The sequence below is a fragment of the Propionivibrio sp. genome, from assembly GCF_029255185.1.
GTDB lineage: Bacteria > Pseudomonadota > Gammaproteobacteria > Burkholderiales > Rhodocyclaceae > Propionivibrio.
The window spans coordinates 1-54,904 of the sequence record NZ_JAPUVO010000095.1; the positions used below are offsets into that span (position 1 = coordinate 1).

The 54,904-nt window shown below is 59.1% G+C and carries 47 protein-coding genes, 1 tRNA gene, 1 CRISPR repeat array and 1 riboswitch; of the genes, 27 read left to right on the top strand and 21 right to left on the bottom strand.

Annotated features, from left to right (window positions below; translation table 11 throughout):
• Positions 1 to 2,410: retention module-containing protein (locus tag Q1J43_RS07395; RefSeq protein ID WP_301101802.1), on the bottom strand; the 2,410-nt coding region annotated here is incomplete at its 3' end.
• 335 nt (positions 2,411 to 2,745) lie between these two features.
• Between Q1J43_RS07395 and glyA the strand changes: the two genes are divergently transcribed.
• From glyA to dsbD, 13 genes are all read left to right on the top strand, one after another.
• The gene (gene glyA, locus Q1J43_RS07400; RefSeq protein ID WP_301101849.1) at positions 2,746 to 4,008 is read left to right on the top strand and encodes a serine hydroxymethyltransferase; all 1,263 of its coding nucleotides are present in this window, start codon (positions 2,746 to 2,748) and stop codon (positions 4,006 to 4,008) included.
• A 107-nt stretch (positions 4,009 to 4,115) separates the two neighbouring features.
• Positions 4,116 to 4,586, top strand: coding sequence for a transcriptional regulator NrdR (gene nrdR / locus Q1J43_RS07405; protein WP_301101803.1), 471 nt, complete (start codon positions 4,116 to 4,118; stop codon positions 4,584 to 4,586).
• Positions 4,587 to 4,594: 8 nt separating this feature from the next.
• Positions 4,595 to 5,674, top strand: a complete 1,080-nt coding sequence (gene ribD, locus Q1J43_RS07410; RefSeq protein WP_301101804.1) for a bifunctional diaminohydroxyphosphoribosylaminopyrimidine deaminase/5-amino-6-(5-phosphoribosylamino)uracil reductase RibD — start codon at positions 4,595 to 4,597, stop codon at positions 5,672 to 5,674.
• A 171-nt stretch (positions 5,675 to 5,845) separates the two neighbouring features.
• Complete coding sequence (locus Q1J43_RS07415; protein WP_301101805.1) at positions 5,846 to 6,433, top strand: NapC/NirT family cytochrome c; 588 nt, start codon at positions 5,846 to 5,848, stop codon at positions 6,431 to 6,433.
• Between the two features lie 89 nt (positions 6,434 to 6,522).
• Positions 6,523 to 7,374 (top strand): ethylbenzene dehydrogenase-related protein, encoded by an 852-nt coding sequence (locus tag Q1J43_RS07420; protein WP_301101806.1) that lies wholly within the window; start codon positions 6,523 to 6,525, stop codon positions 7,372 to 7,374.
• 281 nt (positions 7,375 to 7,655) lie between these two features.
• Entirely contained in the window at positions 7,656 to 9,857 is a 2,202-nt protein-coding gene (locus Q1J43_RS07425) for a type I secretion system permease/ATPase (RefSeq protein WP_366141859.1), read from the top strand.
• Positions 9,854 to 11,272 (top strand): HlyD family type I secretion periplasmic adaptor subunit, encoded by a 1,419-nt coding sequence (locus Q1J43_RS07430; RefSeq protein ID WP_301101807.1) that lies wholly within the window; start codon positions 9,854 to 9,856, stop codon positions 11,270 to 11,272. The genes Q1J43_RS07425 and Q1J43_RS07430 overlap by 4 nt, the downstream gene beginning before the upstream one ends.
• The gene (locus tag Q1J43_RS07435) at positions 11,272 to 11,886 is read left to right on the top strand and encodes a response regulator transcription factor (RefSeq protein ID WP_301101808.1); all 615 of its coding nucleotides are present in this window, start codon (positions 11,272 to 11,274) and stop codon (positions 11,884 to 11,886) included. The genes Q1J43_RS07430 and Q1J43_RS07435 overlap by 1 nt, the downstream gene beginning before the upstream one ends.
• A gap of 43 nt (positions 11,887 to 11,929) precedes the next feature.
• The gene (gene lgt, locus Q1J43_RS07440) at positions 11,930 to 12,742 is read left to right on the top strand and encodes a prolipoprotein diacylglyceryl transferase (RefSeq protein ID WP_301101809.1); all 813 of its coding nucleotides are present in this window, start codon (positions 11,930 to 11,932) and stop codon (positions 12,740 to 12,742) included.
• Positions 12,743 to 12,780: 38 nt separating this feature from the next.
• Complete coding sequence (gene mce, locus Q1J43_RS07445) at positions 12,781 to 13,209, top strand: methylmalonyl-CoA epimerase (RefSeq protein ID WP_301101810.1); 429 nt, start codon at positions 12,781 to 12,783, stop codon at positions 13,207 to 13,209.
• Positions 13,210 to 13,245: 36 nt separating this feature from the next.
• A complete protein-coding gene (locus tag Q1J43_RS07450) occupies positions 13,246 to 14,856 on the top strand; it encodes a hypothetical protein (protein WP_301101811.1) in 1,611 nt (536 codons plus the stop codon).
• A 52-nt stretch (positions 14,857 to 14,908) separates the two neighbouring features.
• Positions 14,909 to 15,244, top strand: a complete 336-nt coding sequence (gene cutA / locus Q1J43_RS07455) for a divalent-cation tolerance protein CutA (protein ID WP_301101812.1) — start codon at positions 14,909 to 14,911, stop codon at positions 15,242 to 15,244.
• Complete coding sequence (gene dsbD, locus Q1J43_RS07460) at positions 15,244 to 17,007, top strand: protein-disulfide reductase DsbD (protein WP_301101851.1); 1,764 nt, start codon at positions 15,244 to 15,246, stop codon at positions 17,005 to 17,007. The genes cutA and dsbD overlap by 1 nt, the downstream gene beginning before the upstream one ends.
• Before the next feature lie 24 nt (positions 17,008 to 17,031).
• Here the strand turns inward: dsbD and Q1J43_RS07465 are convergent, their stop codons facing one another.
• The 5 genes from Q1J43_RS07465 to Q1J43_RS07485 all read right to left on the bottom strand — a co-directional run bounded on the left by Q1J43_RS07465 (position 17,032) and on the right by Q1J43_RS07485 (position 20,386).
• Positions 17,032 to 17,292, bottom strand: coding sequence for a TIGR02647 family protein (locus Q1J43_RS07465; protein WP_301101813.1), 261 nt, complete (start codon positions 17,290 to 17,292; stop codon positions 17,032 to 17,034).
• A gap of 63 nt (positions 17,293 to 17,355) precedes the next feature.
• Positions 17,356 to 18,918, bottom strand: a complete 1,563-nt coding sequence (locus Q1J43_RS07470; protein ID WP_301101852.1) for a protein adenylyltransferase SelO — start codon at positions 18,916 to 18,918, stop codon at positions 17,356 to 17,358.
• 68 nt (positions 18,919 to 18,986) lie between these two features.
• Positions 18,987 to 19,562, bottom strand: coding sequence for a TMEM165/GDT1 family protein (locus tag Q1J43_RS07475; protein WP_301101814.1), 576 nt, complete (start codon positions 19,560 to 19,562; stop codon positions 18,987 to 18,989).
• Positions 19,563 to 19,826: 264 nt separating this feature from the next.
• Positions 19,827 to 20,171, bottom strand: a complete 345-nt coding sequence (locus Q1J43_RS07480) for a cell division protein ZapA (protein WP_301101815.1) — start codon at positions 20,169 to 20,171, stop codon at positions 19,827 to 19,829.
• A gap of 8 nt (positions 20,172 to 20,179) precedes the next feature.
• A complete protein-coding gene (locus tag Q1J43_RS07485; RefSeq protein WP_301101816.1) occupies positions 20,180 to 20,386 on the bottom strand; it encodes a hypothetical protein in 207 nt (68 codons plus the stop codon).
• 141 nt (positions 20,387 to 20,527) lie between these two features.
• A riboswitch (cobalamin riboswitch) is annotated at positions 20,528 to 20,745 on the top strand.
• A gap of 145 nt (positions 20,746 to 20,890) precedes the next feature.
• Here Q1J43_RS07485 and Q1J43_RS07490 point away from each other — a divergent pair.
• The 3 genes from Q1J43_RS07490 to Q1J43_RS07500 are packed head-to-tail and all read left to right on the top strand — an operon-like array spanning position 20,891 to position 24,620.
• Positions 20,891 to 22,843 carry a TonB-dependent receptor gene (locus Q1J43_RS07490; RefSeq protein ID WP_301101817.1) on the top strand — a complete coding sequence of 651 codons (1,953 nt, stop codon included), beginning with the start codon at positions 20,891 to 20,893 and terminating at the stop codon, positions 22,841 to 22,843.
• Positions 22,844 to 22,849: 6 nt separating this feature from the next.
• On the top strand, positions 22,850 to 23,839 hold the full coding sequence (locus Q1J43_RS07495) for an iron ABC transporter permease (protein ID WP_301101818.1): 990 nt from the start codon (positions 22,850 to 22,852) through the stop codon (positions 23,837 to 23,839).
• A 1-nt stretch (position 23,840) separates the two neighbouring features.
• Positions 23,841 to 24,620 carry an ABC transporter ATP-binding protein gene (locus Q1J43_RS07500; protein ID WP_301101819.1) on the top strand — a complete coding sequence of 260 codons (780 nt, stop codon included), beginning with the start codon at positions 23,841 to 23,843 and terminating at the stop codon, positions 24,618 to 24,620.
• Positions 24,621 to 24,677: 57 nt separating this feature from the next.
• On the opposite strand, the gene Q1J43_RS07505 is transcribed toward Q1J43_RS07500, so the two are convergent.
• Positions 24,678 to 25,127, bottom strand: a complete 450-nt coding sequence (locus Q1J43_RS07505) for a rhodanese-like domain-containing protein (RefSeq protein WP_301101820.1) — start codon at positions 25,125 to 25,127, stop codon at positions 24,678 to 24,680.
• Between the two features lie 171 nt (positions 25,128 to 25,298).
• Between Q1J43_RS07505 and Q1J43_RS07510 the strand changes: the two genes are divergently transcribed.
• The 7 genes from Q1J43_RS07510 to Q1J43_RS07540 are packed head-to-tail and all read left to right on the top strand — an operon-like array spanning position 25,299 to position 33,053.
• Positions 25,299 to 26,312 carry a stage II sporulation protein M gene (locus tag Q1J43_RS07510; RefSeq protein ID WP_301101821.1) on the top strand — a complete coding sequence of 338 codons (1,014 nt, stop codon included), beginning with the start codon at positions 25,299 to 25,301 and terminating at the stop codon, positions 26,310 to 26,312.
• Positions 26,302 to 27,888 carry a DUF4129 domain-containing protein gene (locus Q1J43_RS07515; protein ID WP_301101822.1) on the top strand — a complete coding sequence of 529 codons (1,587 nt, stop codon included), beginning with the start codon at positions 26,302 to 26,304 and terminating at the stop codon, positions 27,886 to 27,888. The genes Q1J43_RS07510 and Q1J43_RS07515 overlap by 11 nt, the downstream gene beginning before the upstream one ends.
• On the top strand, positions 27,885 to 29,063 hold the full coding sequence (locus Q1J43_RS07520) for a DUF4350 domain-containing protein (RefSeq protein ID WP_301101823.1): 1,179 nt from the start codon (positions 27,885 to 27,887) through the stop codon (positions 29,061 to 29,063). Before Q1J43_RS07515 ends, Q1J43_RS07520 begins: the two co-directional genes overlap by 4 nt.
• A 37-nt stretch (positions 29,064 to 29,100) precedes the next feature.
• Positions 29,101 to 30,078, top strand: a complete 978-nt coding sequence (locus tag Q1J43_RS07525) for a MoxR family ATPase (protein ID WP_301101824.1) — start codon at positions 29,101 to 29,103, stop codon at positions 30,076 to 30,078.
• An 8-nt stretch (positions 30,079 to 30,086) separates the two neighbouring features.
• Positions 30,087 to 31,400: a DUF58 domain-containing protein gene (locus Q1J43_RS07530; protein ID WP_301101825.1), complete on the top strand. Its 1,314-nt coding sequence runs from the start codon at positions 30,087 to 30,089 to the stop codon at positions 31,398 to 31,400.
• Positions 31,401 to 31,423: 23 nt separating this feature from the next.
• Entirely contained in the window at positions 31,424 to 32,245 is an 822-nt protein-coding gene (locus Q1J43_RS07535) for a BPSS1780 family membrane protein (RefSeq protein WP_301101826.1), read from the top strand.
• A gap of 52 nt (positions 32,246 to 32,297) precedes the next feature.
• Positions 32,298 to 33,053 (top strand): RDD family protein, encoded by a 756-nt coding sequence (locus Q1J43_RS07540; RefSeq protein WP_301101827.1) that lies wholly within the window; start codon positions 32,298 to 32,300, stop codon positions 33,051 to 33,053.
• Between the two features lie 112 nt (positions 33,054 to 33,165).
• Positions 33,166 to 34,852: a CRISPR direct-repeat array (repeat unit 37 nt; unit sequence GTTTCAATCCTCGCCCCTCGTTGCCGAGGGGCGCGTC).
• A 192-nt stretch (positions 34,853 to 35,044) separates the two neighbouring features.
• Here the strand turns inward: Q1J43_RS07540 and cas2 are convergent.
• The 10 genes from cas2 to ubiA are packed head-to-tail and all read right to left on the bottom strand — an operon-like array spanning position 35,045 to position 44,243.
• Positions 35,045 to 35,335 (bottom strand): CRISPR-associated endonuclease Cas2, encoded by a 291-nt coding sequence (gene cas2 / locus Q1J43_RS07545; protein WP_301101828.1) that lies wholly within the window; start codon positions 35,333 to 35,335, stop codon positions 35,045 to 35,047.
• 5 nt (positions 35,336 to 35,340) lie between these two features.
• Positions 35,341 to 36,372 carry a type I-C CRISPR-associated endonuclease Cas1c gene (gene cas1c, locus Q1J43_RS07550; RefSeq protein ID WP_301101830.1) on the bottom strand — a complete coding sequence of 344 codons (1,032 nt, stop codon included), beginning with the start codon at positions 36,370 to 36,372 and terminating at the stop codon, positions 35,341 to 35,343.
• Between the two features lie 2 nt (positions 36,373 to 36,374).
• A complete protein-coding gene (cas4, locus tag Q1J43_RS07555) occupies positions 36,375 to 37,013 on the bottom strand; it encodes a CRISPR-associated protein Cas4 (protein WP_301101832.1) in 639 nt (212 codons plus the stop codon).
• A gap of 6 nt (positions 37,014 to 37,019) precedes the next feature.
• On the bottom strand, positions 37,020 to 37,385 hold the full coding sequence (locus Q1J43_RS07560; RefSeq protein WP_301101834.1) for a DUF5615 family PIN-like protein: 366 nt from the start codon (positions 37,383 to 37,385) through the stop codon (positions 37,020 to 37,022).
• Positions 37,366 to 37,620: a DUF433 domain-containing protein gene (locus Q1J43_RS07565; RefSeq protein ID WP_301101835.1), complete on the bottom strand. Its 255-nt coding sequence runs from the start codon at positions 37,618 to 37,620 to the stop codon at positions 37,366 to 37,368. Before Q1J43_RS07565 ends, Q1J43_RS07560 begins: the two co-directional genes overlap by 20 nt.
• A gap of 42 nt (positions 37,621 to 37,662) precedes the next feature.
• Positions 37,663 to 38,562: a type I-C CRISPR-associated protein Cas7/Csd2 gene (cas7c, locus tag Q1J43_RS07570; RefSeq protein ID WP_366141860.1), complete on the bottom strand. Its 900-nt coding sequence runs from the start codon at positions 38,560 to 38,562 to the stop codon at positions 37,663 to 37,665.
• Between the two features lie 3 nt (positions 38,563 to 38,565).
• Entirely contained in the window at positions 38,566 to 40,314 is a 1,749-nt protein-coding gene (gene cas8c / locus Q1J43_RS07575) for a type I-C CRISPR-associated protein Cas8c/Csd1 (RefSeq protein WP_301101837.1), read from the bottom strand.
• Complete coding sequence (gene cas5c / locus Q1J43_RS07580) at positions 40,311 to 41,045, bottom strand: type I-C CRISPR-associated protein Cas5c (RefSeq protein ID WP_301101838.1); 735 nt, start codon at positions 41,043 to 41,045, stop codon at positions 40,311 to 40,313. The genes cas8c and cas5c overlap by 4 nt, the downstream gene beginning before the upstream one ends.
• 11 nt (positions 41,046 to 41,056) lie before the next feature.
• Complete coding sequence (gene cas3 / locus Q1J43_RS07585; RefSeq protein WP_301101840.1) at positions 41,057 to 43,300, bottom strand: CRISPR-associated helicase Cas3'; 2,244 nt, start codon at positions 43,298 to 43,300, stop codon at positions 41,057 to 41,059.
• A 49-nt stretch (positions 43,301 to 43,349) separates the two neighbouring features.
• A complete protein-coding gene (gene ubiA, locus Q1J43_RS07590; RefSeq protein ID WP_301101841.1) occupies positions 43,350 to 44,243 on the bottom strand; it encodes a 4-hydroxybenzoate octaprenyltransferase in 894 nt (297 codons plus the stop codon).
• A gap of 274 nt (positions 44,244 to 44,517) precedes the next feature.
• Here ubiA and Q1J43_RS07595 point away from each other — a divergent pair, with 274 nt between their 5' ends.
• Positions 44,518 to 45,867 (top strand): extracellular solute-binding protein, encoded by a 1,350-nt coding sequence (locus Q1J43_RS07595; RefSeq protein ID WP_301101842.1) that lies wholly within the window; start codon positions 44,518 to 44,520, stop codon positions 45,865 to 45,867.
• A gap of 9 nt (positions 45,868 to 45,876) precedes the next feature.
• Here Q1J43_RS07595 and Q1J43_RS07600 read toward each other — a convergent pair whose 3' ends face one another.
• Both Q1J43_RS07600 and Q1J43_RS07605 read right to left on the bottom strand, forming a co-directional pair.
• On the bottom strand, positions 45,877 to 46,833 hold the full coding sequence (locus Q1J43_RS07600) for a diguanylate cyclase (protein ID WP_301101843.1): 957 nt from the start codon (positions 46,831 to 46,833) through the stop codon (positions 45,877 to 45,879).
• Positions 46,830 to 50,468: a response regulator gene (locus Q1J43_RS07605; RefSeq protein ID WP_301101844.1), complete on the bottom strand. Its 3,639-nt coding sequence runs from the start codon at positions 50,466 to 50,468 to the stop codon at positions 46,830 to 46,832. The genes Q1J43_RS07600 and Q1J43_RS07605 overlap by 4 nt, the downstream gene beginning before the upstream one ends.
• Positions 50,469 to 50,672: 204 nt before the next feature.
• Here Q1J43_RS07605 and Q1J43_RS15890 point away from each other — a divergent pair, with 204 nt between their 5' ends.
• The gene (locus Q1J43_RS15890; RefSeq protein ID WP_366141861.1) at positions 50,673 to 50,891 is read left to right on the top strand and encodes a type II toxin-antitoxin system HicA family toxin; all 219 of its coding nucleotides are present in this window, start codon (positions 50,673 to 50,675) and stop codon (positions 50,889 to 50,891) included.
• On the opposite strand, the gene Q1J43_RS07610 is transcribed toward Q1J43_RS15890, so the two are convergent.
• Both Q1J43_RS07610 and Q1J43_RS07615 read right to left on the bottom strand, forming a co-directional pair.
• Positions 50,818 to 52,008, bottom strand: coding sequence for an SAM-dependent methyltransferase (locus tag Q1J43_RS07610; RefSeq protein ID WP_301101845.1), 1,191 nt, complete (start codon positions 52,006 to 52,008; stop codon positions 50,818 to 50,820). The two genes, Q1J43_RS15890 and Q1J43_RS07610, sit on opposite strands and share 74 nt — an antisense overlap.
• Positions 51,989 to 53,512: a cobyric acid synthase gene (locus Q1J43_RS07615; RefSeq protein WP_301101846.1), complete on the bottom strand. Its 1,524-nt coding sequence runs from the start codon at positions 53,510 to 53,512 to the stop codon at positions 51,989 to 51,991. Before Q1J43_RS07615 ends, Q1J43_RS07610 begins: the two co-directional genes overlap by 20 nt.
• A 57-nt stretch (positions 53,513 to 53,569) precedes the next feature.
• Here Q1J43_RS07615 and Q1J43_RS07620 point away from each other — a divergent pair, with 57 nt between their 5' ends.
• On the top strand, positions 53,570 to 54,472 hold the full coding sequence (locus tag Q1J43_RS07620) for a cobalamin-binding protein (RefSeq protein ID WP_301101847.1): 903 nt from the start codon (positions 53,570 to 53,572) through the stop codon (positions 54,470 to 54,472).
• Between the two features lie 162 nt (positions 54,473 to 54,634).
• Positions 54,635 to 54,711, top strand: a tRNA-Arg gene (locus tag Q1J43_RS07625).
• Positions 54,712 to 54,904: the final 193 nt, after the last annotated feature.

The window sequence follows — 54,904 nt, forward strand, 5'->3', positions numbered from 1 at the left end:
TCGGGACACTGTCGTTGATGCGGGTGATGTCAGAAACGTCGCTGGCGCTTGCCGTATGTATCCCGTCCGAAACCTGGACGGTGATGGCCGGTAGTTGCGTCAGGTTGAGTGCATCGTTATCGACGGCAGCAACACCGGCAGCGGTCAGGCGAACTTCGCTGCCGATGATCTGGAAGTAGCCGTCAGGGTCATTGAGTAGCGTATAGCTGAGCGTGTCGCCAGCATCAGCGTCGGCGCCGCTGAAGGTCGCTACCACGGTGGCGGTACTGACTGCACCTTCGGTGACGTCGTTGGCGCTGACAAACAAGGTCGGGACACTGTCGTTGATGCGGGTGATGTCAGAAACGTCGCTGGCGCTTGCCGTATGTATCCCATCCGAAACCTGGATGGTGATGGCCGGCAATTGCGTCAGGTTGAGCGCATCGTTATCGACGGCAGCAACGCCAGCAGCAGTCAGGCGAACTTCAGTGCCGACGATCTGGAAATAACCGTCAGGGTCATTAAGCAGCGTATAGCTGAGCGTGTCGCCAGCATCGGCGTCAGCGCCGCTGAAGGTCGCCACCACGGTGGCAGTACTGACTGTGCCTTCGGTAATGTCCTGCGCCAAAACACTGAGCGTCGGGACACTGTCGTTGATTCGGGTGATATCGGCAACGTCGCTGGCGCTGGCCGTATGTATCCCATCCGAAACCTGAACGGTAATGCCCGGCAATTGCGTCAGGTTGAGCGCATCGTTATCGACGGCAGCAACGCCAGCAGCAGTCAGGCGAACTTCAGTGCCGACGATCTGGAAATAACCGTCAGGGTCATTAAGCAGCGTGTAGCTGAGCGTGTCACCAGCATCGGCGTCAGCGCCGCTGAAGGTCGCCACCACAGTGGCGGTGCTGACTGCGCCTTCGGTGACGTCCTGCGCCAAAACACTGAGCGTCGGGACACTGTCGTTGATTCGGGTGATATCGGCAACGTCGCTGGCGCTGGCCGCATGTATCCCATCCGAAACCTGGATGGTGATGGCCGGCAATTGCGTCAGGTTGAGCGCATCGTTATCGACGGCAGCAACACCGGCGGCGGTCAGGCGGACTTCATTGCCGACGATCTGGAAGTAGCCGTCGGGGTCATTGAGCAGCGTGTAGCTGAGCGTGTCACCAGCATCGGCGTCAGCGCCGCTGAAGGTCGCCACCACAGTGGTGGTGCTGACTGAGCCTTCGGTAACGTCCTGCGCCAAAACACTGAGCGTCGGGACACTGTCGTTGATTCGGGTGATATCGGCAACGTCGCTGGCGCTGGCCGTATGTATCCCATCCGAAACCTGAACGGTAATGGCCGGCAGTTGCGTCAGATTGAGCGCATCGTTATCGACGGCAGCAACTCCCGCAGCGGTCAGACGGACTTCGCTACCGACGATCTGGAAGTAACCATCGGGGTCATTGAGCAACGTGTAGCTGAGCGTGTCGCCAGCATCGGCGTCGGCGCCGCTGAAGGTCGCCACCACGGTGGCAGTACTGACTGCGCCTTCGGTAATGTCCTGCGCCAAAACACTGAGCGTCGGGACACTGTCGTTGATGCGGGTAATGTCGGCAATGTCGCTGGCGCTGGCCGTATGTATCCCATCCGAAACCTGAACGGTAATGCCCGGCAATTGCGTCAGGTTGAGCGCATCGTTATCGACGGCAGCAACTCCCGCAGTGGTCAGGCGAACTTCGCTGCCGACGATCTGGAAGTAACCGTCGGGGTCATTGAGCAGCGTGTAGCTGAGCGTGTCACCAGCATCGGCGTCGGCGCCGCTGAAGGTCGCCACCACGGTGGCGGTACTGACTGCACCTTCGGTGACGGCGTGCCCCGTTAGCGTAATGGTCGGGGCGTTTTCTGTTGCACCCGTATCCGCACCCACACTCGTACTCCCCCCCGCTGCGTTGGCCGCAATATCGTTTCCGACACCCTGGTTTTCATCAACAGCCGCGCGCCGCGCCGCGTCAAAGTCAAAGTTCTGCGGATCAATGGTTTCTGCAATACGCAACAGCCGCACGAAGGAGGCGCCCCCGTCTGAACTTCCGGCATTGTCTCCAGCAGCCGGATCTTCGAGCAGGTCGTCCAGACTCGAACCCTGGGCAATTGCCTTGATCACCGTGCTGACATCGGCGCCGACGGCCAGCACGGCTGAATCGGTCATATCCGGCTGAACCGAAGCCGCCACTTCGGCATCAACGGTCAGCGTTTCATTGGCTCGCATAATCAAGGTGCGTCCATCGCCTGTGGCCAAATCAACTCGACTATCGGCCGCTGCTACCAGAACGTCGGCCTCGAAGATCAGGTCGCCGACATGAAGGACGCGCAATGCGCCATCCTTGCCTTTGGCGAAGGCCTGACCCTGAATGGCGGAGATACGGGCGACTGGTGTGGGGTTTGCCATGATGTAACCTCGATACGAAGTAATGGGTGACACAACAGTAGCCAATTGCACAACGGCTGCCTACTGTACTGAAGTACGATGGGCGGCCGCCCGTGCTAGCCTTGTCCGACGTGATCAGGAAGGTGGGCCATTGACGTAAATTTGGGTCGAGTACGGCGCTCAGGTCTGGATGCACACGTGCATCCAACCAAAAATCGGATCGATCATGGCTGGGGGAATCGGGCAAGTTTAACTCCACATCAGTTTGAGGCGCATCCCATTGCTCGCGTTGTCCGTTACCGGCCTTGACCCGCGTGGTACAATCAGCCTCTTTTCAAAGGCTTGTGAGGCAAATGATGTTTTCCGCGAAAGACACCCTGGCGAAAGTTGATCCTGAACTCTGGCAGTCGATTGAAAACGAAAATCGCCGTCAAGAAGAGCACATTGAGTTGATCGCCTCGGAGAACTACGTCAGCAGGGCGGTCATGCAAGCCCAGGGTTCACAGTTGACCAACAAGTACGCTGAAGGCTATCCAGGCAAACGCTACTACGGCGGTTGCGAGTACGTTGACGTGGCCGAGCAAATTGCCATTACCCGGCTGAAGAAGCTGTTTGGTGCTAATGAATACAATTACGCGGCCAACGTGCAGCCCAATTCAGGCTCACAGGCCAACCAGGCAGTGTTGCTGGCGTTCGCCAAGCCGGGTGATACGATCATGGGCATGAGCCTGGCTGAAGGCGGCCACCTGACGCACGGCATGGCACTCAACATGTCCGGCAAGTGGTTTAACATTGTCGCCTACGGCCTTGATGAGAAGGAAGAAATCGACTACGACAGGATGGAGGCGCTAGCCCGTGAGCACAAGCCGAAGATCCTGATTGCCGGCGCCTCGGCCTATTCACTGCGCATCGACTTCGAGCGTTTCGCCAAGGTGGCCAAGGAAATTGGCGCGATTTTCTGGGTCGACATGGCACACTATGCCGGACTGATTGCCGCCGGTTGCTATCCCAATCCTCTGCCGCATGCCGATGTGGTGACCTCAACTACGCACAAGACCTTGCGTGGTCCGCGCGGTGGCGTGATTCTGATGAAGGCCGAACACGAAAAAGCCATTAACTCGGCGATCTTCCCCGGTCTGCAGGGCGGTCCGCTAATGCATGTGATTGCCGCCAAAGCGGTGGCCTTCAAAGAGGCGCTGTCACCCGAGTTCCGCGCCTATCAGGAACAGGTGATGGCCAACGCCCGCGTGCTGTCGCGCGTGCTGGCCGAAGAACGCGGTCTGCGCATCGTTTCCGGGCGTACCGAATCGCACGTCTTTCTCGTCGATCTGCGTGCCAAGAACATTACTGGCAAGGAGGCCGAGGCGGTGCTTGGCAAAACTCACATCACGGTTAACAAAAATTCGATTCCGAACGACCCGCAGAAACCGATGGTTACATCCGGCATCCGTATCGGTTCGCCGGCCATGACCACGCGCGGCTTCACCGAAATCGAGGCCGAAGAGGTCGCGCACCTGATCGCCGACGTGCTCGATGCACCGAACGATGAGACCATCCTGGCGCGCGTGCGTGGCGATGTTTCCGCGCTGTGCAAGAAGTTCCCGGTCTACGGCAACTGATTTTCGGCGATGAGCCCGCAAGCTTCACCGCAAAGGCGCAAAGGCGCAAAGATTGCAAAGGAAGCGCGGGTTGCTTTGCGCCTTTGCGGTAACACAGGGTCGTCCGCATGAAGTGCCCCTTCTGCGGCGCGGCTGACACCACCGTTGCCGATACGCGGATCAACGATGACGGCGACATAGTTCGTCGTCGGCGTCGCTGCCTCACCTGCGACAAGCGATTTTCAACTTACGAGCGCGCGGAAATCCGCCTGCCGCAGGTGGTCAAGAAAAATGGCTCGCGCGTTGATTTCGAGCGCGAAAAGCTGGCGGCCAGTCTATGGCTATCGCTGCGCAAACGGCCGGTGACTGTCGAGTCGGTTGATGCCGCCATTGCCCGCATTGAAGAAAAGCTGCTAACTCTTGGTGAGCGCGAAATTCCTTCGGAAAAGGTCGGCGAGATGGTCATGCGCGAGTTGAAGAAGCTCGACAAGGTGGCCTACGTTCGTTTTGCTTCCGTCTATCGCAACTTTGAAGATGTCGACGAGTTTTCCGAGCTGGTCCGTGAAGTGACCCGTCCCGCCCAGCGGCGCAGCCGTTAATACCCACAATGTTTAGCGCCGCCGATCACGAGTTCATGGCGCGTGCGCTGCATCTTGCCGAACTCGGACTGTATTCAACCACGCCAAACCCGCGTGTTGCTTGCCTCATTGTCAATGCCGGCGCAGTAGTCGGCGAGGGTTGGCATCGCCAGGCCGGGGAGCCGCACGCTGAAATCCATGCCCTGCGCGCGGCCGGCAGTCAAGCCCGCGGCGCCACGGCCTACGTCACCCTCGAACCATGCAGTCATCATGGCCGCACGCCACCTTGCGCCGAAGCGTTAATTGCCGCTGGCGTGACGCGGGTCGTTGCGGCCATGCAGGATCCCAATCCGCAGGTCGCCGGTCGAGGATTGGCCTTGCTGGCGGCAGCGGGCATTACCATCGAATGCGGTTTGCAGGAAACTGCGGCGCGCGAACTAAACATCGGTTTCGTCTCGCGCATGACACGCGGCCGACCCTGGCTACGCATGAAACTGGCGGCCAGCCTGGACGGAAAAACAGCGTTGACCAGCGGCGTCAGTCAGTGGATCACCGGGACGCCGGCCAGACAAGATGGACATCGTTGGCGAGCGCGGGCCTGCGCAATTCTGAGCGGTATCGGCACGGTGCGTGCTGATGATCCGCAACTCAATGTGCGGGATGTCGACATTTCGCGCCAGCCCTTGAAGGTCGTGGTCGATAGCCGCCTCGAACTGCCCTTGCAGGCCAGGGTACTGAACGGCGGTGGTTTGCTGCTGGCCTGCGCGAGCGAAAGCAGCGAAAAATCCGCAGCCCTGCGCGAGCGGGGTGCCGAGATCTTGTGCTTGCCGGCCGCTGACGGCAAGGTCGACCTGCCTGCGCTGATGACGGAACTCGCACGACGCGGCATCAATGAATTGCACGTCGAAGGCGGCTTCAGACTCAATGGCGCGCTGCTGGCGGCTGGACTAGTCGATGAACTGGTGCTTTACCTAGCGCCCTGTCTGATCGGAGATGCAGCCCGTGGCATGTTTGACCTGCCGGTGCTTGAAGATCTGAAGGGCAAGCACAAACTGGTCATTCACGACGTGCGCATGGTCGGTGCTGATCTGCGCGTAGTAGCGCGTTGACTGGCCGGAAACTGCAATGAACAACAACGAGCACAACGAACGAAGAATTATTCAGGATTGTTAATCCAGATCAAACAGTTGATCCGGGTAGCGCACTAAACTCCGCGTGGACAGTCGTTTTAGGCTAACGGCAAGCAAACTAAAACCAAACAGGGGACACGGGGAGTCAGTATGTACGGAAAGATTTCACAACTGTGGGCAACGCTTAAACGCCCGAGCGTCAAATACTCGCTCCTTGGCCTGCTCTGCGCCGGTTTCATTGCTGGCGTCCTCTTCTGGGGTGGTTTCAACACCGCCATGGAAGCAACCAATACCCTCGAATTCTGCATTGGTTGCCATGAGATGAAAGACAACGTCTATCAGGAATACAAGACCACCATCCACTACAGCAACCGCACCGGCGTGCGCGCCTTCTGCTCCGACTGCCACGTCCCCAAGGACTGGACACACAAGATGATGCGCAAGATCAAGGCCAGCGCCGAAGTCTATGGCAAGATCACTGGGTCAATCTCAACCCCTGAAAAGTTCGAAGCCAAACGGCTGGAACTGGCGAGCAACGAGTGGGCGCGCATGAAGGCCAGCGATTCGCGCGAATGCCGCAACTGCCACAGCTTTGAGGCCATGGATATCGAAAAGCAGAAGGCTCGCGCCTCCAAAATGCACAAGATCGGCCTCGACGACAAGAAAACCTGCATCGACTGCCACAAGGGCATCGCACACCATAAACCAAAGAACATGCCGGAAGAAGCGGACGACTAAGCTTAGCCAATCCAATTACCTGCGCAGCAGGCGTCGTATCCCGGCCCTCAGTCGCCTAAACCGCATCAACTTTTCGAGTGGAGTCAGTCATGAAAAAATCGATCCTTGCCTTCACCGTCAGCGGCGTTCTCCTGACCGCCAGCGCTCAGGCCGCACCCGATTGGAGCAAAGTGCCCAAGCGTGATATCCAGGTCTTTCATGCCGGCATAACGACGATCGAATGGACTATGAAGAAGTCCGATCACAGCGGTCGCACCGGCATGGTCAAAGGCGAAAGCTGTGTCGGCTGCCACGAAGAAAAAGGCGGCCTCAACTTCAACATGAAGCGCATGGCCAGCAAGGAACTGGAGCCGGTCGCCGTGCCCCAGACGATGAACTTTCCGGTTAGCGTGCAAGCCGCCTACGACAAAGACAACGCCTATCTCCGTCTGAGCTTCAAGCCACCAGTCGGCAGCGCCAACAAGGATGACAAGGAAAACGATGTCAAGGCGACGGTCCTTTTTGCCAACGACAAGGTTGCCGTTTCCGCAGGCGACAAGTCGGTTGCCGGGCCGCTGGTGGGTTGCTGGGCAAGCTGCCATAACGATGCGCGCACCATGCCCGGCGCCGACGAGCACAAGACCAAGTACACCAAGGACGGCGCTTACGAATTGATGCAATGGAAGAGTGCCAAGGGCGCCAAGGCCGTGGACGGTTCAGTCAGCGACAAGCGCAGCATGGACGGCGGTACAGCTGGTGTCAGAGCCGAGGGCGACAACAAAGGCGGCATCTACACCGTAACCTTCACGCGCAAGCTCAACGGCGCGCTGGGCGAAGGCAAGACTGTCCCCTTCGGCGTCGCGGTACATGCCGATCATGCCACCGGCCGTTTCCATCACGTTTCAATGGGCTACACCCTCGGCTTCGGTGCCGACGGCGATATCAAGGTCACCAAGCAGTAAGCTCCAGGAGTAGAAAAGGGATTGAACGGGGCTTCGGCCCCGTTTTTTATCTTCCATAGCGGGGTGAGCACAGCGGTAATTTCCACTACTTTAAGCCTAAATATCAGCTATTCTCCGTTTCATAACAAATGCTTGCAAAGGCAACGCGGGGCGGCGCGTCGTCCCGTCGAACGTGACTGAAAGAGATGCGCCCCGTAGGAAATACTCTTGTGGGCGCAGAGCCCGGGACCTTGCATCGGAAAATGGTGTTAAATGATCCATCCTGACCGGAGGCTGTTTCCTTGACCTCGAACGATTCGAACCAGATTCCAACAGTCGCCCCAGAACCAGCCGGGTTCACTGCCGACTTGCGCGAGGACTTGCTGCATCACGACCCCCTATTGGCCTGCCTGGTTGAGCTGACCCGCTTGCATGGCCGGCCAAGTACCCGCGCCGCCCTGTCGGCCGGCCTGCCGCTTGCAGGCGGCTGTTTGACACCTTCCCTGTTCGCCCGCGCGGCAAGCCGTGCCGGGCTGTCAAGCAAGATCGTGCGGCGCCCCCTGGACGCTATCGACAGCATTTTATTGCCGGTCATTTTGTTGCTCAAGGGAGATCAGGCCTGTGTGCTACTGGGCTGGAACGAAACCGCTGGCACTGCGCAACTCCTCTTCCCGGAAACCGGACAGGGTGCAGTAACGCTGTCCCGTGACGAATTGACTGAACGTTATATGGGTATTGCACTGTTTGCCCGGCCGCGTTTTTCTTTCGACGCGCGTACGCCGCAAGTGACGAAGGTCGTTCAGCGCCACTGGTTCTGGGGCGCTTTGCTCGAGCAATGGCCGGTTTATCGCGACGTGGCCGGTGCGGCCTTGCTGATCAACATCTTTGCGCTGGTCATGCCGCTCTTTTCGATGAACGTGTACGATCGCGTCGTTCCCAATAACGCGACCGATACGCTCTGGATGCTGGCCTTGGGCGTACTGCTGGTGCTCGGCATGGACTTTATGATGCGCCTGCTACGCGGCCATTTTGTTGACCTGGCCAGTGCGCGTATCGACGTCAAACTTTCAGCGCTGATCATGGAGCGTGTTCTGGGCATGCGTCTGGAAACGCGTCCGGCGTCGGTCGGTTCCTTCGCCTCGAATCTTCGCTCGTTTGAATCCGTTCGCGACTTCATTGCGTCGGCCACCGTAACAGCGTTGATCGACTTACCGTTTTCGATCATTTTCCTGCTGGTGATCCTCTGGATTTCGTGGCCTCTGGTCCTCATTCCAATCGTCGGACTGGCCATCGGCCTAATCTACGCCTATGTCGTTCAGCACAAGATGCATGAATTGGCCGAGACCACCTATCGTGCTTCGGCCCTGCGCAATGCCTCGCTGATCGAGAGCCTGACCGCCCTGGAAACCATCAAGACACAGGGGGCTGAAGGCGTTATTCAGAACAAGTGGGAGAGCACGACGGCTTTTCTCGCGCGCACCAGTGCTCAGTTGCGCCTGCTGTCGGCAACAGCAACCAACGGCGCAGCGTCTGCGACTCAGGTGGTTAATGTGATGCTGATTGTTGCCGGCGTTTATCTGATCCAGGATCGCCAGTTGACCATGGGTGGACTGATTGCCATCACCATGCTTGGCGGTCGCGCCATTGCGCCCTTGGGGCAAGCGGTCGGACTGCTCATGCAGTTCCAGAATGCTCGGATGTCGCTCGAAACGCTCGATAAGCTGATGGCACAGCCGGTTGAACGCCCTGATGCCTCAGCGTTTATTCATCGGCCAGAGCTTGAAGGCGAGATCGAGTTTCGTAATGTGTCGTTCAATTATCCCGGTCAGGGCGAGGCAGCATTGCAAAACGTTTCGCTGCGCGTTATGCCGGGAGAACACGTGGTCATCCTGGGACGCACCGGTTCGGGGAAAACGACCCTGCAAAAGCTGATGCTCGGACTGTATCAACCGACCGACGGCGTCGTACGCATTGACGGCATTGATCTGCGCCAGCTTGACCCGGCCGACTTGCGGCGCAACGTTGGTTTTGTCGGCCAGGATGCCACCCTGTTCTATGGCACCTTGCGTGAGAATATTTCCATCGGCGCTACGTATGCCGATGATTCAGCGATTGTGCTGGCGGCCGAAGTGGCGGGCTTGACCCAGTTCGTCAATCGGCATCCGAAAGGATTCGATATGCTGATCGGCGAGCGCGGCGAGTCGCTGTCGGGTGGCCAGCGCCAGGAAGTTGCGATAGCCCGTGCCGTGTTGATGGATCCTCCGGTTCTTCTATTCGATGAGCCGACCAGCGCCATGGATTTTTCTACCGAGCACGGCTTCAAGGAGCGTTTGAAACGCTTTGCCGAACACAAAACCCTGATCGTTGTTACGCACCGTACCAGCCTCATCGACTTGGCCACCCGGATCATCGTTGTCGATGACGGACGGATCGTTGCCGACGGGCCGCGAGAGAAAGTGGTTGAGGCCCTGCAATCGGGTCGCATCGGGAGGGCTGCGCAATGAACTTGCGCTTGATTGCAGCAGGGAAGCGGGTTATCGACGGGCTGGAAGCCCTGCGTTTGCGGATTCAGCCGGGCATTGATGCCTGGCTGGCACGGATGGCGGTTGCCGAGAATGAACGCGAACAACAAGGCTTTACCGCAGATACCGATTACGCCATCTTGCAACAGGAACCGCTACGCGCCAGGATATTGCTCAAGACAATTGCGGTGGCTTTCGTTATCGCTCTGATGTGGTCAGCCGTCAGCCGGATTGACGAAGTAACGCGTGGCGAGGGCAAGGTCATCCCATCGCGCCAGTTGCAGGTGCTGCAAAGCCTGGATGGCGGAATCGTTTCCGAGATCCTGGTACACGAGGGTGAAATCGTCCAGCCAGAGCAGATTTTGCTGCGTATTGACCAGACCCGCTTTGTTTCTTCGGTGCGAGAAAGTCAGGTGCAGTACACGGCACTACTCGCCAAGGCCGCCCGCCTGCGGGCGCTGACTGAAGGTGTCGCATTCGTCATTCCACCTGCGGTTGAGAAGGAAGACCCGAAGACGGTTGATGAAGAACGCCGCCTCTACGAATCCCGCCGCACCGAGCTGGCGACGACAACGTCAATTGCCCGGCAGCAGTTGACGCAGCGCCAGCAAGAACTGGTTGAAGTCCGCGCCAAATACGAGCAGGCCGCCAGAGCCTACGATCTGTCAGCCAGGGAGCTCGCGGTGACCAAACCCTTGATTACTTCCGGTGCGGTCTCGGAGGTCGAACTGCTGCGTCTGGAGCGCGATGTCGGACGTTTCCGCGGCGAGCGTGACATGGCGGCGGCGCAGAGTTCGCGTATTCAGGCATCGATCAACGAAGCTAGCCACAAGCTTGAGGAAGTCGGCCTGGCCTTTCGCAATGAGTCGGGCAAGGAACTGGCCGATACCATGGCCAAGCTCAATAGCCTGGCTGAGAGCAGCGTCGGCCTGTCGGACAAGGTCAATCGTTCAGTACTGCGCTCGCCGGTCAAGGGGACGGTCAAGCGTTTGCTGATCAATACCGTCGGCGGGGTGGTGCAACCGGGCAAGGACGTTGTTGAAGTCGTGCCGCTGGAAGATAACCTTCTGCTCGAAGCACGCGTACAACCGCGCGACATCGCCTTTCTGCGTCCCGGCCAGAAGGCGGTGGTCAAATTCACGGCCTACGATTTTTCAATCTACGGCGGACTGGAGGGCAGACTCGAACATATCGGCGCCGACTCGGTCGTCGATGAGAAAGGCAACGCTTTTTACACCGTGCGGGTACGCACCAACCAATCCACGCTCGGCAATAACTTGCCGGTGATCCCGGGAATGGTCGCCGAAGTGGATATCATCACCGGTGAAAAGAGCGTCCTGTCGTATCTGCTTAAACCGGTGCTGCGTGCCAAGGCACGCGCATTTTCCGAGCGTTGATGGTGCAACAGATTTTTCTGTCCATTGATGCGCGTCCACGCGATAGCTGGCGTGAAGCCTTTCCAAAGTTGATCGCTGGCCGACTGGGCGCGCTTCCAGCCGGTGATGCTCTGGTCTGGGCCCTGTTGCCAGCGGGGCAAGTTGTAGAAACCCTGGTGACCAATTTGCGCAAAAGTCTCGTCGGGCGTTCGCTGGTGCTGCTCGCCGATGAACCCTCTGAAAATGACGCCATGGCGGCGCTGGCCGCCGGCGCCGCCGGCTATTGCAACGGCCATGCAGCGCCACAGGTGTTGCGACAGGTCGCCATGGTGGTCGAGAACGGCGGAATATGGGTCGGCCAAGGCCTCATGCAGCGCTTGCTGGCCGCAACGTCCCGTTTGCTTCCGGCACCGGAGCTTGAGGATTCCTCCTGGCGCCGCACCCTGACGGCACGTGAGCAGGAAGCGGCATCCCTGCTGGCCAAGGGTGCCAGCAACAAGGAAATCGCCCGTCAGCTTGATATCACTGAACGTACCGTCAAATCCCACGTCAGTGCCATGCTCGACAAGCTTGGTGTCCGCGATCGTCTTCAGCTCTCGCTAATCATCAACGGCATCGGGAAACAACTGCCGTGAATCCCCGCCAACCCGGCCCGGACGAATTTTTACAAAGATCGCCATGCTGATTCATCCGCAATTTGACCCCATCGCTATTTCACTTGGCCCGCTGGCCGTCCGCTGGTATGGCCTGATGTATCTGGCGGCCTTTCTCCAGTTCTGGTGGCTCGGCAAGCAGCGTATAGAAACTCAGCCACAACTTGCGCGAAGCGGCTGGACCATCACGCAACTCGACGATCTGCTGTTCTACGGGGTGCTCGGCGTCATTCTCGGTGGTCGATTGGGGCAGGTGCTGTTCTACGAACCCGGCTACTATTTTTCACATCCCCTTGAAATTCTCGCGGTATGGAAGGGGGGCATGGCCTTTCACGGGGGCTTTCTCGGCGTGCTGGTCAGCATGGGTTTGTACGCCCGCAAGACCCGGCGCACCTGGCTGGACATTACCGACTTCATCGCGCCGCTGGTGCCACTGGGCCTGGCCGCCGGCCGCATCGGCAACTTCATCAACGGCGAATTGTGGGGACGCGTCTGCGACCCGGCCTTGCCCTGGGCGATGGTCTTTCCCCAGGTTGACAACTTGCCGCGTCATCCGTCGCAGTTATATCAGGCAGGTCTGGAGGGCGTGCTGCTGTTTGTTATTCTGTGGCTTTTCTCGCGTGGCGCTCGACCACGTGGCGCCGTCTCCGGCGCCTTCCTTGTCGGCTATGGCTGCCTGCGCTTTGTAGCCGAGTTTTTTCGCACCCCGGACGATGGCATCTTTGGCCTATCGGAGGTCATCAGCATGGGGCAGTGGCTGTCACTGCCAATGATCCTACTCGGTGTCGCCATGCTCGTCTGGTCATTCTTCGCTCAGCAACGGCGTTTTATTGGATAAAATCATCAATTGGCTCATCGCCATTAAAGGGAAATACAATGAACTTGTCACACATTGAACATATCGGCATCGCCGTCAAAAGTCTGGACGAAGCCATCCCGTTCTGGGAAAAGCAGCTTGGCCTGAAGTGCTATGCCATTGAAGAAGTCAAAGAGCAAAAGGTGAGGACGGCTTTTTTCAAAATCGGACAATCCAAAATTGAGTTGCTCGAGTCGACCGATCCGGATGGCCCGATCGGAAAATTCATCGAGAAAAAAGGCGAAGGCATTCAGCATTTGGCCATCGCGGTTGAAGGTCTTCAAGCCAACCTGACCGAACTGGAAGGGAAAGGCGTGCAATTGATCGACAAATCTCCACGCCAGGGCGCAGACGGCTTGGATATTGCCTTCCTGCACCCGAAATCAACGCACGGCGTGTTACTTGAATTGTGTGAAGATCCAAAAATCAATCCCGAACCGAACCGTTAAATGGATGGCGGCTTCAACTCTTGAGTGGAATCGTCGATGACCTGGTTTGCATTGCCGGAAACACAATCTGATAGCACGGCGGCATTCCTCGACTCCGGCAGCGCGGCACGTTGGCTTGCCGAGCAACCGCAAGCCAACGTGTCAGCGATGCTGGCCGGTTTGGTCACGCAGATTCAGGCTTTTAACGTATATAACGTGGCGCCGCGCGAGCGCCTCAAAACTCTTGAAGTACTGCGCAAGGCTCTCTTTGCCGTCAGCGGTGAAAGTCAGCGCCGCTACGAACACAAGGCCCTGCCGCTCCTGCCCGCTGAGTACGCGACCTTCGACAGCGTGCGTCAACTGTGGCGTGCAACTACGGTGGCCTACCTGCATTGCCTGCACGCCTGCCTTGATCGTGACCCATCGATCACAGCGCACAGCGCCAAGGTGACGCACCGCGTACTGTCCTGTCTGCGCATGGAGCAACTGAACTGCTACGTCGCAGGAACAGAGCTCGATGGCGATTTCTGGCACATCCTGCATTCGGTGTTTGCCGCCGCCGAAAAACTGGGCGTCACGCGACAGCCAATTGAAGACCACCTGCTCAAAGAAACCTTCGAATCAACGGTTAGCGGCCAATATTGCATGGTGCTGATGCTACATCTGGCGCGCCCTGCTGGCCTTTCGCGCGGACAGTTCGCCGCCGTCACCCGCTGGCTCGCGCGCTGGCGCGAACAAGCGAAGATACTCAACGCGCCAGAGGCGAACCCGAAGTCCTGCTGCCTGGCTCTCGATCTGTCGTCCGATCAGCCCATCCTGGACCCGCTCCGGGTCGCCAGCGTCGGGCGCTGGCTTTGGCTCGACGGGGTGCTGCGCAAGATGCGCGAACGGCTCGAACTGTTGACCCGTGGCGCATCCCCGGAAAGTCTCAAACTCGGCAGCGTACTTTCGAGCGAGGAGTGCGTGGCGCTACTCAATGCACTTTCCGCACATCTGATGCATCCACAACGGGCCACTACGCAGATGCCCGGGCAACCTTTGTCGATCGTCATTGCCATAGGGCTGGAGAACAGTTATCGAATGCTCGGCGGGAGCCGGCTGAAGGATGAAGTGGCGGCCCCCACGTCGTCGTTTGCCAGTCAGCTCGTTGTCGAGCAGATTGCCGTATTCGGCCATGTCGTTCACGAAACGGACGCCAGCAGTGAGAGCGCTGCCGAGATCTGGCGGGTCGTGGCTCAGGATGCGGGCGAACTGCAACTGATCCGCCCGACCGAAAACGTCGATACTCGACTGACATTAGAAAGCCTGCTCGCCATTCGCCTGCCAGCGCATGCAGATTACCTCCTGGCGACGGTAAGCAGTCTGTATATGCGTCGTGACGGCCACCTGTGCATCACGGCTAGCCTGCTTTTCGGGAAACCGGCGCCGCTCCTTGCCGAGGTGCGCGAGAAACCCGCCGGGAAACTAAGCCGTCATCCGGCACTGTTGTTGACGGTGGAAAATGACGCGAGTCCGCCACAGTTGTTCATACCGGCGGGTGTGCCTGGCCGCTCACTGTCCATCCGCTTTTACGATGCCCGGGGGCAACTCTTGTCAGCACTGAGTCTGTTGGAGTGCCTCGCTTACGGCGACGACAGTGAACACTGGACTATTGCCGTCAACCGCTAGCCAGTTTGACGTTTTCTGCTCGCCCGATACGCGATCAGGGTAAAATCCCGGCATGAAGATGCTGCTTGTACTGACCAATCTGCCGGATCGGGCAACCGCAGAAACCCTGGCGGCAGCGCTTGTCGAAAACCGGCTCGCTGCCTGCGTCAACATCCTGCCACCATGCCAATCGGTCTATCAGTGGAAGGGCGCCGTCGAGACGGCTGACGAGGTGCCACTGCTCATCAAGACGACCGAAGCGCGCTATGCGGCAATCGAGGACGCAATCCGCGCACGGCATCCGTATGAAACGCCAGAAATCATCGCCGTACCTGTCGTCTGCGGCCTGCCCAGCTATCTTGGCTGGGTGGCGGCAGAAACCCAGATCGACCACTGGCCCTCGTCATGATGCGCCAGTCCTTCCGTTGGCTGGCCCTTGCTCTGATACTGCTTGGCTCCGCTGTTAATGCCGAGGATTTGCTGCATCCCTCGATGGCGTTCAGACCTTCTGCCAGACCGCTTGACGGTCAGACGATCGAGGTCCGTTTCGAGATTGCCAAGGGCTACTATCTTTATCGCAACAAGTTTCGTTTTTCCGCCGAGCCGGCTGGCGTGCAATCGGGACCACCCACCTTGCCGAAGGGCAAGGAAAAAGTGGATGAGACTTTCGGTAAGGTCGAGGTCTATTACGGGGAAGTCCTGATTCACCTGCCGGTCGTGCGTAACAGTTCAGGCCCGCTGCCGCTGACCTTGAACATTAGCTCGCAGGGTTGCGCCGACGCGGGGGTCTGTTATCCACCGCAAAAACAGTCGCTTGGGCTTGAACTGCCAGACCCCTCCGCAGCGCCGGTGACTGTGACTGCGTCCGGCGGCAACGAATCTGGCCGCATCGCGCAACTACTGAAAAATGCCGAACTGTGGCTGGTGATTCTGAGTTTTTTCGGTTTCGGCCTGCTGCTCGCGCTGACGCCCTGCGTTTTCCCAATGCTGCCCATTCTCTCCGGCATCATCGTCGGCGCCGGCCGTGACGGCCACGGCGTATCGCATGCACGCGGCTTTGCGCTCTCGCTGGCCTATGTCCTTGGCATGGCGATTACCTACGCGGCGGCTGGCGTCGCCGCCGGACTGACCGGAACGCTGCTCTCGTCCACCCTGCAAAACCCCTGGGTGCTTGGCAGCTTCGCGCTGATTTTCATCGTGCTGTCCTTGTCCATGTTCGGTTTCTACGAACTGCAGTTGCCGACGTTTCTGCAAAGCAAAGTGTCGGAAGAGGCGGCTCACCTCAAGGGCGGTTCGCTGCCGGGCGTCGCCGCCATGGGGGCGCTCTCGGCAATCATCGTCGGCCCTTGTGTCGCTGCCCCGCTGGCCGGTGCCCTGCTCTACATCGGACAAAGCGGCAATGCACTGCTCGGCGGCATGGCCCTGTTCTTCATGGCGCTCGGTATGGGGATGCCGCTGCTGGCTATCGGCCTCTCGGCCGGAACGCTGCTACCCAAATCCGGTCCGTGGATGATGGCCGTCAAGAAGGTTTTCGGCGTCATCCTGCTGGCCACGGCGCTGGGAATCGTCGCACCGGTCATTCCGGTTGGCGTTGAAATGGCGGCCTGGGCATTGCTGCTGATCGTTCCGGCGATCTTTCTGCATGCCGTCGATCCACTGCCGGCGCACGCCAGGAGTGGCCAGCGTTTCTGGAAAGGCATCGGGATGGTCATGCTGATTGCCGGCGCGGCGATGCTGGTCGGCGCCCTCTCCGGCGCCCGTGACCCCTGGCAGCCGCTTTCCGGATTGCGTAGCGGCAATTCGCCGAGCGAAAGCCGGCGCCTGCCTTTCGAGCGCATCCGTTCACTCGCCGAACTCGATTCGCGCATCAAGGCGTCAGGCAAACCCGTGATGCTCGATTTCTACGCCGACTGGTGCGTGTCGTGCAAGGAGATGGAGCGCTATACCTTCTCCGACGCCCGTGTGCAGCAGAAACTGGTCGGCTGGACCTTACTACAGGCCGATGTCACCGCCAACTCGGATGAGGACAAAGCGCTGTTAGCGCGCTTCAAGCTGTTCGGCCCACCCAGCATCATCTTCTTTGACGCGCAAGGGCGGGAAAGCGAGGCCGTTCGCGTAACCGGCTTCCAGAACAGCGAGGTGTTTTTGGCAACGCTTTCACGCCTGAACTGATCGGCCCAAGCACCGCGGCATTCCTCAGCGGGCGGCCACGGACGCGGCAACACCCGTAGTCAGAAAACCGAGCATCGCCTGCGCGTGCTCGGCCGCTTCCCGCCCGAGGCTGGTCAAGTATCCGCCGTCAGCCTGTGTAATCAGCCCCTTGGCGTGTAGGCGGGCAACCGCATGAATCACCTGGGCATCGGCCGTCTTGTGCACCTTGATGCCGTTCTGACCACTTTCCAGATCAAAACGGATCAGGGTATTGAGTTCATCGACCAGGTCGGAGGTGTAGGGCATGTCTGTTCCTTAAGGCGCAAAGCCCCATTCTACAAGCTTCTGCACGTGATTTTTTGTGCATTGTCAGGAACTGCACGAAAGCATCGAACACCCGGCCTTGTGGCGTGCCCACTCGGGGCGTAATGCAGCAAAAGACTCGCGTCCTGCTTGTTCGGTGTAGGGATGACGCAGAACGTCGAGCAGTTCGTGGATCATTGCCGGGTCGCCCTGCTCGGCTCGGTCAATCGCCTGCTGGGCCAGATAATTGCGTAACACATAACGCGGATTGGCGGCGTTCATGCGTGCCACCCGAGATTCTTCGGACTCGTTATCGGAGCGCATGCGGCTGGCCCAGCGTGCCAGCCAGGCTGTCAAATCAGCCTCGTGCCGAGCAAACAGTTCTGCACGATAAAAGGCGTCGCGCAGCGTGGCCAGTTCCGGCGCCTCAATATCGACCAGCGCCAGACGACGGAAGAACGAAGTCATATCGACCTCGGCACCGTGCAGCAGGGTAAAACCATCCTCAATCAGCACGGCATCCGGCTCGCGCCATGCGACAAAGCCAAACTTAGCGGCAAACGTTTCGCGAAAGCCAGCGTTATAGCATTCGTCATAGCGTTCAAATCCGAGCGCCAGTGCGCCGGGTTCGGGCGCGATCTGGGCCAACGCTTCGGCCAGCCGCTCAAGATTCCAGCGCGCGATTTCGGGCTGGCGACCGAAGCAGTAACGCCGGCCGGCAGCGTCCGTCGTATTGGGCGTCCATCCGGGGTCGAAATCGTCGACCCACCCGTAGGGACCGTAATCAATGGTCAGTCCGAGAATCGACATATTGTCGGTGTTCATTACCCCATGCACGAAGCCGACGCGCATCCAGTGCACCATCAGGCGAGCCGTGCGTTCGCAGATTTCGACAAACCAGCGCCACAGTCGCTCGACCTCCGAGGCCGCCATCATTTCGGGGAAGTCGCGGGCGATGGTGAAATCCACCAGTTGGCGCAACAACACTGCATCACCGCGTGCGGCGGGCAGCTCGAAATGCCCGAAACGGATGAATGAAGGGGCAACGCGGCAGACCACGGCGCCCGGTTCTTCAACCGGATTGCCATCGTAGAACATGTCGCGCACCACCGCTTCACCCGTCGTCACCAGCGACAGGGCGCGCGTCGTCGGTACGCCAAGGTAATGCATGGCCTCGCTACATAAAAACTCACGGATCGACGAGCGCAGGACGGCGCGGCCATCGGCGTGGCGTGAATACGGCGTTGGCCCGGCCCCCTTGAGCTGTAGCTCGAATCGTTGTCCGGCGCGGTTGACAGTCTCGCCGAGAAAGATCGCCCGACCATCGCCCAGTTGCCGCGCCCAGGATCCAAACTGATGGCCACCATAACAGGTAGCATAGGCCGTCATTCCCGGTAACAGGGCGTTGCCGGCCAGCGCCGCGACCCACGCCGGTGAGCTTAACTCGTGCTCGTCAAGACCAAGCTCTTGCGCCATCTCACGGGAATGGGCGAGCAAGCACGGCGCGACAACCGGCGTTGGCATGACTGGCGACCAGAGCGCGCCGAGCACTTGGCGTGGATGATTGCGCACGTCGCCATCGCCAGGCAGTTCGCGCACCAGGCGGTTGTCAAAATGCAGCATCGGGATTCTCGGCAGCGCAGGGTGGTCACTCTAGGGCACGCACTGCCGCGACAAGTTCCCTGCCGCGCGCAAACTCAAAAGCCGAAGCGCTCTCCAACTCCAAGCAAGGTCGCCACACCGAGCAGGGCAAAAATGGCGGCAGCGATGGAATGTACGGCGCGTACCGGCATGCGCTCGGCGATGCGGTCGCCGAGCAAAACCGCAGGTACGTTGGCGATCATCATGCCCAACGTCGTTCCGGCCACCACCTGAATCACGGAATGGTACTGCGCTGCCAGTGCGACGGTGGCGACCTGCGTCTTGTCACCCATTTCGGCAATGAAGAAGGCGATCAACGTGGTGCCGAAAACACCGAAACGCGCAAGCTTGGCGTCCTTCTCGTCGAACTTGTCGGGGATCAGCGTCCACAGCGCCATGGCGATGAATGAAACACCAAGCACCCAGCGCATCGTCTCCGGCCCGATCTGCGTGGTAATCCAGGAGCCCAGCACGCCAGCAAAGGAGTGGTTGATCAGCGTTGCGATCAGGATGCCCAGGACAATGGGGAGCGGTTTGCGAAACTTCGCAGCCAGGATAAAAGCCAGCAACTGGGTTTTGTCGCCTATTTCGGCCAGCGCCACGATGCCCGTGGAAACGAGGAATGCTTCCATCGATCAAACTCTTTGCTGGTCGGCACCATAAAAAAACAGCGCGGAAAACAAATTTCCGCGCTGTCGAATAAAGCCCCCGCGAATGCCGTTAGGCCGGCATCCTGAACCGGAGTTCAGTTGAGTCACTTTCCTTCCGCATCAGGCCCACCCGACATACGGGGCAGGCACAACAGCAGCTTCAATGGTTCGTGACCGACGCCAATTAACATTGGTTCAAGGAATATATGGCCTTGACAAACACCGCAGGGAACAACTGTCGGAGGCTTAGAGCAACTTGTCCTGCGGTGCGAGCACCGCCTCAAGCCGTGCCTCCATGGCAGAAATTCTACGCTTTACGGTGCCGAAGTCCAGCCCTATTTCTGCCCCGGGACTTTGCGGGATTTCATTGGCCGGGTGCTTCTGCGAGAGATGTTCGTGAGCGATGTTCAGGGCCGCCATGACGGCAATGCGCTCGGAGATATTGCTCTTGGTTTTTTCGGCAATTTCATGCATTTTTTCATCAACATAGGTGACAGCGTTCAACAGTGCGTCGTGCTCTGCTGGCGGGCAGGCAACACGGTACTCCTTGCCGAGCAACATGATGTCCAGATAGTTGGCTTCTTTGGGCATGGTCACATTCAGACGGCGGCTTTGGCTTCCGGCAATTGCTGGGCGAGATGTTCAAGCCGACCGCGTGCCGACTCCATACGCTGCGCAAGATTCCCCCGGTCACTCTCGACAGTGCTCAGTTGTTGCCTGAGCTGCGCATTCTCGGCACGCAATGTGCGGCAAAGCGACACCACCTGGGCGACCTTACTCTCGAGCGCGTTGAGTTCGTTAAGCATGCCCCGGACTATAATTTCAAAAACCAAGTGGAGTCAAGGGCTAAGCATCGGTTTTAAATGTGATTTATTTCAAACGACCCGCCTGGCCGAACGGTACCAATGCGCTTTGTGCTACAATCGACGGCCTCCGCTGCTGGTTCAGGGCGGAAAACGTGCAAGGTGCCGCAACGCAGGGTTTTCAATATTCTCTGCCGCGGTTAAACGGGAAACAGGTGCATGTCATTAAGACACCATGCCTGTGCTGCCCCCGCAACGGTAAGCGAGTGAGGATGTGTCGGAGTGCCACTGGGCAACAGCCTGGGAAGGCGACACATCAAGACTCGTGAGCCCGGATACCGGCCTTCGCACATTTAGACGGAAGTGCCGCGGGGAGGCGGACACGGTATGCATTGCTCAGCTGACCAACGCGCGCGCTCATCTCGACAGTTTTCCCTTTTTGTGCACTTCCGATTTTTTAGCTCGCCGACTTGCGGGGACGCTTGTCGGCATCGGGAGAAATCTGTCATGCACCCACGCTATTCCTTTACCCTTGCCTTGCTTGCCGCTTTCCCGGCTATCGCCGCCGATAAGGAAGCCGAAACCGTTGTCGTAACCGCCACTCGTTTTAGCGAAGTCGCCCCCGGCGTAGCGGCCAACGTCAGTGTCATTACCCGTCAGGATATTAGCAATACGCCCGCCCAGAACCTGCCTGATGTGCTCAGCACCCGGGCAGGTATCGATGTTCGCCAGATTGGCGGAGCGATGGGCCGGGACGCTGTGGTCGATATGCGTGGCTTTGGCGCGACCGCGACCAGCAACACTTTGATTCTGGTTGACGGCTTGCGCGTCAATCCCGTCGATATGGGCGGCATCATCTGGTCGGCCATTCCTCTTGATAGCGTCGAGCGAATCGAGATCATGCGCGGGTCGGGAACCGTTCTCTACGGTGACGGTGCGAGCGGCGGGGTAATCAACATCATCACCAACAAATCCGGCAGCCCGGTGGCCGGCGTCACTGCCACGCTAGGTGATTTTGGCTACAAGGGTAGCGAAGTCCAACTGGGCAACGGCAACGACACGGCCTACTACAACCTTTTCGTCAACTATGCCGCTGCCGATGGCTATCGGAAAAACAGCCAGCAGGACCAGCAATCTGCCAATGGCCGTGTCGGATGGCTGCTTGATGGCGGCGAAGTGTATACCGACTTTGCCATTTACAAGGAATCCGCCGGACAACCCGGCTCCGTTTTCACCGCCGCCTACCGCGACGATCCGCGCAGCACGCGAACTCCGCACAACAGCGAAAGCCGTGATGGCTACCGCATTCGTCCTGGCGTCTCATACCGTTTGCATGATCGTCTGACGCTTGAAGGGGAATTCGCTTTCGATCATCAGCAACTTAACACGAAATATTTTTCCGCTTTCGGTGCGACGGCCAGCGACCGTTTGCGTGATACCAACTCCCTGACCCCGCGCCTACGCTGGCGTCACGATCTTGTCGCCCTGCCGAGTGAAACCGTGTTCGGCTATGATTATTACGATGGCAAGGTTACGTCGGACAACACGGGTTTCGCCAACCAGGGTGCTGCGCAGGAAAGCTCGGCTTTTTACATGCAGAACATTACGAAGTTTACGCAAAACCTGAGCCTTACCCTGGGCGGTCGCAACCAGCGCATGAAGCAGAAGGCGCATCAGGATGCTTATGCACCGTTCTTCAGTCCAGCGGTAGTGGGCGAAACCACGCGAACGAAGGATGCCTACGATCTTGGCCTGGCCTACGCCGCTGACGGCTGGCGCATTTACGGCAAGACGGGTACGACTTTTCGCTTTGCCAACGTCGACGAACTCTTCGGTTTCGACGCCTTCTTCAATCCAGTATTCGCCGGAGACATCAAACCGCAACATGGCAGAATCAATGAAATCGGTGGCGATATTGCCGTCGGCCCGGCGAATCTGCGCGCCTCATTTTACCAGCTTGATCTGACCGACGAAATCGGCTTCGATGGCACAGCCAACGTCAATCTTGATCCAACGCGGCGCAAGGGGATTGAGCTTGAAGCCGGCTGGAAAATGACCGACAGTTTGCAAGCCAAGGCAAGCTATACCTATGCGGACGCCCGGTTTCGCGAGGGGGCTTTCTCCGGAAATGCCATTCCGCTGGTGCCGCGCGACCAGGCCAGCGCGCTGTTGACCTGGAATACTGGTCCTACCGGCAGCTATACCGCGGCAGCACGCTACGTCGGCGAACGTCGTTACAGCAGTGATTTTGCCAATACTCGGAGGATGCTTTCGGGCTACACGACGTTTGACATGCAATCGGTATGGAAGCTCAAGCCCTGGAGAATCACGGCCAAGCTCCTTAACGCGCTGGACAGAAAGTATTCGTCGATCGCCGGATATTCGACCTTCTACAGCGATACCTACTACTACCCGGCTGATCGTCGCAGCATCTTCGTTTCCGCACGCTACGACTTCTAGGCCAGCATGCCCACCCGCCGTCGCGCCCTGCTTATTCTCGCCGCCCTCGCCGGGTTGGCGTTACTCGGCATAGCGCTAGCACTAATGGTGGGCAGTATCCCCATTCCGATCAGCGTGGTCGTGTCAGCGCTGTTCGGCGGCGCAGACGGTACGGCCGGCGAGGTCGTGCGCAGCCTGCGTCTGGCGCGCGCGTTGTCCGGTTTTGCCTGCGGCGGATTGCTGGCACTAGCTGGCGCGCTGCTCCAGGTGTTGCTGCGCAATCCGCTGGCCGACCCCTATGTTCTCGGCATTTCCGGAGGCGCTGGGGTGGGCGCCCTGGCAGCCATTCTTCTTGGCTTTGGCCTGGCTGGCGTCAACGGCTCGGCCTTTCTGGGTGCGCTCGCAGCCATGCTGATCGTTTTTGGCCTGGCGCACGGCGATGGCAGTTGGACGCAGACGCGTCTGCTGCTTACCGGCGTCATCGTCGCTTCCGGCTGCGGCGCTGCCGTGGCGCTGATGCTGTCCGTCGCCCCGGACAACAAACTGCGCGGCATGCTTTTCTGGCTGATGGGCGACCTTTCGCAGGCCGATGATCCGCGGCTCGTTCTTGGCATCCTCGCTACCGTCTTGCTGCTCTGCCTGCCTTTTGCCCGCGAACTCAATCTCCTGACGCGTGGTGCGGACATGGCGCAAACCCTTGGCGTCCCGGTTGGCCGCTTGCGCCGCGGTGTTTATCTGCTAGCCTCGCTGGCCACTGCGGCGGCAGTAACACAGGCCGGTGCAATCGGTTTCATCGGCTTGATCGTACCGCATCTGGTTCGGCTGGCCGTGGGCAACGACCAACGTCTGCTACTGCCTGCCTCGGCATTCGCCGGCGGCAGTCTGCTAGTGATCGCCGACACCCTGGCACGGACCATAGTCACCCCGCAGCAACTCCCGGTCGGCGTTCTCACGGCGCTGATCGGGGTGCCGGTTTTTCTTTTTCTCCTCACCCGTGACGCCCGGACAAGGGTCTGAAATGAGCAGCAAAACACCGCTCCTCGAAGCCCGAAAACTCACCGTCAGCATCGGCGGCAAGACCTTTTGCCGCGACCTCGACCTGACCCTGCATGCTGGTGAGCGGCTGGCCATCCTCGGACGCAACGGCGCCGGCAAATCAACCCTGCTTTCAGTCCTCGCCGGACTGCGCGCCGAACAGTCCGGCGAGGTGCTTATCGACGGCCTCAGCTACGCAAGCTTGGGGGCACGCAAGAGCGCGCTCGTTCGTGGCTGGTTGCCGCAGGTGCGCGGCGACGCCTTCGCGTCAACGGTCCTCGAAACGGCTCTGGTCGGCCGCCATCCGCATCTGGACCGCTGGGGCTGGGAAAGCGACAAGGACGCAAAAATTGTCCGCCAAGCCCTGGCCGCCGTCGATCTGACCAGCTACGAACAACGCGACATTCAGACCCTGTCCGGGGGCGAACGTCAGCGACTGGCGATTGCCACACTGCTCGCCCAGGCGCCACAACTGTTCCTGCTTGATGAGCCGATTGCCCATCTCGACTTGAAACACCAGATCGCCATGCTTGAATTGTTTTCCGGTACGGCGCGCGACTGTGGGGCCGCAGTCGCCATGGTGCTGCACGAACCGGCACTGGCCTGGCGCTTTTGCGACCGGGCCTTGCTGATGCATGGCGACGGTCGCACCGAAAGCGGTCCGACCCGGGAAATACTGACCGTCGACCGGCTTTCCGCGCTTTATCAATACCCACTGCAAATGCTGGAATGTGACGGCCGCGTCAGCTTTATTCCCAACTGAGCAGCATCCTCGGCAGGCAACTTCGCCTGCTTTCCGGCCAAGAGCGTCACTGCGCTTTTAGCAACGCGCACCGGGCGCACAAACGACCGTCGCCGTCGTCGCCGCCTGAACCACGGGCCGGCCTTCCCCGGCCCAGGCCTTGAGCCCCTTGTCGGCGTTGTAGACGGTTTTATAGCCGGCCTGCTGCGAGAGAAACTGCGCAGCGGCACTCGATCGCTTGCCGCTACGGCAGACCAGAATCAACGGCTGATCGGGCCTGGCGATCGCCTTGACCTTCTCCAGCCATTGTGGCGGATTGGATTGTCCCTTCTCATCATAAAAGGTGAGCAGCCTGCTGCCGGCAATCACCCCGGTTTCCTGCCATTCGTCCGCAGTACGAATGTCGACCACCGCCACTCCGCTGGCCGCAAGGCGGGCCAGTTCGGCGCTGTCGATGTTGATGACTTCAGCATGCGCCGCCAACGCTGCGAGGCAAAGTAAGGGAAAGGCAAAAAAGTGCTTAATCATGATCACTCCGACAATTATGTTGACAGAGCCATTGTACGGCCCAAAGCTCCGGCGCGTACTCAATGCGGCAAGGTGCACAGGATTTTCAGGGGATGCTCTACAAGACTCCGGCCTTTCAGTAGCGCAGAATCATCCAAACGTCTACGATTCCGAAATCATAACAAGGCGACCATGAAGGAAACTCAGTTTATCCAGCAGCGACAGAGCGATTGGGACGCGTGGGACCGCTGGCTGAGCGCGACAACGAAAAAACCCAAAGCAAAGAAAGCCGTGAAAATGGCAGCAGCGGTGGCGACGCCACCTGCCCTCACGGTCGACGCCCTGCCATCGGCCTTCCGGCGGCTTTGCCAGGACCTTTCGCTGGCGCGCGATCGCAATTACTCAAGCCCACTTGTCCACTCCCTGAACGACCGCGTGCTGGCGGCGCATCAGCGCATTTATGGAGCACGCAAACGCCTCGCCGGGCACTGGCTGGAATTTCTGCTTGCTGGCTTGCCGCGTCTAGTACGCAGCGAATGGCGTTTTGTGTTCACGGCCGCACTGTTTTTTTTCCTGCCATTACTGGCCACACTGGCCCTGCTGCAATGGCACCCGGATGGCGTTTACTTTCTGATGTCGCCGCGCAATGTCGCGCAGTTCGAGGAGATGTACTCACCTACGTCGGTACGGCCTTGGCGCGCCGCCGGCGCGGCGGATGAGCTGACGATGCTGGCTTTTTACATCGCCAACAACGTACGTATCGACTTCCAATGTTTTGCTGGCGGCATCGCCTTTGGCTTGGGCAGCATCTTTTATCTCATCTACAACGGCCTGCTGATTGGCGCTGCGGCCGGTCATCTAACGCAACTAGGTTATATCGAAACCTTCTGGGGCTTTGTTGCCGGCCATAGCGGGCCAGAACTGCTTGGCGCCGTGCTTTCAGGCGCCGCCGGACTGAAGATTGGATTGGCGCTGATCGCCCCTGGTCACAAACGTCGTCTCGATGCACTCAAGGCGGCTGCGCAGGGTGCGGTTCGCCTGCTCTACGGCGCGGCGGCGCTGACCTTTTGCGCCGCCTTTATCGAGGCGCTGTGGTCACCCAACCGCACGCTCCCCTTCGCAGTCAAGATCGGCGCAGGTATTGCCGTATGGGTCATGCTGCTGGCTTATTTTATTTTTTCCGGCCGGAAGTCACATGCAGCTTGATCAACTTGAACTTGCCTTACGCCGGCGCAGTCCGTGGGAAGCGCTCGACCTTGGGCTGGTAATGCTGCGCCACTGGTGCGGCCCGGTTTACCGCATGTGGTGCGTCACCTTCGTTCCTTTCGGGCTACTCGTCCTGGCCCTGCTGTGGCAATGGCCGATAATCGCCACTTTTATCATCTGGTGGTTGAAACCTCTTTTTGACCGCCTTCTGCTCAAGGTCTTTGCTGAAGCCTCGTTCGGCGCGGCGCCCTCGGTGCGCGAAGTCTGGCGGGCGTTGCCCGGGTTATTGCGCCATTCCGGCCTGATTGCCGGCCTGACGTTGCGCCGGTTCAACACCAGACGCTCCTTCGAGCTACCGGTCTGGCAGCTCGAAGGCCAGACCGGCAAGGCTGGCCGTGCACGCCTGCGCGTTCTCTCACGCAAGACGAGCAGTTATGCGTTCTGGCTCATTCTCGTGTGTACGCATATTGTGCTCATCTTCGAATTCGGTCTTGTCGGCCTGGTCAATATGCTGATGCCGTCCGACGGTCTGCCGGCTTTCTCCTGGGCAGACCTTGTCTCGGGCGAATCGAACGACGGGTATAGCCATGTTTTCAATCTGGCCTGGATAGCGGCGGAATCGATTGTCGAACCCTTTTTTGTGGCCGCTGGCTTCTCGCTTTATCTTAACCGGCGCAGCGAACTGGAGGGCTGGGATATTGAAGTGGCCTTCCAGCGCATGAGCGAAAAACACAGACAAGCAGTTTCAACAACGAAATCGGCGCTGGGGCGTGCGGCCATGATTGTCTTGCTCGCTGGCAGTTTGTCGTGGACACTGGTTCATCCAGGTAAAGCCGGAGCCGAAGAAACAAGCGCGTTACCAGTGACCGGGCAAACCGTTGCAACCCTTCCCGAACCAACGCCCAATCCTGCCAAACGGCCGGGCGGTATCATCAGCAAGGCCACGGCAAGTATTCTCGCTGATCCGGTATTCGGTCAGCAGGTCGAGGACTTGAGCTGGCGGCTGCGCCAACAGAAAAACAAGGCTGACCAAGCTGACAAGGCTTACAAAGGGGCTTGGTGGGTAAAGTATCTGCTTCGCATCGCCGATCTGCTGGCCAGGGGAACTCGCAGCCTGATCTACGTGCTTGTCTTTCTTGCCATCGTGGCTTTGCTGGTGGTGATGCACCGTTATCGTTACCTCGTCCTGGGCTTGAACCTACCCGCGAAAAAACCTCTGGAAACGCTCTTCGGTCTTAACCTGTGTCCCGCTTCGCTACCTGATGATATCGCCGGTGCGGCACTGACCGAAGTCGATTCGGGGCGTTACGCGGCGGCGCTGTCACTGCTTTACCGGGGAACTCTGGTCGCGCTGATCCAGCGTCAGCAAATCAAGTTTAGTGCTGGCGATACCGAGGATATTTGCCTGCACCGCGTGGATGGTCGTATCGATGCGCAGGCGGCAAGCTATTTCGCCCAATTGCTCGACGCCTGGAAACGTGCGGCCTACGCCGAAATGCCACCGGACGCAGCCAGCGTCCGCGACCTTTGTCAGCGCTGGGCGCTGCATTTCGCCGGCCGCGGTGAACCCGCATGAACCGCACGGTGATCTGGTCACTCGTCACGATAACCGTGCTGGCAACTCTCGCCGGCCTGTGGTTCCTGGAGAATTTTGAACAAGTGCCCAGCAGCCGCTGGGAGATGCCTCAGAAAGAAGCCCGACGCAACCCTTATCTGGCGCTTGAGCGCCTGTTCGAACAGCTCGGTCGCCCGGTCAAACGGATAAATTCGCCACGTTCACTCGACGATTTGCCGGCTAGTGGTGTGCTGATCCTCGACGAAAACCGGCGCCGCAACGTCGCCCCCGAACGCGCCGAGCGCCTGCTCTCCTGGATACACAGTGGCGGCTATCTCATCGTCGCTGCCGAAAATGTGGGGGATGATCCACTGATCGCGAAGCTGGGGCTGAGGCACGACCGGGCCTCCAAGCTGTTATGCGATGCCAGCGATGTTGCCGATATTGGCAACACTGCAAAACCCGAGGCCAGACTCTCGGGCAGGCCGACCTCGATCGAAGTTGGCCTGCCCGACGATGATACCTTGTATCGTATCGAGTGCTCCGGGAGCGGCCTGAGCAGCTCATTGCCGAAACCGGTGTGGCACGCCGGACCGACCGAAAACCGCAATACCTTGCTGCACTTCGTCTGGGGACGCGGACAGATTACTGTTGTTGATGACCTGAAGTTTCTTAACAACCGGGGGATCGGAAAATTCGACCACGCCGAGTTGATCTGGGCGTTATTGAAGCGGTACCAGCCGCAGGGCGAAATCCGCCTGGCCTCGCGCATGGAAATACCGACCCTCCGACAATGGCTGGCCGAATCCGCCTGGATGGTACTGATCAGTGCTGCCGTGCTAATTGCGCTGTGGCTGTGGCGGATCATCCCACGCTTTGGCGGCACGCAGGCAACACCGGTCAGTGAACGCCGGGACCTTACCCAGCATCTCTCAGCCATCGGGCGCAGCGTCTGGCGCGAGGGCGGGATCACGCACTGGCTAACCGTCGTGCGGCAGGCCATCCAAAAACGGCTGGCGTTGCGCCATCCGTACCTGAAACGGCAAGAGGCTTCGGAACAGCGAATCGCGCTGGCCAAACTAGCCGTGTGCAAGACAAAAGACATCTGGTCAGCCCTGACGCCTGGTCAGGCGCAGACGCCCGATCAATTTACCAAGGCTATACAAACCCTGCAGCGCCTCGATCAATGTCTCTAAGCCGAGCAAACCAAACTTACTTTCTGGAATCCCACGTATGAGCACGCTAAACGAAGAACAAACCAAAAAAACAAGCTCGCTGCTGCAAGCCATTCGCGAGGAGTTATCCAAGGCGGTAATCGGCCAGCCGGCGGTGCTTGATGAAGTGCTGATCGGCCTGCTTGCCGGCGCGCACATCCTGCTCGAGGGCGCTCCGGGATTGGGCAAGACGCTGCTGGTCAAGGCGCTGGCCAAAACCTTCTCGGGCGAATTCTCGCGCATCCAGTTCACCCCCGACCTGATGCCTTCGGACGTGATCGGCCACGCCATGTTCGATATGTCGAACAACCAGTTCGTCACCCGCCGTGGCCCGGTGTTCACCAACCTGCTGCTGGCCGACGAAATCAACCGCGCGCCGGCCAAGACGCAATCGGCGCTGCTCGAAGCCATGCAGGAATACCAGGTCACCCTTGAAGGCAACGCCCATCGTCTGCCGCAGCCCTTCATGGTATTGGCGACACAGAACCCCATCGAGCAGGAGGGCACCTACCCGCTGCCGGAAGCGCAGCTCGACCGCTTCCTGCTCAAGATACGCATCGACTACCCGGACGCCAAAGACGAAGTGGCGCTCACCCGCAGCGTGACGAATCGCAACACCGGCGCCGATCTAGTCGTCGACAAGGTCAACACACTGGTCGGCGCCAAGCACATCGAATCGCTGCAAATGGCGACCGCGCTGGTTGATATCGACGAGCGTGTACTCGATTATGCCGTGGCCATTGTTCGGGCAACGCGCGACCATCACGGGTTTTCAAGCGGAGCCGGGCCGCGCGGAAGTATCGCCCTGATCCGCGCCGCGCGTGGCGCCGCATTGCTCGGCGGGCGAAGCTTTGTTACACCCGACGACATCAAACGCGTCGCTCTGCCGGCCCTGCGCCATCGCGTCACCACCTCGCCCGAGGCGGAAATTGAGGGCTTTACCGCTGACACCTTGCTCGTTGCCTTGCTTGATTCAGTGCCGGCGCCACGCGTCTGAACCCCGTGTTGCTTCCTCACCGTAACCTCCTGATCACTGTCGGCCTGTGGCTTGGCAGCGCGGCCGTGGCGATCTGGCTGCCACCGGCGCTCGTGGTCTGGCAAGTCGGCGGCGTCTTGTTGGCGGCTTTGGCACTGGCCGATGCGTTGATTGCCCGGCGCGTCGGCAACCCCTTGAGTGTTGAACGGCGCATGGCGCAAAGCTGGTCGGTGGGCGTGGTGCAAACGATTCGCCTGCACCTGAGTATGGCTAACCCTGACCGCGCCGTGCGCGGAGAGCTCTATGATCGTCATCCGCAAGTCTTTGCGGCTGAGTATTTGCCGCTTTCGTTCAGCATCAAGTCCGGTCAATGGACCGAACTCGCCTATCAACTACACCCCAATGAGCGCGGCGAACATTATTTTGGCCGCGTAGAGCTGCGCCTCATTTCCCCGTTCCGCCTGTGGCAAATCCAATACGATGCCGGCCAGGCCGCTACGGTGCGCGTTTTTCCGAACTTCGCGCGCGTCACCCAGTACGCGCTGCTGGCGACCGACAATCGGCTGTCACAGCTTGGCGTGCTGCGTCACCGACGACGCGGTGAAGGTTCCGATTTCGAGCAACTGCGCGAATACCGACGTGATGACTCTCTGCGCCACGTTGATTGGAAAGCCACATCGCGCCTGCGCAAGCCGATCGTCCGAGAGTATCAGGACGAGCGCGACCAACAGATATTCTTCCTGCTCGACTGCGGCCAGCGCATGCGTAGCCGCGACGATGATCTCTCGCATTTCGATCACACCCTGAACGCCACGCTGTTGCTGGCCTATGTTGCTTTGCGTCAGGGCGATGCCGTCGGCTTCGGCACCTTCGCTCATCCCTCGCCGCGTTTCTTTCGGGCACGCAAGTCGATGGCGACGCTACAGTTGTTGCTAAATGCCACCTACGACCTGCAGCCGACACTGCAAACCCCGGACTACTTCGTTGCCAGCGAAATGCTGTGTCGTCATGTACAGAAACGCTCGCTGGTGATCCTGCTCACCAATTTGCGTGATGAGGATGATTCAACGCTGCAGCCGGCACTCATCCAGTTACGCCGTCGCCACCTCGTGCTGGTGGCCAATCTGCGCGAAACCGGGCTTGGTCAACTCTTAAGCAAGCCAGTCAATGACTTTGACGACGCGCTCAGTTATGCTGCTGCCATCGACTACCGGCAAGCACGACAGACCCAACTTGCGCACCTACGTGCTCAGGGCATTAATGTTCTCGATACCGATCCACCGCAGCTCCCCGTTGCGCTGGTCAATCGATACTGGGAAATGAAACGTAGCGGCACCATTTGATAACCCTTCAGGGAGAACAAATCATGTCTGAATCCCACCTGCCGGAAAATAAGGAGCGTCCGATTCCCGCTGCATGGACCAAAAATCCTTTTCAGGCGCCAACAGCTCACGTAGAGGATGTACGCCCCGATAGCGACGGCCCCTTGCTTGGTGAGCCCAATCGCGTCGGAGCCGGACGTGGCAGCGCCTGGTGGCATGACGGTTGGGGATTGTTCCGTGAAGCCACCGGCTTATGGATCGGCATATCCGTAACGTACATTGTGCTCATCGTGCTTCTCAGCAAGATTGCGTTCGTTGGTCCCCTGTTTACCTACCTGCTCATGCCGCTGGTGAGCGGTGGCTTGATGCTCGGTTGCCGCAGCCTGCAAACCGGCGACGGCCTGAGTTTTGGCCATCTATTCGCCGGTTTTCAGCAAAACTCTGGCCAATTGATCCTGATTGGCGTGCTTAATCTGGTTGGTATCTTTGTCATTGGTCTTGTTGTCGCCTTGGTGATTGGTGGCGGTATCGGCGTTGCCACGATAGGCGGCAACTTCGGCAGAGGCGCCGCCGCATCGACCATCATCATCGGCGTTGTGCTTGGCCTCGGCCTGGGGATTCCTCTGGCCATGTCGATCTGGTTCGCTCCGGCGCTCGTCATACTCAACGATCTCCCGGCAATCAAGGCCATGAAACTAAGCTTCATTGGTTGTTTGCACAATATGCTGCCCTTCCTGCTCTGGGGCATCATAGGATTTGTTCTGGCGATCATCGCCAGCATTCCGATTGCTCTTGGCTGGCTGTTGCTGGTCCCGACAATCAACTGCTCCATCTATGTCGCGTACCGGGATATATTTCTCGATTGAGCTTCCTAGCAGCCGACCTGGTCAAGTCCGACAGTCTGCTAGACTGAGACTGATGACAGCACCCCTTGCCCAGCGACACGCTGCAGCGCTAGACACGGTGCGGCGTGTCGCCACGCCAGAAGGTTGTGAACTCAATCTGCGCATCGCCGGCCCCACGGTGAGGGTGCGCGCCTGGTTATTTGATTTCGCGATCCGGCTGATTCTGTTTGCCGTTGCCGCGATCATCTTGGCGAAGTTTGGTCGCCTGGGTTCTGGCGTCGCCTTACTCCTTGCCTTCATCCTCGAGTGGTTGTATCCGATTATTTGCGAGGTGTATTGGAGCGGCGCCACGCCGGGCAAGAAGTTCTCCAATCTTGTTGTCTTGCATGACGACGGAACGCCCATCGGCTGGGGCGCCTCATTTGCCCGCAATACCCTGCGCGCTGTCGACTTCTTCCCCTTCGGCTACGCCTGCGGCCTGCTCACGATGTGGCTGAACGAAGACAGCAAACGACTCGGCGATCTGCTCGCCGGCACCGTCGTGGTCTATCTTGGCGAGAACCCAGAACCGATTCTCGAGAATGATTATTGTGACGCCGAATTGCCGCCGTTTCCGCTCACGCTGCCTGAGCAACGCGCGCTCGTCGAATACCGTCAGCGTGCCAGCACACTGACCGAAGCACGCGCCTTGGAGCTCGCCGAACTCGCCCTGCCACTGACCGAAGGAATGCGACCCGACGTGGGCAAAGCACGACTATTCGGGATCGCCAATGCACTGCTCGGAAGAAAACGCCAAACTTCTCCATTCACCGCAAGCCGGAATTGGTGATCAGAAAATCCACAACGATTCCGGTAAAGATGCTGGCGCCGATCCGGGCGGTCACCGTCACCGCTGGCGTTGCGCGTCAGTCTGACGAGTCATTTGATCAGGTCATCAAGATGTTTCAATCCTCGCCCCTCGTTGCCGAGGGGCGCGTCTGCATGCTACTGGCGGAGACGGAGGGATTCGAATATGTTTCAATCCTCGCCCCTCGTTGCCGAGGGGCGCGTCGCAAGGTCTGGCGCGCTGCCTATCGGTTTGCCGGGTTTCAATCCTCGCCCCTCGTTGCCGAGGGGCGCGTCCAGGAGACGGAAGCCGTCAATCACCTCGTCATGGAGTTTCAATCCTCGCCCCTCGTTGCCGAGGGGCGCGTCGGACGACGAAATACTCGCAAGGATTCAGTTGGAGGTTTCAATCCTCGCCCCTCGTTGCCGAGGGGCGCGTCGGTCACCTTCGCCATCTGCTCTGACCCATGAGTTGTTTCAATCCTCGCCCCTCGTTGCCGAGGGGCGCGTCAAGCTTAAAGCTGATCAGCGCGCACAGGATAATCAAGTTTCAATCCTCGCCCCTCGTTGCCGAGGGGCGCGTCGACAACGCACAATCGTATTTTCAGACGGCGATACGTTTCAATCCTCGCCCCTCGTTGCCGAGGGGCGCGTCGGAAACCTCGTTTTGTACCGCGCCAATCTCATCAAGTTTCAATCCTCGCCCCTCGTTGCCGAGGGGCGCGTCCGCTTATGTCGAGGGATTTGCCGGCTGCAATGGAGTTTCAATCCTCGCCCCTCGTTGCCGAGGGGCGCGTCCCAGTAACGCCCCTACCTCGGTAGAGCAAAAAACAGTTTCAATCCTCGCCCCTCGTTGCCGAGGGGCGCGTCGTTGTAGGGGCGAACTTGCTGGACGGGGGCGAGGTGTTTCAATCCTCGCCCCTCGTTGCCGAGGGGCGCGTCATCTCAGGTCTGGAAATGCGCACCAATTCCGGGGAGTTTCAATCCTCGCCCCTCGTTGCCGAGGGGCGCGTCCTTGCGGCAGCCTTGTACTGCTCAATTCCTCTGTGTTTCAATCCTCGCCCCTCGTTGCCGAGGGGCGCGTCGGGTCACCTTCGCCATCTGCTCTGACCCATGAATTGTTTCAATCCTCGCCCCTCGTTGCCGAGGGGCGCGTCGTTGCGGCTTGGTCATCAGCGACGTGACCGGGACGTTTCAATCCTCGCCCCTCGTTGCCGAGGGGCGCGTCGAGGGCGGAGTAGGTGCGTTCCTCACAGGGGCGGCGTTTCAATCCTCGCCCCTCGTTGCCGAGGGGCGCGTCCGCCTTCGTTTTCAGACATTTGTGTTACTCCGTTTGAGTTTCAATCCTCGCCCCTCGTTGCCGAGGGGCGCGTCGTTGTATCGTTCTCGATCGCGTACAACGGGCGAGGTTTCAATCCTCGCCCCTCGTTGCCGAGGGGCGCGTCCACCCGTAAGGCGTGGCGTGATTAGTCAGTTCGTCGTTTCAATCCTCGCCCCTCGTTGCCGAGGGGCGCGTCCCGGTCGGAGAAGTCGTTAACTACACCATTGGGATGTTTCAATCCTCGCCCCTCGTTGCCGAGGGGCGCGTCCTATTTCTGCGGGAAGCCGGGTTACCCCCGCATGGTTTCAATCCTCGCCCCTCGTTGCCGAGGGGCGCGTCTCAAGATAGCGCATTTTAAGCGTGGCGCCGGTCGGTTTCAATCCTCGCCCCTCGTTGCCGAGGGGCGCGTCGGGAGACGCACCACTGTAATCCTGTAAGTGGCGATGTTTCAATCCTCGCCCCTCGTTGCCGAGGGGCGCGTCCGTTCGCGTTTAACTGTTTGTGCATGCAGCGATTTTTGCAGGCTCTGCGCGAACTTTGTCGCGAACGGGGTGCTACAGGTGATGCGAAAATAACACGACGCTGATTTTCTGCGTAGGAACAAGCGCATACAAGCAGCGCGAACCCCACGCCAATTCTTGAAAGCTTGGGGTTCGCGCATCGCCATGTCCTGACTACGCAACAAGTGGCGCATCGAAGTCTAACGCACGAAAACGACCGTATTCACGGACTTCACAACCGCGTGATTCGGCAAGGCGGTAAAGACGCAGGCAGTCATGTTCGGTGTTTATTTCTGCCAGCAAACGGCGCTCCAGTTCTTCAAGCTGCATGAGGTCGACCTTGCATTCGAATACCGATTTTTGCACGCGCTGGCCGCTGCCTTCACAGACCTTGGCCACACGTCGCAGCCGGCGCCTGCCCTCGCGGGTTTCGGTATTTACGTCGTAGCACACGATGATCAGCATAGCGTTCAGCGCCCAATGAAAGGAAGGTAGTTCTCCATCTCGCCACGCAGGGTGCGTGCCAGAAAGCGCGCTTGCAGCAACGGCAAGAGGCCAATGGCGACCGGTTGTTCGAGCAGTGGATGCACCAATTCCTCGTGCTTCTTTTCCTGCCAGGCGACGACAACCGTTTTGCGGCCGTTGTCGGCGAGCGTGACGGCACCGCCTTCGTGCTCGGTGAAGTCATCGCGATTCAGTTGCCCACGGTTCACCAGTGTCAGCGCCAGACGATCGGCTACCGGCCGAAATTCTTCCATCAGATCAAGCGCCAGGGCAGCGCGACCCGGGCGCACGGCATGCAGAAATCCGAGTTGTGGATCAAGCCCCACGGACTCCACCGCCGAGCGGCAATCGTTCATGAGCATGGCGTAGAGGAAGGAAAGCAGGGCGTTCATGCGGTCACGCGGCGGTCGGCGGCTGCGACCATCCATGGCGAACACGGCGCGGGCGTCGGCGCGCAGCACAAGATTGAGTCCGGCGAAATACTGGCGAGCGGCTTCGCCCTCAATGCCACGTAGGGTGTCAAGATCAGCTGCTCCTGGCAAAGCACGCAAGGCGGCAGCAAGATCGTCGGCACGTCGCGTCAGGCGATCGCTTTCTTCGCCATCCTTGGTTTCGCGTGCGCCGCGCACGAGTACCTGGCGGGTGTTCTTGATCTTGCCGGCGACAAAGGCACGCGCTATCGCTAGGGTAAAAGCAGGATCACCGGCGTAGGCATGCTGTGCCTGACGCAGCAGGATGTTGCCGGAAACCGGCCCTTCCAGCCGCGCCTTGAAACGACCGTGTTCGCTGAGTAGAACGAGGCTTTTCCCATCGTCCGCCAGTCGGTGCATCAGCGCGGGGGAAACGAGAACATTGCCGAAGACCACCACGCTGCCAAGATGATGCAGCGGTACGCGCAGCCTCGTTTCACGCTCGACTTCGACGCGTACGGTATCGTTGTCCAGGTGGAGATAGGACAGCGGCGTGGTGACGTAGAGCGTGTTGAGCAGGGTTTGCATGCTCACCCTTCTGGGTTGAAAAGTAGGGAGGCGAGGGTTTGTTGGCGCTCATGAGCGGCCAGTGGGGCGGGTTGGCACAGATCGATGAGAGAACATTCGCGGCAGCGTTCGTCGTTGACCGGCGCCGGCAATTTTCCTGCGGCCAGTGCCAGACGGATTGCGCCAACGGTTTCTTCAACCTGCTGTCGCAACGCTATGCTGATCGCCACCTCACGACGACGGTGTGACGTAGCGTGATAGATGGCGCCGACGCTAATCGCCTTACCCGTCATCTCCTCCAGGCACAGCGCCTGCGCCGCCAATTGCAGATCGTCGTGAACGGCCTTCGCGGCCTTGCCTGCCTTTCCTTTGCGGCCGTGCTTGTATTCCACCGGATAAGGCGTGCCATCGGGGAGAAATTCGATGACATCGGCTTTGCCGATCAGACCAAGCCGGTCGCACCACAAGGGCACTGCGCGGGCGGAACGAATACCGGCTCGAGTTTCCACGCCCGGCTCATCAACGCGGGCATGTATCGCCTGCCCGCGCAGGGTGTGCACGTTCTCGGCGAAGGCTTGCTCGGTATGAATCAACATGCACTGGCGAGGGCAATAGCACCAGTGCTGGAGTGCCGAAAGGGGGATGTTGTCGACGTCAGGCATGAGCAGCTACAGGGCCTTCAGCATTGCCCTCACTCGCACTTTGTCGCGAGTAAAAACAACAAATCGGCCAAGGTGGATTTCTGGCTGAGCGAGGAGCGACAGAACCCAATCCGCCGGCTCGGCCGGTTGATAGTGTGGCTCACGCAGCAACACTATCGCTGGCGGCGGCGGTAGATTTAGCTTGAAAACAAGATCGCCGTAGTCACGATCGAAGGTGATGATCCAGCGCTGCTCAGCCACCGCAAGCGCCAGCACGTCGTTGTCCAGCCAGCCAGGACAGGCATCGCGAATCGCCAGCATGTCCAGCCCGGACGCACCTAAAAGACGCGCGGCTGGCGCTGGAAAATTCTCATCAAGCAGCAGTTTTGTCATGCCCCGCCTTGCCGACTGCGACGAAACTCTCCTCCCGGTAAATCTCGGCGACAAAAGATAGCGCCGCCTGTATGTCATCGCGAGTAATGTGCGGATAGGCTGCAACAATATCGTCCATTGACCATCCATCCGCGAGACGATCGATCAACAACTCGACCGAAATTCGCGTGTCCTTGATGCGCGGCTTGCCGAACAGCGTGTCTGGCGTGGCCACAATGCGATCTTTCCATTCCATTTCAAAAACTCCTGATAAGCACCGCTCTCGTCTCTCGTTCGGCTAGCCAACAATACGCACAAGCGCCACGCGGGGAAAGCCGGCCAGCGGCCCCGCTGCCGGTGCGCTGACGGTGAAGTCGGAAAAAGCTCGGGCTGCTATGCTAGGGTCATTCTGCTTCACTTCGATCAGGTCAAAAAGGCTGTGCGCTGGAGCGTCGCCCAGTGCGCCTTCGTGCTTGAAGACGTACAGGCCGCGCGTCGACATTTCTCCCCGCGCCGCCGAGCGATCATGGTCGAACATATCGGTGAGGGAATTCCAAAGGAGTGCAAGGTCTTCTTCGGAGAAGCCAGTCTGATTGGCCAGGTGCGCGGAGACAAAACCGTGGGCGCGATAGAGGCCGTAAGGTACGGTGAATTTGCGTCCCATGGTGCGGTTGTCGCCGCTCTGCTTTTCCGCCTCGGCTTCTGTCGCTACGGCCATGCGGGTGATGGAGTGTTCCATGGCGACAACGGGCGAAATCGAGCGGGCAAAAGTGAGTTGTACCGGACCGCGCACCTGGCCGCAGTTGACACCGAGAGACATGACGGCGCCGAAGGTACGTACGTCGTAGAAATTCTTGCACATCCATTGACGTGCCTCGTCAACCGCGTTGCCGCCTTTGCGCTTTTTGTCGTCGCCCTTCAGCAGATCGGCCTTGCCGATCGCCACGTAAGCTCGCTCGTGCTGCGTGTTGAGTACGGCCTTTTCCTTGACGTAAATCTCGTATGACGGTTGTGCTGCGCGGGTCAGACCAACGAAGTTGCGCACCTTGCGCTTCAGGCACACATCGGTAACCAGCCCGTGCCCGGTTTCAGCATCAAGGCGGGGCAGGTTGCCGGCATCGGGGTCGCCGTTGGGATTGCCGTCTTTTACGTCGAATAGCAGCACGAAGTCGTAACGGTGGTTAAGGCTCATGGTCATTCCTTATTCAGCGGATTGAGTGGCAGATTGATCGGATTTGTCAGCATCGCTCTTGTTGAAGAATGACTGACGCTGGTGGTAATAACCCACGGCGAAACGTGCTTGTTCGGTCAGGCTTAAACGGGAAGGCACATCGGCCAGGCCATCGATTATTTCGGCAAACAGTTTTTCCAGATTTACCGCTTCGCCCCGGTTGGGAAGCTTTGCCAGATGGTGATTCTTGAGCTTCATCAGGGTCGGCATTACCGTTACCGGTGTTGAAGAAAACGCGCCGTAATAGCGCTCCCGAATGCTGGCATTGAGGTTGCCCTGGGCACGCTCCTGCGTGCGTTCCAGCGCTGCGAATAAGCGCCCGAGGCGATAGCCGGGGGAAGCATTCTCCAAATTGAGCGACACTGTGATCTCCTGATCGTTGAGGTTGCGAATGATGTAGGCCTTGAGCAGGGCGGCGCGGGGAAAAGACACTTCGCGCTCGGCACGAATGCGCCGTAATGCGCTCTGCATTAACGTTTCGGGATAAGGCATGCCATTGAGTATGGCGCGCATGACATCTCCGCCAAGGTTGGGCGGAATGTTTTCGGCTTTGCCCTGCGCGGCGACGCTGGTTAGCAGGCGGTAAAGCGAAAGCGGCGCGCCTGTTTCATAGGCGGGCCGGTCAATATTCAGACTTTCGAAGTGCGCAAGGAATGCACTGCCCAATTTGCGGATGCTCGCCACATGCCAGAAACGAATGGCGATGCGCGCGGCGTTGGGCGCCAGGCCCAGCACATGAAAGCGCTGCTCGTCGTCTGAGGTGAAAGGCTGGCCAGCCTTGACGCTGGCGTAAAGGCTGGCCACCGCCTGCGTTCCCCGGTCCGGATCATCGCCGCGCGAGTCGAGAAAATCGAGAAAGACCGATTCGAAGGCCGCCCCACTGCTTTTTTCGGCCCAGAACACGGTAGACGCATCGCCGACCTGAATCCGCTGGCGCGAGCCCTTGGCCAGCAGATGGTTCAGCGCCGTGGTGTAGGTGAAGACAGGGCGCTTGCCGATTGGTGCATTGAAACTTTGCGCCTTGCCATAGGAATTAAAAGCATCAAGATTGAACGAAACGATATTGGCGCCGGCGGCCTGCGCGCCCCACACACCCTTAATTGACGGATGCAGCCGCTCAATGACATCGGGCTCGCCGGTAATCAGGCAGATGCCATCCGCCGCCATGGCAACGTTATTCCTCGCTCGCAGACTGGCGACGACGGCAGGCCGCTGACAGACCAGCGCCGTATCGCTGCTCAATTGAAAGCTGAGTAGCGGGTTCGTTTCGAGAATTTCCGGCCAGACCGGATGGGCTTCGAGCTTTTTCAGCGCTGCGGCCCGCTGCGTTTTCAGGAAGCTCTGCACCGCGCGCAAGCCGGTGTCCTCGGGGGCATCGCCAAAAGCCTCAGTGAGCCGCTTGACGAAGGCCGCTTGCTGCTCGGCAATGCGCTTGGGTTTGCTACGCGTCGCAATGCCGAGGACGTACTCGGCGTTATCCCACAGCAGGTTCGCGGCGACACCTGAGGCTTTCTTGACGCCCTGGGGAACGAGCTGCGCCCTGGCTTCCCGCCTTTTTCCTTCACCCTCTCGCCGGTCAGTGAGCTGCACCAGTTGCCCGGCTTGATCAAGCACCAGCACGAAAGGGATCGCCTTGAGTTCAAAACCTTCGGGCGGCAGACTGGTTTGCGGATCGACCGTCTTGCGGGCATAGTAATCGCTGAGCGCCTGAAGAATCATGCGCGCACCTCGGGATCATTCCAGTCCGGCACCAGAAGAATCCCACTCTTCAATTCGGCGCGGAAAAAACGGGGTTTGGGGTCAGCCGGGTTGTCGAAGTTCAGATCGTGCAGCATCCAGCCAAGATCGCGGTTTTCAGCGATGGGCGCTGACTCTTTGCCGATGTCATCGATCAGACGAAAATTGCAGGCGAACTCACGGCACCCAAGATAGGGCTGATTGACGCATTGGCCCTTGCGCGTGCGGCGCTCGAACATCGACATGAACTTGGGCAAGGTATTGGCTTCGTTTGCTGCGCGCTGCTCGTCTACGTCGTTGATCGGATGTTTGACCAGATGCGGGAAATTCGGCTTGTGCCCAGATGGGTCGCAGAGCTCGAATCCAGCGTGGATGCGGTACACCACATCGCGCAGAAACAGTCCAGCACGCTGCTGACGCTCGTCTTCGATATACATGCCCAGATCGCCAGAGCCCTTTCTCATGGCGCTCTTGACATTGCTCACCGAGACGACTGCGCCGACTTCGTTACGGCGCAGAGAAATCCAGCGGATGGGTTTGAGCACTTCGATCTTCGTCACACGCCAGCGGATCGCCGGCTTCCACAGGATGGCTTCGAATACGGCGCGGGCGGCGGAAGGCGTAATAACATCGTAGCTCACCCGCTCGACCTTCATTTCCGGTCGGGTAAAACAGGCGAAGTCGCCGCCCACTTCAAGGCAATAGCTTTTCAACGGAACCCCTTTCACACAACCAGGCTTTTCGGTGCGTAGTCGGGCACTTCGGGAAGAAGTCCGAGTAACGGATGGTAAAGCGCTTCACTTTCCTGAATGATAAAGTCATTGTGCATTTTCAGATTGCCGCTGCCCAGCAGTTTTTTCCACTGGTATTCGTAGAGCGTAACGCTGTGGCGTTGCAGCTTGCGCATCAAGTCGCGGTTCGGCCCAATCTGCTTTAGCAGTTCAATTAACTCGGCACCTTGCTCCCAGCCAACGAGGATCTGGCGTTGCCCTTCGTCCGGGATCAGTTGGAAGCGCTGCGCCGCCGTGCGGAACTGGATCTCGCCGCGTGCTGCATCCCGGTTCAGCAAGCCCATTACTCCTTGCTGATCGTGGCTATTAACTCCTCCATAGAAATGATCGAAGTAACTGGCATAGTTTACGGGCGTCAGTGGCTCACCAGATGAGCCTGCCAGAACATTTATCGCAGCTTGTTCGGCCTTAAGCAACAGGCCGCTGGGCGATGGTTTCGGTGGATTGAACACGACTACCCGTCCCTTGCCGGGAAGTTTGCCTTCCCGGTTGCAGCGCCCGGCCGCCTGGGCGATGGAGTCCAGCCCGGCCATGGCGCGATAGACGACCGGAAAATCGAGATCGATGCCGGCTTCGACCAGTTGCGTGCTGACCACGCGCACCGACTCACCGGCCGTCAGTCGACGGCGAATTTCGGCAATGACCATGGCGCGGTGCGCACCGCACATGCGCGCCGAGAGGTGCAAGGTGCCTTCGGGCAACAATCGCCAAAGCATCGCCGCATCGTCCCGGCGATTGACGATGCACAGCACACGCTCCAGTTCGGAAAGCTCGCCAGCGATGTCCTCCCAACTGCGCCGCTGTTCAGGCGAAACGGGCAGGGTCACGCGAACCCGTTGCAGCTCCTTATAGAGCCGTGCCGGGTCGGGCACTAATTCGCGTGCCTCGCCCAGACCTTGCAAATGAACGCGACCGAAAGCGTCACTGCGTGTCTTGTGCAATTCCGGCTGGGTGGCCGTAGACAGAACGACCGTGACGCAATGGTGTTCGATGAGTTGGCGCAGGGCGTCGAGAATGGGTTCCAGATGCTCGGGGGGCAGAAGTTGTGCTTCGTCCAGGATCACCACGCTATTGGCTATGTTGTGCGACTTGCGGCAGCGCGATGGTTTGGCGGCGTAAAGGGATTCGAAGAACTGAACATTGGTGGTAACGACGATGGGGGCATCCCAGTTCTCAGTGGCAATGCGACTCTTGGCAGTTTCGTTTTCCGCTTCGAGATTGCTGTGATGCTCGATGACAGGCGCCGGCAGGATGCCGTCGAACACCTTGCGGAACACGTCAGCCGTCTGTTCGATAATGCTGGTGTAGGGGATGACGTAGATGATTCGACGCAGGCCATGTTGTTGCGCATGATGCAGGGCAAAGCCAAGTGAGGCCAGTGTTTTGCCGCCGCCAGTGGGCACGCTCAAGCTGAAGAGGCCGGGCGTTTCGGCGGCGCGAGCGATGCAGGCGTCGAGAATTTCGCCGCGCAAGCGCTTTACCGGCGTGTTAGCGTTGGTGAAGCTGGCCGCCATGTGGCGCTGATACGCTGCACGCAGGACGGGAATGTCCGCGTAGCCGCCGCGCAGGGTGGTCCGACTATCGTCCATGAAGGCTTCGGTGTCGAGAAAATCGGCATCGACCAGGCAGGAAAACAGCATGCGTAACCAGAAATGGACTTCCCCCGTTTTGCGGATTTGCGGCTTGGGCAGAACGATGTCAGGCGAGATTATTTCCCTCGGAATGCCGCCTGCCAGCGCTTGCAATAGCGTCTCGCGCTCATTCTGCAACTCTTGTGAAAGCGCTGCTCCGCTTGCTTCGTCAGGATGCCAGTCGGGCAGCCCGGCGTGGTGGCCAGCGATCAGGTAAGCCAGCAGGCGGCCGTAAGGGCCGCCTGCTTCGGCAGTGTGAATTGCTCCCGCTATCGCGTGCTTGACCCGGCCCGGCGCTTCGATATGCCTCTCCAGGCCGCTGGTTGAAGCGATGTATTGCTGGAATGCTGGCTGATATTTGCCCAGATCATGCCAGAGGCCGGCCAGTTCGGCCCATTTACTGGAGTCTGGAGGTCGCGTTTTACACCCATGCATTTGTGCTGCAAAGAGGCCGGCAAGCTTTGCCACCGAGAACAGATGGTCCCCAAGCGGGTGTATTTCAAACCGGCCCGATGCAATCTGACGCACATGAGCCGCTATGCTCATATAAATGACATCGTTATGCCAGCTAAGGCGTCAGAAGGCATTTCTCTGTTCACCGCAAACCAGAGTTTGTGATTAGAAAATCCACAACGATTCCGGCAAAGATACTGGCGCCGATCCAGTTATTGTGCAGAAAAGCCTTGAAGCAGCGCGCCGGATCACGCTGCCGGATCAGCGTGAAGTGATAGACAGCAATCGCTGCGGCAACGCCCAGCCCGGCGTAAAACACCCATCCCATATACAATTGGCGGCCGATCCAGGCGATCAAAGTCAGCGTTGCGGTATAGCAGAACATCACGGCAGCCACGTCGAAACGGCCGAAAGTGATGGCCGAGGTCTTGATGCCGATCTTCAGGTCGTCGGCGCGGTCGACCATCGCGTACTCGGTATCGTAAGCCATTGCCCAGAAAACGTTGGCCAGCAGCAGCCACCACGCTACTTGTGGGATAGTGTCGATTTGCGCGACATAAGCCATCGGTATGCCAAAACCGAAGGCGATGCCCAAATAGGCCTGGGGAATGGCGAAAAAACGCTTGCTGAAAGGATAGCTGGCGGCAAGGAACAAGGCGATCACCGACAGACCGACGATATGCCAGCTGCGGAACGGCAAGATCAGGCAAAATGAGCAAAGCACCAGCACGTAAAAAAGAATCAGCGCTTCTTTGGGCGATACCTCGCCAGTGGCTATTGGCCGTTCCCTGGTGCGCGCCACGTGCGGATCGAAATTGCGGTCAGCCAGGTCGTTGATGACGCAGCCGGCCGAGCGCATGAGCACGGTGCCAATGGTGAAGATCCACACGACCATCCAGTCTGGTTCGCCGTAGGAGGATAGCCAAAGTGCCCACAGCGTCGGCCAAAGAAGCAGCAGAATGCCAATTGGCTTGTCGAGCCGCATCAGGCGCTCGTAGAGGTCAAGCTTTTCGCGTAAATTGTGCGTGGTGGTCACAGCTTCGCTTAAATGAATTTAATTCCGCGTTTCCCTTGACAGCCGGCCAGGGGAGCAGCAGCATCTCGTCTTGAAGAGAACAAAAACATAACTTTTTGGAAGCAAGCTATCCCCTGGCCTCAGCGTACTGCGCCCCGGCGGCTGTTCAAATACCCGGTGCCACCGAAAGGATCTGCCAAGCACCCACCCCGTCTTGTCGAATCTGAAGGCGGGAGTGGGTGGGGACTCATCATCACGGCGTCAGCCATCAACAAGGATTCGCATGGAGGTTGTTATGTTTAATGTCACACGTATCGTTAGTCATATTTTCCGTGCCATATTGGTGCTAGCTTCGATGGGTCTTGGCTGCGCTCATTCCAAGGAGACTGTAAAGGTCATGACCTCCTTTGGCAAGGAGGTAACTGCCGTCTACAAGGAGCAATTTGAAGCCAAGTACCCCAACCTTACTCTGGAATTTATCAGTTCCCCTGCTACGGGAGCTGTGTCACATATCGAGAGTCTAGGCCCCGCAACGCGTCCGGATATTTTGTGGTCATCTTCACCTGAGGTTTTTGACACTCTGTCCCGTCTGAATCTGTTGTCCAAAGCGGGACTAATTGACACCCCGATGATTCCGTCCAAGGTCCGCAATGTCAATTTGAATGATCCAAACGGGTTTTTCAGAGGGCAGGCATTGTCGGGCTACGGAATTATGTGGAATACCCGATATATTGGGGGGAAAAACCTTCCAGTTCCGACGGATTGGTGGGATTTGGCAAAACCCGTTTATTTCGGCCACGTCATAATGTCTTCTCCGACGCGTTCTGGGACGACACATCTTATTGTCGAAACCATCCTGCAAGCCTACGGCTGGACCGACGGATGGCGCCAGTTGTTGCAGATCGGTGGTAACTGCGGAGAAATCACCGAGCGCAGTCTGGACGTTCCCGAGGCCGTAAAACATGGGCGCTTCGGTGTTGGTCTGGTGATTGATTTTCTGGCGCTTTCCAGCAAATACACGGGATCGCCCGTCGAGTTCGTATATCCGCCAAAAACGACAGTCCTGCCGGCAAGCATAGCCCTGCTTAAAGGCGCGATGAATCCGGCAGGCGCAAAACAGTTCATGGCCTTTACCTTGTCGCAAGAAGGCCAGTCACTTCTGTTTACTCCTGAGATTAGTCGGATGCCGGTCCTCACAACGGTCTATTTCTCAGTCAAAATTCCGGCAGATTTCCCTAATCTTTTCGATGTAATTCGCAAGTCTGCAATGGTTTATGACCGCTCGGTTTCCGAGCAGCGTTATTCGATTGTGAACTCTTTGTTTGACCGTCTGATCACTGCTCATCATACCGAGTTGAAGCGAGCGACTAAAAGCATTCTGGATGCCGAATACCGTCTAAGCAAGCGCCCAAATGCCAAAGCAGCACAACTGGTCGCCAAAGCTCGGGCACTGCTGTTCTCGGTGCCGATATCAGAAGCGCAGATTTCAGACCCGATATTTCTGAAAGAAATGAACTCCGGTCGGGCGGTGCCGGGAGGGCAGAGTAAATTATCAGAAATCGAGAAGCAGCTTGACCAGGAGGCAAAGGAAAACTATGCGAAGGCTCTGGAACTCGTGCAGAGCGCACTCAAGATTATGCAATAAGCATGTCGTTTAACTTGTGCCAACGCAAACGCGATTGCGGCCCCCCGACTTGGCGCTATACAACGCCGCATCGGCGATTGTGACCAACTGGCCCGGATCGCCGTCGGTCGTGGGCTGCAGGGCGGCCACCCCAATGCTTAAGGTGACCATCTGCGCGGTCGGCGAATCGGCGTGCGGGACGCCCAGGGCCCGCACCACCTGACACAGTTCCTCTGCCTTGGCTTGACCGGCGGCCAAATCGCACTCGGGCATCAAGCACGCGAATTCTTCACCGCCGTAGCGCGCTACCAGATCGTAGGAGCGGTTGAGCCGTGCCTTGAGCGCAGCGGCCACGGTCTGCAGACAGGTGTCGCCAGCCTGATGCCCGTAATGGTCGTTGTAGCGCTTGAAATGGTCGATATCGATCATCAGGAGTGTAAGCGGCGTAGCATTGCGGCGGCGGCAGCGCCGCCACTCGGTCTGTAGCGCTTCGTCGAAGCGGCGGCGGTTGGCGACGCCGGTCAGGCCGTCGATGAACACCAGCGCGCGCAGCAGGTCATTTTGTGCCTTGAGCGTTATATGGGTCTTAACGCGGGCGCGCACGACGGCAGGGGTGACAGGTTTGGTAATGAAATCGACGCCGCCCGTTTCCAGCGCGCAGGTTTCGTCGGTCGGATCGGATTGGGCGGTGACGAAAATGATTGGAATGTCGGCGGTAGCGGCGTCGGCCTTGAGACGACGGCAAGTTTCGAGACCATCCATTTCCGGCATCACCACGTCAAGCAAGATCAAATCCGGCGGGGTGCGCTGGCAAAATGTAAGTGCTTGCATACCGCTGGTCGCCATGAATACCTCATAATCGGCGTAAAAAATCTGGTAAAGCACTTGAATGTTGATCGGTTGGTCATCCACCAGCAGCAGGCGCGGCCGCACCGGCAGTGAAATCAAAGGGTGTAGTTCGGTTGGCAGGCTGTCTTCGAGGGTCATGATGGCAACAGGGCTTTGAGGTTGGCCGCCTTCTCGCGCGCAGCGATGAAATCGAGCCGCGTGATGTCTTTGTCGAGAGCGGTCAGTTGCTCACCAAGCATGCCACCGGCTTCACGCCTGAGGGCAGAAAATACGTCGAGGGCGCGCAGGTTGTTTTCCGCCAACAAGCGATCCAGTTCGCAGAGGCGCTCGATCAGGCGACTGCTGTCAGACAGTGCTTCCGAGGCCAAGAAGGGCGGCGGGTCAAGGGTGTCAGCCAGGCGCAGAAAAAGGGCGACCGCCTCGGACAGTTGCTCGGCCAACTCGACAAGGATGGCATCGTCCTCGTCGCGGCTCGTGCCGCATTTAATTTGCACTTCGGCCCTGGCCGCCAAGCGCCCCAGTGCCTCCGCCCCCAGCGTGGCGGCCAAGCCCTTCAAGGTGTGTAGTTCGCGCGCGGCGCCGACACGGTCGTCGTGGCTCAGGCTTAAACGCGCCCGTTCGACAATTTCACCCTGATCGCTGGCAAAGCGCCGTGCCAGGGTGGCGTAGAGCACACGGTTGTGATCGAGCCGCGTGAGCGCGCTAGCGAGGTTGAAGCCCGTAGGCACATCCTGCAAGTGTGCATCCACGCCAGCAAGAGGCGCCAAGGGAACAGTAGAGACGGCGGGTTTGCCGCAGTGCCGCAGCACGGTATCGATCACCTCATTGATGTCGATCGGCTTTCCGATATGGTCGTTCATACCGGCAGCGAAGCAGGCGTCGCGGTCAGTGGACATGGCATTGGCGGTCATGGCGATGATCGGCAACGTCACTCCCATTCCCTGACGCAAAATGTGCGTGACCTCGTAACCATCCATTTCAGGCATCTGGATATCCATCAGTACGGCGTCGTAAGGCGGCAAAGCCGACTGGATGCAGGCTATCCCCTCACGCCCGTCGTTCGCCACCTGAACAAATGCGCCAGCATGGGTCAGCAACTCTTGCGCCACCTGCTGGTTGAGCGGATTGTCTTCCACCACCAATAGGCGCAGACCGGCCAGGCGGCCGCCGGGTTGTCGGGGGACAGTGCGCCGGTCGACGGTTAGCGAACTGCCCTTGGTCGCTTGGGCGACGGCATCGAATAGCATCGAAGGCGTAACCGGTTTGACGAGGAAGCCATCGAGCAAACTGGAGCCAGTGTTCAGCCGCTCGGTCAGTAGTTCCCGGCCGTGGGCGGTGACCATCAGAATGGCCGGCGCCCCTGCGGTTTTATGCATGGCGCGAATGCTCTTGACAGTTTCCCAGCCATCCATGCCGGGCATGATCCAGTCTACGCAGATCACGTTATAGGGACGGCCGGCGCTGGCTTCCTGGTATAAACGTTCTATAGCCTCGGTGCCACTGGCAGCGGTTTCCGCCTGCCAGCCGAAGGTTGTTGCCATGCTTGTCAACACATCGCGGGCGATGGCGTTGTCGTCGACGATCAGCACGCGCAGGGCGCGGTGTTGTCCAGCAAGCTTGCTGATGGGATGGGCTGCCCGCTCGGCAGCAAGGGTTTCTTCGTCACGTGTAAAGTTCAGGGTGAAAAAAAATCGGCTGCCCTTGCCCGGAGCACTCTCCGCCGCCAATTCGCCACCCATCAGGTGTACCAGCCGCTGGGTGATCGCCAGGCCAAGGCCGGTTCCGCCATAGCGCCGCGTGGTCGAGACCTCGGCTTGCGTGAAGCCCTCGAATACGGCTGCTAGTCGATCGGCGGGAATGCCGATGCCCGTGTCGCGCACCGAGAATTCGATACGCGCCAATGTCGGTGTCGTCTCAATAACGCTCAGGGCGATTACTACCTCGCCGCGTTCGGTAAACTTGATGGCATTCCCGGCTAGATTGAGCAGTACCTGTTGCAGGCGCAAAGCGTCGCCGTTCAAGGCACGCGGAGCGCTTGGGTCGAGTTGGAACAGGACCTCGACTTCCTTGTTGTAAAGCGCCGCCGACAATACCACGGAGAGATTGCGCAGCAAGTCGTCGAGACGGAAGGGCGTATTCTCCAGCTCCATCTTGCCGGCTTCCACCTTGGAGAAATCGAGGATGTCATTAAGGATAGTCAGCAGCGATTGCGCTGCGCCCTGCGCCTTCGTTGTGTAATCGAGCTGGCGTTGATCCAGTTCGGTATGTTGCAGCAGTTGCAGCAACCCCAGCACGGCGTTCATTGGCGTGCGGATTTCGTGGCTCATGTTGGCCAGAAAAAAACTCTTGGCGCGGCTGGCTGCTTCGGCCTCAGCAGTGCGCGTGATGAGGGTGGCGTTAATTTCCTCGAGCGCCAGTTGCGCCTGCTTGACTTCGGTAATGTCTGAGACCAGAACGAAAAAACCGCGAACTTTCCCGTCGACCACGTCCGGAATGTAATGCGCCCAGGAATGGCCGGTGCTGCCGTCGGCCTTTGTCATGGTACGTTCGAAACGCTGGGGTTCGCCGCGCAGGGTGGCGTGGATGAAGGGCTCGATTTTCTTGAAGAGTTCTTCACCCAGCAGATCTTTTATGTGTATGCCGGCCATCTGCTCGGTCGTTTTGCCGAACCATGCCAAATAGGCGATGTTGGCGAAACCGTTGCGCAGCTCGGCGGTCCAGTAGCTGACCATGCCGGGGAGAATGTCGATGAGCGAACGCATGAAGCGTTCGTTCTCGGCCAGCGCTGCATTGGCCGCCGCAATTTGCTTTTCCACACTGCGTCGACTGCGCTGGGTCAGATACAGACCGGGGATAGTGAATACAATGAGCAGGGCATAGAGGCCGCCAAGCAGGCTGGCCTCCTTGCGCCAGGGGGCATACAAGGCATGGAGGTCGCGGCCGGTGGCAATGAGCATCGGCTTATCCATTTTCAGGGCAGTGGGCTGCAACGTATGCTGCGCCACCATGTTTAGTTCGCCAGTCAGGATTGCTTTGCCGACCAAAACGCTGGTCAGCTTACCGCTGTCACGGTGCTTGACGAACAGTTTGCCTGGTTGCGCCAGGTCGATGCCAAGTAAATGGGGTCGTTCCGGAGCCATCAGGAACAGCTTGCCGTCGCCATGGACCATGGCCGCCCAGATGTCAGGCGCATAGCGAACCGAATCGAGAATTTGCCCGAACTCATCGGGGTCGAGCGTGGCGCTGACAATACCGGCGAATTCCCCCCGCGGCCCCGGCAACATACGGACAATATTCATGGCGAACACGTCCAGCGAAGTCTCGTACGGGAGGCCGACATAGAGTGTATCGGCCTGCGGATTCTTTAGCACTCTCTGAAAATACTCACGCTCGTGAAAGTTTTTACCGAGTAATTGATCCTGATTCGCTGCGAGTACGTTACCGTTTGCGTCAAGTATCAGCAGGGTACGCACGCCAGGCATCGCATCGGCAAAAACCTTGAGACGGTGGTTGGTCTGGCCCATTTCCCCTTTTGCCGTCGGCCACTCGTCGCGAATGCCTACGAGAGTCCGGTTGACGGTGTCGAACTGACGGGCAATATTGTCGTGGATGATCCTGGCCTGAACGCTCAGGCGTTCACGCTCGCCGGTATCGATTTCCCGATAATGCGCGTGCAGAAAGAAGCTGATGACGACGCCCAAGAGCAACAGGGCGCCGCCCAGCAACAGCCATTCGACGCGGTAATCGAGCGAGCGGTTGTGTGATGAATGCATACTTTCAGTGTTCACAATGAGCAAACGGCCTAGTCCTGCAAGTATAACTTTATTCGTACCCATAGCAGCCAGCACGAGAAGTGCAGGGTGTGATTAAAGCGGGAACTTATCAAGCGGCCAACTTTTCATCCCAGTAATTGCTCCACATATTGTTGTGTCGCATGCAGCGAAGATTGAGGATGGGCACCACTACCACGAGCCGGAATGAGCGACAAGCTGCCGCGCGTTTCGGGCGCCGCCGTGATACGAGCGCTGGAGCGCCTCGGTTTCGAGAAGGCTCGCCAATCCGGAAGCCACGTCATCATGCGCCGTGGCTCCAAAGGCTGTGTTGTTCCCCTGCAGTCAGGCATTAAATACTGGCGCTGCGGTCGCCTTGAGCAAAGCCGATCAGCGCCTCGTCGATTCCTTTACCGAGCGCGATAACCTTGAACAACTCGCCCATTTCGGCAGGCGAAATCAATTGCAAAGCGGCCTGCGCTTGCGGCAGATAGTGCAGGTAATCCTCTACCGGGGTACGTGCTAGAACCTCAGTCAAGCCACAATTGAGCAGGAAAGTGGCCTGCGTCGTGTACCCGAGAAACTCCAGTCCGGCGTCAAAGCCGGCCTCGACAATCGCTGTGAAATCGACATGCGCGGTGATGTCCTGCAAGCCCGGCAGGAAGAAGGGGTCGCCATGTGCGTAGTGACGGTAGTGGCACATCAATGTTCCGCTGCTGCGTTGCGGGTGGTAGTACTCGTGGCGCGGGAAACCATAGTCAATGAGCAGCAGGGCGCCCTGGTCGAGAATCGAGGCCCAGGACGCCGTCCAGTCTGTCGCCGCTAGGCAGATCTCGCTCAGGAAACCAGGCGCCAATAGTGCTCCGGCAGGCAGCGCACTGCCCAGCAGTTGCGCACGTTTCTTGACGCGGCCGGCGGCCGGCCGGTTACGCCAGACGAATTCCCCGGCCTGCACGCCGACACCGCGTTCAAAAATGACGGGGTCATCGCCTTCATCCTCCGGGACGCCCCAGACCACCAGATGCACCGGCATGGCGTCAAGCAGTTCGTTAGCCAGCACCAGGCCGTTGAAACGCTCGGGTAGACGGTTGAGCCAGTCGATTCGATTGAGTAGATGCGGCGCACGCTGACGGATCGTGGCCCGCTGGCGTTCGCGCAATTCTCCAGAAAGTTCGAGGATGGCGTAACGCTCGGGGAGCGCTCCACGCAGCTCAAGTTCGAGCAGTAGATCAGCGGCCAGCCGTCCAGAGCCGGCGCCAACTTCGATCATCTGCGGTGCACTGAGCGCCATGATCTGCGCTGCCTGCGTCGCGAGCGTCTGGCTGAAGGCTGATGAAATCTCGGGCGCCGTGACGAAATCTCCGGCAGCACCGAACTTGTGCGCTCCACCCGAGTAGTACCCCATTCCCGGCGCATAAAGCGCAAGTTCCATGAAGCGGTCAAAGCCAATCCAGCCGCCAGCGGCTTTTATGTCATCAGCAATGCGACTTTTGAGCGCTGCGCTGTAGGCCTGCGCGTCGTGGTCAGGTTCGGGTAGTTTCATTGTTTGTGCTCGACCTCAAGTTCAGTTCGAGCGGCAGCCACTGCGCCAGTCGCTCAAGATCCAGATTTCCCTCCACCGCATCGGCCAGCCGGTCAAGGTCGCGCTGGCGGCGTTCGTTGGGGTCGAAATCGACGTTTGGCCGCTGCCCGGCCCATTCGAGCAGGGCGGACAGCGCTGGCGGCGAATCAAACAGCCCGTGGCAGTAGCTGACCATGATCTGGCCATCTTCGGAAAGTGCGCCCTCGGCAACACCGCCAAGATACATGGCCGGACGTTGCAGCGCGGCGCCGCATGTCACGCCCATGTGGATTCGGTAACCGGTGACCGACGGCGCCCCCGGCAGCAGCAGCGAACCGCTGACGTTTTCCAGAGTCTTTTCGGTGTCAAGCGTCGTTTCATAGTCGAACAGCCCCAGCCCCGGCGCGCTGCCCGGTGTTCCTTCCAGGCCAAGCGGGTCGTGCAGTTGACGGCCGAGCATTTGCAGGCCGCCACAAATTCCGATCAGCTTTCCGCCGTAGCGCAGGTGACGGCAAATCGCCGCCTCCCAGCCCATTTCACGTAGCCAGGCAAGGTCAGCCTGCACCGCTTTCGATCCGGGCAGGACAATCAGGTCGCACGGTGGCGGCACGTCGTGCGGGGCAACAAAAGTGAAGTCGACCTCCGGGTGAAAGCGCAGCGGATCAAGGTCGTTGTGATTGGCAATGCGCGGATAGGCCGGGCTGATGACCTTCAGGCGCGTTCCTGTCTTGGCCTCTTTTTCGCGCGGTAGCGCATCCTCGGCGTCAAGATAGAGGCCGTGCAGGTAGGGCAGCACGCCGAGCACCGGCTTGCCGGTACGTGCCTCGAGCCAGCGCAACCCGGGTTCAAGCAGGCTGATGTCGCCGCGAAAGCGATTGATGACAAAGCCCTTGACCCGCGCCTGTTCCGACACCGAGAGAAGGTCGAGGGTGCCGCAAAGATGAGCGAAAACGCCGCCGCGATCAATATCGGCGATCAGGATCACCGGGCAGTCGACAACTTCAGCAAAGCCCATATTGGCGATGTCGCGGTCGCGCAGGTTGATCTCGGCCGGACTACCGGCGCCTTCAACGATCACACACTCAAAGCCGGCGCACAGGCGGCTCCAGGATTCAAGCACGGCCTTCATCGCGCGCGGTTTGTACTCGTGGTAGGCACGGGCGTCGAGGTCGCTGAGTGCCTGGCCGTGAATGATCACCTGCGCCCGCGTGTCGGTTGCCGGTTTGAGCAGCACCGGATTGAAATCGGTCTGCGCCGGCACCCCGGCAGCCAATGCCTGCAGGGCCTGCGCCCGGCCGATCTCGCCGCCATCGACAGTCACTGCCGAATTGAGCGCCATGTTCTGCGGTTTGAACGGTGCGACGCGAACGCCGCGGCGGTAAAGCATGCGACATAGCGCGGCGACCAGCGTAGTCTTGCCGGCGTCGGAGGTGCAGCCCTGAATCATCAGACTCGGGGTTGCGCAGTGGTATTGCGGTGTATTCATCGTAGAATCCTGGTTTCCTCGCTCCGATTTTCTCACGCCAGCCTCCTTAATCCCGATATGTTCGCCTTTTCAGTCGTGCTGAAAACGCTTTTCACCGCCCTCCTGTTGGCCACCGCCGGCCTCGCTGGCGCCGACGTGGTCGTGTTCGACGATGCCGGCACCCGTGTCCGCCTGCCGCAGCCAGCCCGGCGCATCATCACCCTGGCACCGCATCTGGTCGAAACCCTGTACGCTGCCGGCGCTGGCGACAAGCTGGTCGGTACCGTTGAGTTCAGTAACTACCCTGAAGCGGCGAAAAAGACCCCCCGCGTTGGCAGCTACGTATTGCTCGACCTTGAAACCGTGATCGCGCTAAAACCCGATCTGATCATCGCCTGGCATAGTGGCAATGCCCCGGCGCATATCGACCGCTTGCGCGCCCTCGGTTTCACGATCTATGTTTCGGAGCTCAAGCGCATCGAAGACGTCGCCTCAGAAATCGAGCGTTTTGCTGTCCTGGCCGGCACCAGCACGGTTGGCAATGCCACCGCCGAGCATTTTCGCGAACGCTTCGCAGCGCTGAAAAACCGTTACAGCACCCGGCCGCCAGTTCGCACCTTCTACCAGATCTGGAAGCAACCGCTGATGACCATTGGCGGCAAGCAGATCATTTCCAGCGTAATCCGCCTGTGCGGCGGAGAAAACGTTTTTGAGACGCTGGAGACGCTGGCGCCGACGGTGAGCGTCGAAGCAGTAATCGCCGCCAACCCCGAAGCCATCGTTGCCAGCGGCATGGACGAAGCGCGCCCTGAATGGCTTAACGACTGGAAGCGCTGGACCTCAATAGCCGCCGTGGCGCGCGATAACCTTTTCTTCGTGCCGCCAGACCTGATTCAGCGCCATACGCCACGCTTGCTCGACGGCGCCGAACGGCTTTGTCAGCACCTTGAAATGGCGCGTAGCCGCAGGCCGCATGGCTAGGCGCACCGGGCGCACGTGCCTTTGAGATTCGCTTCGCTATTGGCTTGTGCGCATACACCCTTGCACAGCGCCATTCCATAAGCCTTGCAGGCTGGCCATCGCTAACACCAACGACGGGTATGGACGCCACCCGCCAAACCGGCTATGCTTCGCAGCCTCTTAGCGCCCGTAGCTCAGCTGGATAGAGTACTGCCCTCCGAAGGCAGGGGTCGCCCGTTCGAATCGGGCCGGGCGCGCCATGTCAATTGTCAGTGTGGTTGCACTACAGCAACGAGACACTGCCCTGTTTTCGCCTTACACAAAGCACGAAGCCCGGCTTCGCGGATGCGAAGTCGGGCTAGTGTTTAAATGGGTAGCCTGGCGGTGACCTACTTTCGCACACGTAGTATGCACTATCATCGGCGCGACTTTGTTTCACGGTCCTGTTCGAGA

Coding starts and splice junctions, on each gene's coding strand:
- glyA (WP_301101849.1), top strand. CDS start 2,746: ATGTTTTCCGCGAAAGACACCCTGGCGAAAGTTGATCCTGAACTCTGG.
- nrdR (WP_301101803.1), top strand. CDS start 4,116: ATGAAGTGCCCCTTCTGCGGCGCGGCTGACACCACCGTTGCCGATACG.
- ribD (WP_301101804.1), top strand. CDS start 4,595: ATGTTTAGCGCCGCCGATCACGAGTTCATGGCGCGTGCGCTGCATCTT.
- Q1J43_RS07415 (WP_301101805.1), top strand. CDS start 5,846: ATGTACGGAAAGATTTCACAACTGTGGGCAACGCTTAAACGCCCGAGC.
- Q1J43_RS07420 (WP_301101806.1), top strand. CDS start 6,523: ATGAAAAAATCGATCCTTGCCTTCACCGTCAGCGGCGTTCTCCTGACC.
- Q1J43_RS07430 (WP_301101807.1), top strand. CDS start 9,854: ATGAACTTGCGCTTGATTGCAGCAGGGAAGCGGGTTATCGACGGGCTG.
- Q1J43_RS07435 (WP_301101808.1), top strand. CDS start 11,272: ATGGTGCAACAGATTTTTCTGTCCATTGATGCGCGTCCACGCGATAGC.
- lgt (WP_301101809.1), top strand. CDS start 11,930: ATGCTGATTCATCCGCAATTTGACCCCATCGCTATTTCACTTGGCCCG.
- mce (WP_301101810.1), top strand. CDS start 12,781: ATGAACTTGTCACACATTGAACATATCGGCATCGCCGTCAAAAGTCTG.
- Q1J43_RS07450 (WP_301101811.1), top strand. CDS start 13,246: ATGACCTGGTTTGCATTGCCGGAAACACAATCTGATAGCACGGCGGCA.
- cutA (WP_301101812.1), top strand. CDS start 14,909: ATGAAGATGCTGCTTGTACTGACCAATCTGCCGGATCGGGCAACCGCA.
- dsbD (WP_301101851.1), top strand. CDS start 15,244: ATGCGCCAGTCCTTCCGTTGGCTGGCCCTTGCTCTGATACTGCTTGGC.
- Q1J43_RS07465 (WP_301101813.1), bottom strand. CDS start 17,292: ATGCCCTACACCTCCGACCTGGTCGATGAACTCAATACCCTGATCCGT.
- Q1J43_RS07475 (WP_301101814.1), bottom strand. CDS start 19,562: ATGGAAGCATTCCTCGTTTCCACGGGCATCGTGGCGCTGGCCGAAATA.
- Q1J43_RS07480 (WP_301101815.1), bottom strand. CDS start 20,171: ATGCCCAAAGAAGCCAACTATCTGGACATCATGTTGCTCGGCAAGGAG.
- Q1J43_RS07485 (WP_301101816.1), bottom strand. CDS start 20,386: ATGCTTAACGAACTCAACGCGCTCGAGAGTAAGGTCGCCCAGGTGGTG.
- Q1J43_RS07490 (WP_301101817.1), top strand. CDS start 20,891: ATGCACCCACGCTATTCCTTTACCCTTGCCTTGCTTGCCGCTTTCCCG.
- Q1J43_RS07495 (WP_301101818.1), top strand. CDS start 22,850: ATGCCCACCCGCCGTCGCGCCCTGCTTATTCTCGCCGCCCTCGCCGGG.
- Q1J43_RS07500 (WP_301101819.1), top strand. CDS start 23,841: ATGAGCAGCAAAACACCGCTCCTCGAAGCCCGAAAACTCACCGTCAGC.
- Q1J43_RS07505 (WP_301101820.1), bottom strand. CDS start 25,127: ATGATTAAGCACTTTTTTGCCTTTCCCTTACTTTGCCTCGCAGCGTTG.
- Q1J43_RS07510 (WP_301101821.1), top strand. CDS start 25,299: ATGAAGGAAACTCAGTTTATCCAGCAGCGACAGAGCGATTGGGACGCG.
- Q1J43_RS07515 (WP_301101822.1), top strand. CDS start 26,302: ATGCAGCTTGATCAACTTGAACTTGCCTTACGCCGGCGCAGTCCGTGG.
- Q1J43_RS07520 (WP_301101823.1), top strand. CDS start 27,885: ATGAACCGCACGGTGATCTGGTCACTCGTCACGATAACCGTGCTGGCA.
- Q1J43_RS07525 (WP_301101824.1), top strand. CDS start 29,101: ATGAGCACGCTAAACGAAGAACAAACCAAAAAAACAAGCTCGCTGCTG.
- Q1J43_RS07535 (WP_301101826.1), top strand. CDS start 31,424: ATGTCTGAATCCCACCTGCCGGAAAATAAGGAGCGTCCGATTCCCGCT.
- Q1J43_RS07540 (WP_301101827.1), top strand. CDS start 32,298: ATGACAGCACCCCTTGCCCAGCGACACGCTGCAGCGCTAGACACGGTG.
- cas2 (WP_301101828.1), bottom strand. CDS start 35,335: ATGCTGATCATCGTGTGCTACGACGTAAATACCGAAACCCGCGAGGGC.
- cas1c (WP_301101830.1), bottom strand. CDS start 36,372: ATGCAAACCCTGCTCAACACGCTCTACGTCACCACGCCGCTGTCCTAT.
- cas4 (WP_301101832.1), bottom strand. CDS start 37,013: ATGCCTGACGTCGACAACATCCCCCTTTCGGCACTCCAGCACTGGTGC.
- Q1J43_RS07560 (WP_301101834.1), bottom strand. CDS start 37,385: ATGACAAAACTGCTGCTTGATGAGAATTTTCCAGCGCCAGCCGCGCGT.
- Q1J43_RS07565 (WP_301101835.1), bottom strand. CDS start 37,620: ATGGAATGGAAAGATCGCATTGTGGCCACGCCAGACACGCTGTTCGGC.
- cas7c (WP_366141860.1), bottom strand. CDS start 38,562: ATGACCATGAGCCTTAACCACCGTTACGACTTCGTGCTGCTATTCGAC.
- cas8c (WP_301101837.1), bottom strand. CDS start 40,314: ATGATTCTTCAGGCGCTCAGCGATTACTATGCCCGCAAGACGGTCGAT.
- cas3 (WP_301101840.1), bottom strand. CDS start 43,300: ATGAGCATAGCGGCTCATGTGCGTCAGATTGCATCGGGCCGGTTTGAA.
- Q1J43_RS07595 (WP_301101842.1), top strand. CDS start 44,518: ATGTTTAATGTCACACGTATCGTTAGTCATATTTTCCGTGCCATATTG.
- Q1J43_RS07600 (WP_301101843.1), bottom strand. CDS start 46,833: ATGACCCTCGAAGACAGCCTGCCAACCGAACTACACCCTTTGATTTCA.
- Q1J43_RS07605 (WP_301101844.1), bottom strand. CDS start 50,468: ATGCATTCATCACACAACCGCTCGCTCGATTACCGCGTCGAATGGCTG.
- Q1J43_RS15890 (WP_366141861.1), top strand. CDS start 50,673: ATGAGCGACAAGCTGCCGCGCGTTTCGGGCGCCGCCGTGATACGAGCG.
- Q1J43_RS07610 (WP_301101845.1), bottom strand. CDS start 52,008: ATGAAACTACCCGAACCTGACCACGACGCGCAGGCCTACAGCGCAGCG.
- Q1J43_RS07615 (WP_301101846.1), bottom strand. CDS start 53,512: ATGAATACACCGCAATACCACTGCGCAACCCCGAGTCTGATGATTCAG.
- Q1J43_RS07620 (WP_301101847.1), top strand. CDS start 53,570: ATGTTCGCCTTTTCAGTCGTGCTGAAAACGCTTTTCACCGCCCTCCTG.